The 57,671-nt window shown below is 40.7% G+C and carries 48 protein-coding genes (2 of these 48 only partly in view); 22 read left to right on the top strand and 26 right to left on the bottom strand.

Going from position 1 to position 57,671, the window contains the following annotated elements; translation table 11 throughout:
- On the top strand, positions 1-371 hold the 3' portion of the coding sequence (locus ABJV04_RS01285; protein ID WP_348489290.1) for an endonuclease/exonuclease/phosphatase family protein. The gene continues 436 nt to the left of window position 1, outside the view; only the last 371 of its 807 coding nucleotides appear in the window; the start codon falls outside the window, past its left edge; the stop codon is at positions 369-371.
- Positions 372-465: 94 nt separating this feature from the next.
- Here ABJV04_RS01285 and ABJV04_RS01280 read toward each other — a convergent pair whose 3' ends face one another.
- From ABJV04_RS01280 to pncC, 4 genes are all read right to left on the bottom strand, one after another.
- Positions 466-624 carry a YqaE/Pmp3 family membrane protein gene (locus ABJV04_RS01280; protein WP_216046824.1) on the bottom strand — a complete coding sequence of 53 codons (159 nt, stop codon included), beginning with the start codon at positions 622-624 and terminating at the stop codon, positions 466-468.
- 77 nt (positions 625-701) lie between these two features.
- A complete protein-coding gene (locus ABJV04_RS01275; RefSeq protein WP_348489289.1) occupies positions 702-1,148 on the bottom strand; it encodes a PA2169 family four-helix-bundle protein in 447 nt (148 codons plus the stop codon).
- 367 nt (positions 1,149-1,515) lie between these two features.
- Positions 1,516-2,550: a recombinase RecA gene (gene recA, locus ABJV04_RS01270; protein ID WP_348489288.1), complete on the bottom strand. Its 1,035-nt coding sequence runs from the start codon at positions 2,548-2,550 to the stop codon at positions 1,516-1,518.
- A gap of 210 nt (positions 2,551-2,760) precedes the next feature.
- Positions 2,761-3,264 (bottom strand): nicotinamide-nucleotide amidase, encoded by a 504-nt coding sequence (pncC, locus tag ABJV04_RS01265; protein WP_348489287.1) that lies wholly within the window; start codon positions 3,262-3,264, stop codon positions 2,761-2,763.
- Between the two features lie 145 nt (positions 3,265-3,409).
- On the opposite strand from pncC, the gene mutS reads away from it, so the two are divergent.
- From mutS to ABJV04_RS01220, 9 genes are all read left to right on the top strand, one after another.
- The gene (mutS, locus tag ABJV04_RS01260; RefSeq protein ID WP_348489286.1) at positions 3,410-5,989 is read left to right on the top strand and encodes a DNA mismatch repair protein MutS; all 2,580 of its coding nucleotides are present in this window, start codon (positions 3,410-3,412) and stop codon (positions 5,987-5,989) included.
- 187 nt (positions 5,990-6,176) lie between these two features.
- Complete coding sequence (locus ABJV04_RS01255) at positions 6,177-7,808, top strand: CTP synthase (protein ID WP_348489285.1); 1,632 nt, start codon at positions 6,177-6,179, stop codon at positions 7,806-7,808.
- A 106-nt stretch (positions 7,809-7,914) separates the two neighbouring features.
- A complete protein-coding gene (gene eno, locus ABJV04_RS01250; protein ID WP_348489284.1) occupies positions 7,915-9,207 on the top strand; it encodes a phosphopyruvate hydratase in 1,293 nt (430 codons plus the stop codon).
- Between the two features lie 80 nt (positions 9,208-9,287).
- Positions 9,288-9,929, top strand: coding sequence for a hypothetical protein (locus ABJV04_RS01245; protein ID WP_348489283.1), 642 nt, complete (start codon positions 9,288-9,290; stop codon positions 9,927-9,929).
- A gap of 400 nt (positions 9,930-10,329) precedes the next feature.
- Positions 10,330-11,889, top strand: coding sequence for a 2-isopropylmalate synthase (gene leuA, locus ABJV04_RS01240; RefSeq protein WP_348489282.1), 1,560 nt, complete (start codon positions 10,330-10,332; stop codon positions 11,887-11,889).
- A 7-nt stretch (positions 11,890-11,896) separates the two neighbouring features.
- Positions 11,897-13,003: a 3-isopropylmalate dehydrogenase gene (leuB, locus tag ABJV04_RS01235; protein ID WP_348489281.1), complete on the top strand. Its 1,107-nt coding sequence runs from the start codon at positions 11,897-11,899 to the stop codon at positions 13,001-13,003.
- A 40-nt stretch (positions 13,004-13,043) separates the two neighbouring features.
- Entirely contained in the window at positions 13,044-14,444 is a 1,401-nt protein-coding gene (gene leuC, locus ABJV04_RS01230; RefSeq protein ID WP_348489280.1) for a 3-isopropylmalate dehydratase large subunit, read from the top strand.
- Positions 14,445-14,447: 3 nt separating this feature from the next.
- Positions 14,448-15,050 (top strand): 3-isopropylmalate dehydratase small subunit, encoded by a 603-nt coding sequence (gene leuD, locus ABJV04_RS01225; RefSeq protein WP_348489279.1) that lies wholly within the window; start codon positions 14,448-14,450, stop codon positions 15,048-15,050.
- Between the two features lie 164 nt (positions 15,051-15,214).
- Positions 15,215-16,417 (top strand): HD domain-containing phosphohydrolase, encoded by a 1,203-nt coding sequence (locus ABJV04_RS01220; protein WP_348489278.1) that lies wholly within the window; start codon positions 15,215-15,217, stop codon positions 16,415-16,417.
- Positions 16,418-16,473: 56 nt separating this feature from the next.
- Here ABJV04_RS01220 and ABJV04_RS01215 read toward each other — a convergent pair whose 3' ends face one another.
- The gene (locus ABJV04_RS01215) at positions 16,474-17,529 is read right to left on the bottom strand and encodes a general secretion pathway protein GspB (RefSeq protein ID WP_348489277.1); all 1,056 of its coding nucleotides are present in this window, start codon (positions 17,527-17,529) and stop codon (positions 16,474-16,476) included.
- 1 nt (position 17,530) lies between these two features.
- Positions 17,531-18,433, bottom strand: a complete 903-nt coding sequence (locus tag ABJV04_RS01210) for an AAA family ATPase (protein ID WP_348489276.1) — start codon at positions 18,431-18,433, stop codon at positions 17,531-17,533.
- Between the two features lie 118 nt (positions 18,434-18,551).
- Here ABJV04_RS01210 and ABJV04_RS01205 point away from each other — a divergent pair, with 118 nt between their 5' ends.
- The 4 genes from ABJV04_RS01205 (at position 18,552) to ABJV04_RS01190 (ending at position 24,015) form a co-directional block, all read left to right on the top strand.
- Positions 18,552-19,784 (top strand): multifunctional CCA addition/repair protein, encoded by a 1,233-nt coding sequence (locus ABJV04_RS01205; protein ID WP_348489275.1) that lies wholly within the window; start codon positions 18,552-18,554, stop codon positions 19,782-19,784.
- Positions 19,785-19,892: 108 nt separating this feature from the next.
- The gene (gene srmB, locus ABJV04_RS01200) at positions 19,893-21,107 is read left to right on the top strand and encodes an ATP-dependent RNA helicase SrmB (RefSeq protein ID WP_348489274.1); all 1,215 of its coding nucleotides are present in this window, start codon (positions 19,893-19,895) and stop codon (positions 21,105-21,107) included.
- A gap of 323 nt (positions 21,108-21,430) precedes the next feature.
- Entirely contained in the window at positions 21,431-23,347 is a 1,917-nt protein-coding gene (locus ABJV04_RS01195; protein WP_348489273.1) for a bifunctional diguanylate cyclase/phosphodiesterase, read from the top strand.
- A gap of 92 nt (positions 23,348-23,439) precedes the next feature.
- Complete coding sequence (locus ABJV04_RS01190) at positions 23,440-24,015, top strand: thymidine kinase (RefSeq protein ID WP_348489272.1); 576 nt, start codon at positions 23,440-23,442, stop codon at positions 24,013-24,015.
- A 155-nt stretch (positions 24,016-24,170) separates the two neighbouring features.
- Here ABJV04_RS01190 and prsR read toward each other — a convergent pair whose 3' ends face one another.
- The 14 genes from prsR to ABJV04_RS01120 form a co-directional block, all read right to left on the bottom strand.
- Positions 24,171-25,532, bottom strand: a complete 1,362-nt coding sequence (prsR, locus tag ABJV04_RS01185) for a PEP-CTERM-box response regulator transcription factor (protein ID WP_348489271.1) — start codon at positions 25,530-25,532, stop codon at positions 24,171-24,173.
- A gap of 27 nt (positions 25,533-25,559) precedes the next feature.
- Complete coding sequence (gene prsK, locus ABJV04_RS01180; RefSeq protein ID WP_348489270.1) at positions 25,560-27,584, bottom strand: XrtA/PEP-CTERM system histidine kinase PrsK; 2,025 nt, start codon at positions 27,582-27,584, stop codon at positions 25,560-25,562.
- A 67-nt stretch (positions 27,585-27,651) separates the two neighbouring features.
- Positions 27,652-28,776 (bottom strand): beta-ketoacyl-ACP synthase III, encoded by a 1,125-nt coding sequence (locus ABJV04_RS01175; protein WP_348489269.1) that lies wholly within the window; start codon positions 28,774-28,776, stop codon positions 27,652-27,654.
- A gap of 171 nt (positions 28,777-28,947) precedes the next feature.
- Positions 28,948-29,904 carry a hypothetical protein gene (locus ABJV04_RS01170; RefSeq protein ID WP_348489268.1) on the bottom strand — a complete coding sequence of 319 codons (957 nt, stop codon included), beginning with the start codon at positions 29,902-29,904 and terminating at the stop codon, positions 28,948-28,950.
- Between the two features lie 45 nt (positions 29,905-29,949).
- The gene (locus ABJV04_RS01165) at positions 29,950-30,582 is read right to left on the bottom strand and encodes a hypothetical protein (RefSeq protein WP_348489267.1); all 633 of its coding nucleotides are present in this window, start codon (positions 30,580-30,582) and stop codon (positions 29,950-29,952) included.
- Complete coding sequence (locus tag ABJV04_RS01160) at positions 30,575-31,117, bottom strand: sigma-70 family RNA polymerase sigma factor (RefSeq protein ID WP_348489266.1); 543 nt, start codon at positions 31,115-31,117, stop codon at positions 30,575-30,577. Before ABJV04_RS01160 ends, ABJV04_RS01165 begins: the two co-directional genes overlap by 8 nt.
- A gap of 71 nt (positions 31,118-31,188) precedes the next feature.
- A complete protein-coding gene (locus ABJV04_RS01155) occupies positions 31,189-32,100 on the bottom strand; it encodes a hydrogen peroxide-inducible genes activator (RefSeq protein ID WP_348489265.1) in 912 nt (303 codons plus the stop codon).
- Between the two features lie 355 nt (positions 32,101-32,455).
- The gene (locus ABJV04_RS01150) at positions 32,456-33,049 is read right to left on the bottom strand and encodes a PEP-CTERM sorting domain-containing protein (protein ID WP_348489264.1); all 594 of its coding nucleotides are present in this window, start codon (positions 33,047-33,049) and stop codon (positions 32,456-32,458) included.
- Positions 33,050-33,559: 510 nt separating this feature from the next.
- Positions 33,560-34,828 carry an inorganic phosphate transporter gene (locus ABJV04_RS01145; RefSeq protein ID WP_348489263.1) on the bottom strand — a complete coding sequence of 423 codons (1,269 nt, stop codon included), beginning with the start codon at positions 34,826-34,828 and terminating at the stop codon, positions 33,560-33,562.
- A 14-nt stretch (positions 34,829-34,842) separates the two neighbouring features.
- Entirely contained in the window at positions 34,843-35,520 is a 678-nt protein-coding gene (locus ABJV04_RS01140) for a TIGR00153 family protein (RefSeq protein WP_348489262.1), read from the bottom strand.
- 193 nt (positions 35,521-35,713) lie between these two features.
- Positions 35,714-36,391, bottom strand: coding sequence for a phosphate signaling complex protein PhoU (gene phoU / locus ABJV04_RS01135; RefSeq protein WP_348489261.1), 678 nt, complete (start codon positions 36,389-36,391; stop codon positions 35,714-35,716).
- A 12-nt stretch (positions 36,392-36,403) separates the two neighbouring features.
- Entirely contained in the window at positions 36,404-37,210 is an 807-nt protein-coding gene (pstB, locus tag ABJV04_RS01130) for a phosphate ABC transporter ATP-binding protein PstB (protein ID WP_348489260.1), read from the bottom strand.
- 13 nt (positions 37,211-37,223) lie between these two features.
- Positions 37,224-38,783 (bottom strand): phosphate ABC transporter permease PstA, encoded by a 1,560-nt coding sequence (pstA, locus tag ABJV04_RS01125; RefSeq protein WP_348489259.1) that lies wholly within the window; start codon positions 38,781-38,783, stop codon positions 37,224-37,226.
- Entirely contained in the window at positions 38,776-40,938 is a 2,163-nt protein-coding gene (locus ABJV04_RS01120) for an ABC transporter permease subunit (RefSeq protein ID WP_348489258.1), read from the bottom strand. The genes pstA and ABJV04_RS01120 overlap by 8 nt, the downstream gene beginning before the upstream one ends.
- A gap of 247 nt (positions 40,939-41,185) precedes the next feature.
- Here ABJV04_RS01120 and ABJV04_RS01115 point away from each other — a divergent pair, with 247 nt between their 5' ends.
- From ABJV04_RS01115 to ppx, 3 genes are all read left to right on the top strand, one after another.
- A complete protein-coding gene (locus ABJV04_RS01115; protein WP_348489257.1) occupies positions 41,186-41,689 on the top strand; it encodes an ACT domain-containing protein in 504 nt (167 codons plus the stop codon).
- A 96-nt stretch (positions 41,690-41,785) separates the two neighbouring features.
- A complete protein-coding gene (gene ppk1, locus ABJV04_RS01110; protein ID WP_348489256.1) occupies positions 41,786-43,849 on the top strand; it encodes a polyphosphate kinase 1 in 2,064 nt (687 codons plus the stop codon).
- Between the two features lie 45 nt (positions 43,850-43,894).
- Positions 43,895-45,421, top strand: coding sequence for an exopolyphosphatase (ppx, locus tag ABJV04_RS01105; protein WP_348489255.1), 1,527 nt, complete (start codon positions 43,895-43,897; stop codon positions 45,419-45,421).
- Between the two features lie 86 nt (positions 45,422-45,507).
- Here ppx and ABJV04_RS01100 read toward each other — a convergent pair whose 3' ends face one another.
- From ABJV04_RS01100 to tkt, 4 genes are all read right to left on the bottom strand, one after another.
- Positions 45,508-46,407, bottom strand: a complete 900-nt coding sequence (locus tag ABJV04_RS01100; protein ID WP_348489254.1) for a fructose bisphosphate aldolase — start codon at positions 46,405-46,407, stop codon at positions 45,508-45,510.
- 93 nt (positions 46,408-46,500) lie between these two features.
- Positions 46,501-47,679, bottom strand: a complete 1,179-nt coding sequence (locus ABJV04_RS01095; protein WP_348489253.1) for a phosphoglycerate kinase — start codon at positions 47,677-47,679, stop codon at positions 46,501-46,503.
- An 81-nt stretch (positions 47,680-47,760) separates the two neighbouring features.
- Positions 47,761-48,768: an erythrose-4-phosphate dehydrogenase gene (gene epd, locus ABJV04_RS01090; protein ID WP_348489252.1), complete on the bottom strand. Its 1,008-nt coding sequence runs from the start codon at positions 48,766-48,768 to the stop codon at positions 47,761-47,763.
- A 111-nt stretch (positions 48,769-48,879) separates the two neighbouring features.
- On the bottom strand, positions 48,880-50,871 hold the full coding sequence (tkt, locus tag ABJV04_RS01085; RefSeq protein WP_348489251.1) for a transketolase: 1,992 nt from the start codon (positions 50,869-50,871) through the stop codon (positions 48,880-48,882).
- A gap of 348 nt (positions 50,872-51,219) precedes the next feature.
- Between tkt and metK the strand changes: the two genes are divergently transcribed.
- The gene (gene metK / locus ABJV04_RS01080; RefSeq protein ID WP_348489250.1) at positions 51,220-52,365 is read left to right on the top strand and encodes a methionine adenosyltransferase; all 1,146 of its coding nucleotides are present in this window, start codon (positions 51,220-51,222) and stop codon (positions 52,363-52,365) included.
- Between the two features lie 84 nt (positions 52,366-52,449).
- On the opposite strand, the gene ABJV04_RS01075 is transcribed toward metK, so the two are convergent.
- Positions 52,450-52,917 (bottom strand): hypothetical protein, encoded by a 468-nt coding sequence (locus tag ABJV04_RS01075; RefSeq protein ID WP_348489249.1) that lies wholly within the window; start codon positions 52,915-52,917, stop codon positions 52,450-52,452.
- A 141-nt stretch (positions 52,918-53,058) separates the two neighbouring features.
- Here ABJV04_RS01075 and ABJV04_RS01070 point away from each other — a divergent pair, with 141 nt between their 5' ends.
- Positions 53,059-53,865 (top strand): M48 family metallopeptidase, encoded by an 807-nt coding sequence (locus tag ABJV04_RS01070; RefSeq protein WP_348489248.1) that lies wholly within the window; start codon positions 53,059-53,061, stop codon positions 53,863-53,865.
- A 70-nt stretch (positions 53,866-53,935) separates the two neighbouring features.
- Here the strand turns inward: ABJV04_RS01070 and ABJV04_RS01065 are convergent, their stop codons facing one another.
- Positions 53,936-54,760 carry a mechanosensitive ion channel domain-containing protein gene (locus ABJV04_RS01065; protein WP_348489247.1) on the bottom strand — a complete coding sequence of 275 codons (825 nt, stop codon included), beginning with the start codon at positions 54,758-54,760 and terminating at the stop codon, positions 53,936-53,938.
- A 576-nt stretch (positions 54,761-55,336) separates the two neighbouring features.
- Between ABJV04_RS01065 and ABJV04_RS01060 the strand changes: the two genes are divergently transcribed.
- The 3 genes from ABJV04_RS01060 to ABJV04_RS01050 all read left to right on the top strand — a co-directional run.
- Positions 55,337-55,516, top strand: coding sequence for a hypothetical protein (locus ABJV04_RS01060; protein WP_348489246.1), 180 nt, complete (start codon positions 55,337-55,339; stop codon positions 55,514-55,516).
- 199 nt (positions 55,517-55,715) lie between these two features.
- The gene (gene rsmE / locus ABJV04_RS01055; protein WP_348489245.1) at positions 55,716-56,444 is read left to right on the top strand and encodes a 16S rRNA (uracil(1498)-N(3))-methyltransferase; all 729 of its coding nucleotides are present in this window, start codon (positions 55,716-55,718) and stop codon (positions 56,442-56,444) included.
- Between the two features lie 88 nt (positions 56,445-56,532).
- Positions 56,533-57,671, top strand: partial view of a GAF domain-containing sensor histidine kinase gene (locus ABJV04_RS01050; RefSeq protein WP_348489244.1) — the 5' portion only. 331 nt of this gene lie beyond the right edge of the window; 1,139 of the gene's 1,470 nt are visible here — the first part of the coding sequence; the start codon lies at positions 56,533-56,535; its stop codon lies off the right edge, out of view.

Genomic DNA, 57,671 nt, shown 5'->3' with positions numbered 1-57,671 from the left:
ATTTTATGCATCCTGCTCCACCATCTCCAACAGAAAATGAGACTGCAAAACCAAGAGACAAAGAGTTGATTTTGATTGCCGATGAAGTGAAACACTCCCAGCAGCCAACTATAGTAACCGGTGATTTAAATGATGTTGCCTGGTCGCCCACCACACGAGACTTTCGTCACTTGAGTGGTTTAAAAGACCCTAGAATTGGGAGGGGATTTTTTAATACCTTTCATGCAGATTACCCAGTGATTAGGTGGCCTCTCGATCATCTTTTTCATTCCCAACACTTTATGTTGGTAGATATCAAAAGGCTTCCGTCAATAGATTCTGACCACTTTCCTCTGTACACAGAGTTGATGGTAAAAAGCCATATGGATTAACTGCTGAAGGTTTTGATAATAGGGAAGTCCGCTAGCACACGTTGTCCATGCGTGGCGGACTTTACACTGCTCGTTACACTGCCCAAAACTCGTATTATCTTTTGGCAATAATCCAAACTGCGTGAATTATACCTGGCAAGTAACCAAGAATGGTTAGTAGTATGTTTAAGAAAAACGCGCCACTAAATCCGACTTGAAGAAATACACCAACAGGCGGAAGTAGAATTGCTAGTATTAGTCTGATGATATCCATGATTTACCTCAATATTTATTAAATACATTCTATGTATAAGCCGCTCTGTGAGCGGCTTATAACACTTACGTTATCGGCTAAGCAGTAATTTCCTGCAATGCCTTCATCTCATCATGACATGCTTGCATTGTGCCTCGAATTTCACGAAGTGCTAATGTACATGTATCAGGCTGCTTTTCTTCAAGAGCCTCATCGATTACTTCTAAGGTTTTATCTTCCACTTCTTCGAGCTGGCTGACATAGGTATGTTCTTTGTCAAACGATAATGCACCTACTAATTTTGTGTACATGTTGCGGACATTCACAGTGATAGACTCACCCTTTTCCTTCTCGCCTTTTTCGGCGATAGCGAATGGCTGAAGAGCTTCAATTGCAGCTTTTTTCTCAAACATCATTCGCGCAAAAACTTGTTTTACAGATTGATGCGTAGCTTTATCAATGCTTTCTTCGTAAAAGTCTGCGCCCGCTCTTAGGACTTCAATCACGTCAGTTACTTTGTTTACTTGTTTCACTTCATTACTCATAAAAATCTCCTTTTAATGATCGAAAATAAATAATCAAAATTGCTCTTTGATTGTGTCATTACTCATTTAAAGAGGTTGCAGAAAGCACACCATAGTGAAAAAACTCTGGAAATAAACACTTAAATAAGCTGAATGATTAAATATTATTCATATATTTCAATAACTTAAATTAAAAAAAGAAAATGAATGAAATAGTAACAAGAAGGTAAATAAAGGATTAGAAAGAAAGGTAAAGGTTTATAACTGTAAAATTTTTACTCTGGGAATGGAAAGTTTACAAAGACAGGTGGCTATTAAAAAACATAAAAAACCCCGCCAACTTTGTTAGCGGGGAACTCACGCTTAAGGGATGTGTATAAGGTTAGGGTTACAACACATCCTCAGAAGCTACAGGATCTTCTGGTTTGACTGTTTTAGACAGTAATAACTCAGCTCTAAGACGCTTTTCAATATCATCGGCCATATCTGTATGTTCTCTAAGGTATTTAACTACATTCGCTTTACCTTGACCAATACGTTCGCCATTGTAGCTATACCAAGCTCCAGCCTTTTCAACAAACTTCTGCTTAACACCTAAGTCAATCAACTCCGCTTCTTTACAAATACCTTGGCCATATAAAATTTGGAATTCGGCTTGTTTAAATGGCGGTGCTACTTTGTTTTTCACCACTTTAACTCGGGTTTCGTTACCAACAACTTCATCCCCGTCTTTAATCGCACCAATACGACGTATGTCCAATCTTACCGAAGCATAGAACTTAAGCGCATTACCACCAGTGGTGGTTTCCGGACTACCAAACATCACCCCAATTTTCATACGAATTTGGTTGATGAAAATTACTAAGGTATTTGAACGCTTGATATTACCGGTTAATTTACGTAGTGCTTGTGACATCAAACGCGCTTGTAAACCAACGTGGGAATCCCCCATATCACCTTCAATTTCAGCTTTAGGGGTTAGCGCTGCCACGGAATCGACAACCACAACATCCACTGCACCAGAACGTACTAACATATCGCAGATTTCTAATGCTTGTTCACCAGTATCTGGCTGCGACACTAAAAGATCATCGATATTAACACCTAGCTTTGCCGCGTAGACTGGGTCAAGGGCATGTTCAGCATCAACGAAGGCACAGGTTTTACCCATTTTTTGTGCTTCAGCGATAGCTTGTAAAGTTAGGGTGGTTTTACCAGATGATTCAGGACCATAAATTTCGACCACTCGGCCACAAGGCAGGCCGCCTATTCCCAACGCAATATCAATAGTCAAAGAACCGGTTGAAACCGCTTCAATATCTAAAGCTTGGTTGTCTCCAAGGCGCATAATCGCCCCTTTACCAAATTGTTTTTCAATCTGCCCTAAAGCAGCTGATAATGCGCGAGATTTATTATCGTCCATCGGAATATCCTTCGAAAATAGCGTGATAAATTAAACAAGGCTTCAACGAACTTGTTTATTTGTTATTTAACGTAAACTTTATGCTGAGAAGTATACTGTATGATTATACAGTTGCAAGTACAGTTTTACTTGTTTTGTGTTTTTCTGACCAAGAGCGTTAAAAATCCGCGCTAAAGTTACAAGGCTTAACTGGCCAAAACCATGTATTGCTTAACCAATTCTGTGACTGGTCTGTTGCAAAGCAAACTCAATAGCTTGCAATCTAACTTGATGACGATCGCCAGAAAAAATCTGTTTTTCAGTAAAAATTTCGCCATTGATATAAAAGCCAAACCAAACTAAGCCAACAGGTTTATCTTCTGAACCACCATCGGGACCAGCAATCCCACTAACGGAAACGCCTACTTCGGCCTGGGATTTTTGTGCACATCCAGATGCCATCTGCTCCACTGTTTGAGCCGACACAGCGCCAAATGAAATCAAGACTTCTTGCCTAACTCCCAATAAAGATTGTTTCGCTTCGTTAGAATAGGTCACAAATGATTGTTTAAACCACTGAGAACTTCCAGCAATACTGGTTATTGCAAAAGCAACACCACCGCCGGTACAAGATTCAGCACAACTAATTGTCCAACCCTTTTGGGTTAACTGTTGACCCAGTTGATGGGCTAATAAATCAATAGATTCGGTTAACATAGAACGAATATGCTCCATTATATTTTTTATATGGCAGATTGTACTAACAACTGCTAGAAAAAAAACCCATACTTCTTATAATGCCCAATTGTTTTTACCTGTCTTATTTAGATAAGGCATTTATTCAAGCATAACCTCAACCTGCAAAGAGATCCCAACCTCAATGAGTAATAGCGTTAAACAGTCAGATCTAGATAGCCACACTCCCATGATGCGTCAGTACTTAACCATAAAAGCTGAACATCCAGATATTCTGTTATTTTATCGTATGGGGGATTTTTACGAGCTATTTTTTGATGACGCGAAAAAAGCCTCTGAGCTATTAGATATCTCCTTAACTGCTAGAGGTAAGTCAGGTGGTAATGCCATTCCCATGGCTGGCGTGCCCTATCATGCGGTAGAAAGTTATCTCGCTCGTTTAGTTAAAATGGGGCAATCGGTGGCGATTGTGGAACAAGTAGGTGATCCCGCCACCAGCAAAGGTCCTGTTGAGCGACAAGTTCAGCGCATTGTAACTCCGGGTACGGTTACCGACGAAGCTTTATTAGAAGATAAACAAGATAATTTATTAGCCGCAGTTTTTGCCCAAAAAGAGACATTCGGGTTTGCCATAATCGACATTACCAGCGGCCGTTTTAGTATCTCTGAACTGCCCGGTGAAGAAGCCTTATTAGCGGAATTGCAGCGCTGCAATCCAGCCGAGTTGCTATATCCTGAAGGGTTTAGCCATCTACATTTAATCGACGATCGCGCGGGCTTACGCCGCCGTCCAGTTTGGGAGTTTGATTTCCAAACCGCCAGCAAGCAGTTAAACCAACAGTTTGGTACCAAGGAGCTCAATGGTTTTGGTATTCAAAATGCGAAAATTGCCATTTGTGCTGCGGGATGCATTGTTCAATATGTTAAAGACACCCAACGCTCAGCTTTACCACACATACGCAATATTCAGTTGCAAAACAATGACGATACTGTGCTCATGGATGCAGCCACAAGGCGCAATCTAGAATTAACCTTAAATTTATCTGGCGGCGTAGAGCATACATTAGCGAGTATTCTAGATTTCACGGTCACCCCAATGGGAAGTCGGTTATTAAAACGCTGGATCCAAACCCCAGTGCGCGATTTACAGGTCATAAATAGCCGCCAACAACAAATAAAGGCCCTACATGAAGATGAATACGAAGATTTACGCGACATGCTTAAATCCGTCGGGGATATGGAACGTTGTTTAGCCAGGTTAGCCTTACGTTCAGCACGACCTAGAGATTTTTCAAGGTTGGCTAATGCATTCGTCATGCTGCCAGAAATCCAACAAAAATTAGTAGATTTAGGGCCTGACTTTGCAAACTTAAGTGAAGATATCAACAACTTCCCTGAACTTGGTGAACTTTTATCTAAGGCCGTCATCCCTAACCCGCCGGTATTAATTCGCGATGGCGGAGTTATTGCCCCAGGCTACAATGAAGAGTTGGATGAACTGAGGAACTTAGCCAAAGGCGCAACAGACTACCTAGAGCAGTTGGAAATCCGCGAAAAAGAACGTACAGGCATCCCTTCCCTCAAAGTAAATTACAATAAAGTTCACGGCTATTATATTGAAGTTAGTCGCAGTTTTGCTGACCAAGTCCCTGCAGATTATGTCCGTCGACAAACCCTAAAAAATAACGAGCGTTATATAATTCCTGAGCTTAAAGAACACGAAGACAAAGTGCTCACCAGCCAAGGGCGTGCCTTGGCGTTAGAAAAACAATTGTATGATCAGTTGTTCGATTTACTATTACCCCAATTAAATGAACTTATGCTAAGTGCCATGGGCCTTGCCGAGCTAGATGTGATTTGTAATTTAGCCCAACGAGCGGAAGCCCTAAATTTGCATTGCCCGGAGATGAGTGAACAGACTGGGATTTTTTATGAGCAAGGTCGCCACCCAGTGGTAGAAAGTGTAATGAAAAGCCCTTTTATCGCCAATCCCTTAGCTATGACACCATCAAGACGGATGTTGATTATTACTGGACCAAACATGGGCGGAAAATCAACTTACATGCGGCAAACCGCGTTAATTGTGCTGATGGCCTATATAGGTTCATTTGTACCTGCGCAACAAGCCACCATTGGACCAATCGACCGAATTTTCACCCGCATAGGAGCTTCTGATGACCTCGCTTCTGGACGTTCTACTTTTATGGTAGAAATGACTGAAACGGCGAATATTTTAAATAATGCAACGGCGAACAGCCTGGTTTTAATGGACGAAATTGGTCGCGGCACCAGCACATATGATGGTCTATCCTTAGCTTGGGCATGTGCCGAATACCTTGCTTCAAAAATTAACGCCTACACACTCTTTGCCACCCATTATTTTGAGTTAACCCAATTAGCAGCCGAACTTGATAGCCTAGCCAATGTGCACCTTGATGCCATTGAACACAACGACGAAATTCGTTTTATGCATGCTGTTCAAGAAGGTCCAGCGAACCGCAGTTATGGTTTACAAGTGGCGCAATTGGCTGGTGTGCCTAAAAGCGTGATTCGTTCAGCCAAAACGAAACTCGCCATTTTGGAGAAACAACCCAGTATTGATAGTAGTGAACTAGCAGTAAGTGATCACTCACAACAACTTGACCTGTTAGATTCAGTGGATGATTTACGAATTAAATTGAATCAAATTGAACCCGATGAATTAACACCTAAAGAAGCTCTCGCTCTGGTATATTCATTGAAGGAAATGAGTAAACAATCCTGAGATTTTGAAAGTTCATGGGGCTGACAAAATTCAGATTATTTCAAATCAAAATTTGTCGCCCTTAAATGAAAAAGTTCGTTGTATGGAAACGCAGCTTTCCGTATACTGTTGAGCCGTCCATATGCCGATCTTTTTGTCGGTTCCTTGGTCAAGTATTCTTATCAACTCCAAACGTCTTAGGTTACACATGACACATTATATTTTCGTCACAGGTGGTGTGGTTTCATCACTTGGAAAAGGTATTGCCGCAGCTTCGTTAGCTGCAATCCTCGAAGCTAGAGGATTGAAAGTTACGATGCTCAAACTGGACCCATACATTAATGTGGATCCGGGCACCATGAGCCCCATTCAGCACGGCGAAGTATTTGTTACCGATGACGGTGCAGAAACAGATTTAGATTTAGGCCACTACGAACGATTTATTCGTACCCGTATGACCAAACGTAACAACTTCACCACGGGTCGCGTTTATGAAGAAGTGTTGAAACGTGAAAGACGTGGTGACTACCTAGGTGCAACCATTCAGGTTATTCCCCATATTACCAACGAAATTAAACGTCGTGTAATAGAAGGAGCTGAAGGTGTAGATGTAGCGATTGTTGAAATTGGCGGAACAGTAGGTGATATAGAATCTCAACCGTTTCTTGAAGCAATTCGCCAATTAGGTGCAGAACTTGGGCGCGAACGTGCCATGTATATGCATCTTACCTTGGTTCCTTACATGGCAGCCTCTGGTGAAGTGAAAACTAAACCTACTCAGCATTCCGTGAAAGAATTACGTTCTATCGGTATTCAACCAGATATTTTAGTTTGCCGCTCAGAAAGCGCACTTCCTTCAAACGAGCGTCAAAAGATTGCATTGTTCACGAACGTCCCCGATAAAGCTGTTATCGGTTTAAAAGATGTAGATAGTATTTACCGTATACCTGCCGGATTGAAAGCCCAAGGTATGGATGAATTAGTCGTTCAACGTTTTGGTCTAGAATGCCCTGAAGCCGATCTGACCGAATGGGAACAAGTTCTATATGCTGAGTCTAATCCAAATGACGAAGTCAATATTGGCATGATCGGCAAATATGTAGAATTGCCCGATGCATACAAATCGGTTAACGAAGCACTAAAACATGCTGGTTTAAAAAATCGTCTTTCAGTTAACATTCGTTATATCGATTCTCAAGATATTGAGAGCAAAGGCGAAAGCGTACTGCAAGATTTGGATGCGATATTGGTTCCAGGCGGTTTTGGCGAACGTGGCATTGAAGGCAAAATTGCTGCAGCAAAATATGCTCGTGAAAACCAAATACCTTATTTAGGTATATGCTTAGGCATGCAAGTGGCACTCATCGAGTACGCCCGAAACGTGACAGGCATGACCGATGCCAACAGTACTGAATTTAACCCAGAGACACCTTTCCCTGTGGTAGGTTTAATTACTGAGTGGCAAGACTCAGACGGCAGTACAGAGGTCAGAGATGAAAGCTCTGATCTTGGTGGTACAATGCGTTTGGGGAGTCAACTGTGTCATTTAATTCCAGATACAAAGGTTCACCAAACCTATGGCAATACGGAAATTTATGAACGCCATAGACATCGTTATGAAGTGAATAACAATCTTCGTAGTGAAATCGAAGCATCTGGTTTAGTTGTATCTGGTTTATCTACCGATAAACGTTTGGTTGAGGTAATTGAACTACCTGATCACCCATGGTTTATTGCAGGCCAGTTCCACCCAGAATTTAACTCTACACCCCGTGACGGCCACCCATTATTTACTGGGTTTGTGCACGCCGCTGGTGAATACCATAAAAATAATAATTAAAAGAAAAACCAAGCGCCTATTCGCATAATAACTATTAGCCTTATCTGAGGCGTTATTATGCGGAGTGCTTAGAACGTAAATTAAACATTTTTATAAGGCAACAAGAATGGCAAAAATCAGCAAGATTATTGGCCGTGAGGTAATGGACTCGCGTGGTAACCCAACTGTAGAGGCAGACGTTTATTTAGAAAGTGGAGCTTGGGGACGAGCTTGTGCACCTTCTGGCGCATCTACCGGTTCTCGTGAAGCATTGGAATTGCGTGATGGCGATAAATCCAGATACTTAGGTAAAGGTGTACTTAAAGCCGTTGCTGCTATCAATGGTGACATTCAAGCAGCATTGCTTGGTCAAGATGCACTTGAGCAACGCGCAGTTGATCAAGTGATGATCGACTTAGATGGAACTGAAAACAAAGAAAAATTTGGAGCTAATGCTATTCTAGCGGTTTCATTGGCAGTAGCGAAAGCTGCGGCAATGGAGAAAAAAGTTCCTTTATACCAACACATCTCTGAGCTTAACGGCACACCTGGCCAGTACTCAATGCCAGTTCCAATGATGAATATCATCAATGGTGGTGAGCACGCTGATAATAACGTCGATATTCAAGAATTTATGGTTCAGCCGGTAGGCGCACCTAACTTCCGTGAAGCTTTGCGTATGGGCGCTGAAATATTCCATAGCCTGAAAAAAGTATTGTCTGCTAAAGGCTTGAACACTGCGGTAGGCGATGAAGGTGGTTTTGCACCTAACTTAAGCTCTAACGAAGAAGCCCTTAAGGTTATTATTCAAGCCGTTGAAGCTGCTGGTTATGTGATGGATAAAGACGTCACTCTAGCCCTAGATTGTGCATCATCTGAGTTTTATGTTGATGATCAGTACAACATGAAAGGCGAAGGTAAAGTATTCAACTCTGAAGAGTTCAGTGACTATTTAGCCGACCTATCTGCTAAATATCCAATTATCTCTATTGAAGATGGTCTGGATGAAAGCGATTGGGATGGTTGGGCTTACCTAACTGGCAAAGTTGGCGATAAAATCCAACTTGTCGGTGATGACTTGTTTGTAACAAACACCAAAATCCTAAAACGCGGTATCGATAACGGTGTAGGTAACTCTATTCTTATTAAGTTTAACCAAATCGGTTCACTTTCTGAGACATTAGACGCCATCAAGATGGCTAAAGATGCAGGTTTCACCGCAGTTATCTCTCACCGTAGTGGTGAAACTGAAGACGCAACCATTGCTGATTTAGCAGTAGGTACAGCGGCTGGACAAATCAAAACTGGCTCACTTTGCCGTTCTGATCGTGTAGCTAAGTACAATCAATTGCTACGCATTGAAGAAGCTTTAGGTGACTCAGTTAGTTACGGCGGTCGCGCTGAAATTAAAGGTCAATAAAGTCTAATGAGCATGTACCAGCCTGAGTTTTATCTGGTACATGCTTACAACTACTCTAATTGTCTGATATAAATCAGATAATGTCCGATACCAATCATCAACAACAAGTTGATATATTCGCCTCAGATCAAAGACAGCGCCATTTTGCCGAGCTGTGTAATGCCCTGTATGAAAGAGAATTGCATTCACTAAGCAAAAACGCGCCGAATAATATACGTTTGTTACAGCGTCGTTTGTCAGGTTTACCCTACCATATTAAAAATGCCGCCGAGTACCTACTCGCTCAAGACTATCCAATCCAAGTGGATATCCACAATGGTAGTTGGCAGGCCAAACAATCGGCTAAATGTGTGAGTAGCAAATATGATGGGGAAAAATCATTTGCTTGGTTCAGCAATTATGCGCGTATGGGTCTACCCTCGCCGATTTGTATCAATGACATGGGAATTGAAACCATTGAGCTAGATTCTGTGGATAGAATCGATAAAGAGCAGCATAAACTGCACTTCAATAAACATGGCTGGTTTGATTTCAATGGAGTATATTTAGGTGAGTATGAACATTCACTGCAAAGCAAGACCTTACTGATCCCAAATAAAAGTAATATCACAGCAGCATGTTGTGGGCATAGCTGGAATCACAAAGGAAAAACCATTCCTCGAACCCTCAGCTTAAGAGAATTATTGTTATCCACTACCATCAATTGGAAAACGTATAAATAAGCAACTTGAGATCGCCATAAACCACCTCAGGTGAATACACATCATAAACCCGTTCAATAAGTAAACAAATTTCCATTTTCGTCCCATTTTGCCATTAAAATGCATAATATTCCGTTGCTTATCCCTAGTTAAGGTTAGTTATTCCAAAGCGATATATAAGGATTTATTAACTAAGGTTGACGCATAGGCTGATAAAGGATACAAATACACCACTAGAGAATTTACTCTAAATTTGATTAATTGAGAGCAATGTGGCTTTGCATAAAATAGCTTTACTGAACATCCTACTACTTCTGGCAGCGAGACTGCACGGGTAGGTTGTAAATGTCACAACTGATTTTAAAACCCGTGCAACGCACGGGTTTTTTGTATGGGCAATATACTTAACAGGAGAAAAAATATGTCTAATCAAGTGAAAATATTTGATACAACCTTGCGTGATGGCGAACAAGCGCTGCCCGCAAGTCTCACTGTTAAAGAAAAACTGCAAATTGCATTTGCCATTGAACGTTTAGGCGTTGATATTATTGAAGCTGGCTTTCCGGTATCTTCACCAGGTGATTTTGCATCGGTACAAAGTATTGCCAGAGAAATCAAAAATGCCACTGTGTGCGGTTTATCTAGAGCCCTTGAAAAAGATATTGACGCCTGCGGCGAGGCCTTAAAGGTTGCCGATCAGTTTCGGATTCATACCTTTATCGCTACCTCTGATATCCATGTTGGCGCCAAGCTTAAAAAATCCCAAGACGAAGTAGTTGAAATGGCTGTGCATGCCATAAAACACGCTCGCCGTTATACCGATGACGTAGAATTTTCTTGCGAAGATGCAGGCCGCACACATATCGATTACTTGTGCAGTATGGTCGAAGCAGCTATCAACGCTGGTGCAACAACCGTTAACATCCCAGATACAGTTGGTTATACAACACCTACTGAGTTTGGCGGAATCATTCAGAACTTATTTAACCGCGTTCCAAATATCGATAAAGCGATTATCTCAGTACATTGTCACAATGATTTAGGCTTAGCGGTGGCGAATTCCTTAGCTGCCGTTGAAAATGGCGCTCGACAAGTTGAAGCAACCATAAACGGCATAGGTGAACGAGCAGGTAACTGTTCTCTTGAAGAAATTGCCATGATTTTGCAAACTCGCCAAGCTATGTTGGGATTGCAAACCAATATCAACTCGAATGAAATTTCTCGCACCTCAAAATTAGTTAGCCAGTTGTGCAACATGCCTGTACAGGCCAACAAAGCTATCGTTGGCGCTAATGCATTTAGTCACTCCTCTGGTATTCACCAAGATGGTGTACTTAAAGCACAAAATACCTATGAAATCATGACCCCAGAGAGTGTCGGCATTAACAAAAACAACTTGAACCTAACCTCGCGTTCAGGTCGACATGTGATTAAGCATCGATTGACTGAGTTAGGCTATAAACAAAGCGACTACGACTTAGAAGCGATTTACGGCGCATTTTTGAAATTAGCCGATAAAAAAGGTCAGGTATTCGATTACGATTTAGAAGCACTATTGTTTTTTGATCAACAAAAACAAGACGAAGCGCATTTCGAATTACTGTATTTACAAGCGAATTCAGGACGAGAAATTATTCCTAGCGCCACTGTGAAAATGCGTATCGGAGACACTGAAATCACTGAGTCGGCCGTAGGAAACGGACCTGTAGACGCAGCGTTTAATGCCATTACCAAAGCCATTGGTCACAGCCGAGTCGAGGTGGTTGATTTCAAATTGGATTCAAAAGGTGAAGGGGCTGATGCATTAGCGCAAGTAAGCCTAATTGCTGAATATAACGGTCGTCGTTTCAACGGTATCGGCCTTGCCACAGATATAGTGGAATCAGGAGTCAAAGCTCTAATTTATGTGTTGAACAACACACATTTAGCTGATCAAATCGATCAACAAAAGAAACAACAAATAAAAATTGCAGGGGTTTAATAAGTACATGTCTAATTATGAAATTGCCGTTTTACCAGGAGACGGTATAGGTCCAGAAATCATGGCTGAGGCCAGAAAAGTACTCAGTGCAGTTGAAAAAACGTGTGGATTGTCATTTACTCTGAACGAGTATGATGTAGGTGGTTTAGCCATCGATAATCATGGCCGAGCACTACCTGAGTATACGCTGAAAGGCTGCGAACAGGCAGACGCGATTTTGTTTGGCTCAATTGGCGGCCCTAAGTGGGACAGTTTGCCCTTAGAAGAACGCCCAGAAAGAGCAGCCCTACTTGCATTGCGTGGTCATTTCGATTTATTCAGTAATTTACGACCTGCAAAAATATACGCTGGCTTAGAATCATTATCTCCCCTTCGCGCAGACATCGCGGCAAGCGGGTTTGATGTATTAGTTATCAGAGAACTCACCAGCGGCATTTATTTTGGTCAACCTAAAGGTTTAGAAGGCGAAGGTGAAGAGCAGTTTGCTTATGACACCATGCGTTATTCAAAACGTGAAATACGTCGTATTGCTAAAAGTGCCTTTGAAGCAGCAATGAAGCGCGGCAAGAAAGTGACCTCAGTCGACAAAGCAAATGTACTTGTGTGTTCACGCTTATGGCGTGAAGTAACCGAAGAAGTGGCAAAAGACTATCCAGAAGTCCAACTGGAACATATCTATATTGATAACGCCACTATGCAATTACTGCGTTATCCTAACGAGTTTGATGTGATGCTGTGTTCTAATTTGTTCGGCGACATCATTTCTGATGAGTGCGCTATGATTACCGGCTCCATGGGACTATTACCATCGGCAAGTGTCAACGAAAGTGGGTTTGGTATGTTTGAACCTGCTGGCGGTTCAGCACCGGACATCGCTGGTAAAGGCATTGCAAACCCTATTGCGCAAATATTGTCAGCTTCAATGATGCTGCGTTATAGCTTGAATCAAAGCGAAGCGGCGGATCAAATTGATGATGCGGTACGAAAAGCATTAGCTGAAGGTGTATTAACTGGAGAGCTACTTCCTCCAGAACAACGTCACTTGGCCAAAACAACATCTCAAGTAGGTGATGTTATTTGTCAGCATATTTTATCAGCAGCGCAAAATAGCTAAAATTGGCCGTAGGGCTGAGATCAAAATTTAGGAATTAAAAATGGCAAAATCATTATATGACAAAATTTGGGAATCCCATATTGTCGATCAATTGGGTGAAGATAATCTTATTTATATCGATCGTCACCTAATCCACGAAGTCACCACGCCACAAGCATTTGCAGGGTTAAATGAAAAAGGTCGTAAAGTTAGATGTCCCCAAAAAACCTTTGCAACCATGGACCATAGTATTTCTACTCGTTCCTTAGCAATAGATGCTTGCGGACCAGAAAATCAATTGCAACTACAGACCCTTGCCAATAACTGTAAAGAACATGGTATTGAATTGTTTCCTGTAGGCCATCAAAAGCAAGGTATCGTCCATGTAATGGGCCCTGAACTTGGCTTAATTCTACCTGGTATGACAGTGGTCTGTGGTGATTCACATACCGCTACTCACGGGGCCTTTGGCGCACTTGCATTTGGTATTGGTACCTCACAAGTAGAACATGTATTGTCTACCCAAACATTAAAGCAGAGCAAAGCTAAAAGTATGCTAATTAATGTGAATGGCAAGTTACCCATTGGCATTACTGCAAAGGATATTATTCTCGCCATTATCGGTGAAATTAGTCATGCCGGAGCAACTGGCTATGTTATCGAATATGCCGGAGAAGCGATTCGTGGTTTGTCCATGGAAGAACGCATGACCGTCTGTAATATGACCATTGAAGCGGGTGCAAAAGCAGGCTTTATTGCACCTGATGAGACTACATTTGAGTACATTAAAGGCCGCGAATATGCACCAACAGGTGAAACCTGGGATAAGGCAGTTGCCTACTGGAAAACCTTGCATTCCGATGATGGCGCGCACTTTGATAAAGTAGTTGAATTACAGGCAAAAGATATTACCCCACAGGTAACCTGGGGAACCAATCCCGGTCAAGTAACGGGAATTACCGACACAGTTCCAACACCAGAAGACTATAGCGATCCAATTGAACGTGAATCAGCCAGCAAAGCGCTTGCTTATATGGATTTAAAAGCAGGTACTAAGTTAACCGACGTAGCTATCAATAATGTGTTTATCGGTTCTTGTACTAATAGTCGAATCGAAGATTTACGTTCGGCAGCTCAAATTGCTAAAAAGGGTAAAGTAGCAGACGGTGTGACTGCCATAGTCGTTCCAGGCTCAGTTTCCGTCAAGCAACAAGCAGAAGAAGAAAAACTCGACAAAATTTTCATTGATGCAGGTTTTGAATGGCGTTTACCAGGATGCTCAATGTGTTTGGGTATGAATGATGACATTCTCCAAGCAGGCGATAGATGTGCTTCAACCAGCAATCGAAATTTTGAAGGTCGCCAAGGCCGTGGGGCAAGAACCCACCTAGTTTCTCCAGCAATGGCAGCTGCAGCTGCGATCACTGGTCACTTCACTGATGTACGAGATTTGCAGGAGTAAATGATGACAGGATTCACAACCCATTTAGGAACCGCAGCGCCACTTGATCAAGCCAATGTGGATACAGATCAAATTATTCCAAAGCAATTTTTGACTGGTGTAACGCGCACAGGTTACGGCAAACATTTGTTTCACGACTGGCGTTATTTAGATTTACACGAACAAGAAGTCAACCCAGAGTTTGCCCTAACAAAACCTGAATATCAGGGTGCTAGCATTCTCCTTGCTCGTGAGAACTTTGGCTGCGGTTCAAGTCGCGAACACGCGCCTTGGGCACTTGCTGATTTTGGTTATAGTGTGATTATTGCTACCAGTTTCGCAGATATTTTTTATGGTAACTGTATCAATAACCAACTATTGCCCATCAGCCTTGGCAATGAGGAAATGAATAACCTTTTTGCTTTGGTTAAAGACAAACCTGATACACAAATTTTCATTGATTTACCCAATCAAATAGTCAAAGTAGCTGAACAGGAATATCACTTTGATATCCCCGAACATCATAAAAACAATTTGATTAAAGGGCTTGATGCTATCGGTCAAACGTTAGAGCTTGACGATAAAATTTTAGATTATGAAAATAATGCATTAGCTTGGTTAAGATAGTTCTCATGCAATCCAAGCATCCAGGTTAGATGGAGTAAAATCCTTGCCTGGATGCTTTTTTTTATCTAGAAACCACCATTTAAATGAAGATTTGACATTACTATTGGGATAAAATCCTGTGCAATTTAAAATTTTAAAAAATCTGTTGGGAGTATTGGGTAGTAATGCTTGAAGCGATCAAAATCGAAGATCTAAAGCCAGGCATGTTTGTTAATGAAGTTATCGAACAAAAAGGCAAATTAAAAATAAAAACAAAAGGCCTAGTTAAATCTGTTAAATCAATCGATATGTTAAAAAACAAAGGGGTAACTAAAGTAGAAATTGACTTATCCCGAAGTAACTTACCTCCGCCAGTTGTTGCTCCAGAAGCAGAGCAAAACAATGTCAAAGAAACACCTCCCCCAGCGGATACCAAAATTAAAAACTATAGCGATAGTGAACAGCTCGAAGCTGCGACTAAGCTATACGACGAAGCGTTGATTATTCAAAGTCGTTTTTTTAAGCGTTTAGCTGCCAACGATACGCCATCACTTTCTGATGTGAAGGATTTAAGCGCAAATATAATCGAATCAGTAATAAATATGCCAAGCGGGCTTAGTTGTTTAACTTTGCTCAATAAATCAGGTAAATATCTATTAGAACACTCCCTAAACTGTTCCATTTTGTTAACGATGTTTGCAAAGTACCGCGATATGGGACAACAAGCCATTGAAGAGTTAAGTTTGGCCGGATTGTTAATGGATGTAGGCATGACCAATATGCCCAAAGACATAACACAATCCCCTGGACGACTAACGCTTCAACAAAAAGAGATTATAACCACTCACGTAGATATCGGTTTGGATTTAGTCGACCGTTGTGGTGATGTAACGGCTCCGGTACAAGACATTATCTTTAACCACCACGAACGTATTGATGGCACAGGCTATCCCGATGCACAAAGTGAACATGATGTCAGTGAATACGTCAGAATGGCTGGCATTGTCGATAGTTACGATGCGATGATTAACGATCGACCATTTCGTAAGGCGGTAACACCTTCCAAAGCGCTGGTTAAGCTCCTAAGCGATGAAAGTTATGATCAGGCTTTAGTTGCTCAATTTATCAAGTGCTTAGGCGTACACCCTGTGGGCTCCTTGGTAAAGCTAGATAATGATAGGTTGGCAATAATCATGCGTGGCAATAAAGAGACGCCCATGAAACCTGTCGTTGCGGCTTTTTACAACATAAAAACCTCTAGCTATTCTGAAGTGAAAAAGCTCGATTTAAGCCAGGTAAACGTGAAAATTGTCAGTGCAGTTCGACCGGAAGAATTTGGTTTAAATCTAACCAAGTTTTTAAAAGAGATTTTAATAACTGCTTTATAAACTTATCCCATGGGCATTTAAGTTGTAGTTAAATGCCCACGGAACAGCAACAATATCTACCAATCTGATAAGGCTTCCATACTAAACTCTTGGCCTTTAAATGACATGATCACATGTTGTGGTTCTATTCCCTGTAAAACGAGTCCGTCGTCAATCTCCTGTCCTTCAACGGCCTTTTTACCATTAACCCTAACCCACCTTTCCTCGGGTGCTGAAACGTACATATGAGCAGAGAATGCTAAACTCGGTAATTCCAACAAGACCCAAGCCGGAAGTTCGCTAACGGTAGGCACATCTTTAATAGATTGCGAGTTGTCTGCCGGATCAACTGGTGTCTCTTCGCCTAACGACGCTAAGGCATTACGAAAACGCTGCAACAGCTCAGGCGGAATATTACTTTCTTCAGCGGCTTGTATTTGCTCTTCTTCAGCTTGCTGTTCTGCCAATAGTCGCGCCGTTTCATCAATAGAATCACTCTGTTCAGAGATTTGCTTCTGCTCTGTCGGTTTTTCATCAAGGGGTTCTGATATCACTTGCTGCGGCTTGGGGACATCAGTATTGGCCTGCTCAATATTGGATTCGGCTTTGGGGTCGACTTCATCATGGGAAACCTCTGGGTCGACGAGCTCAAGGTTGTCATTCGCCATTGGGGGTTGAATTTGCACAATGTCAGGTGAGGAATGAAATAAATGGGTAAGAACTGTTAGATTTGCCAGCATCAGACCAAAACAAAAACCGCCAGCGATAACCACAGATGCAATCAGCGATTTTTTCCCATAATACTGCCACGCCTCTGGTAACTCTTGTACCGAGGGTAAAAATAAGCTGCGATTAAACTGCTCGGAAATCCCTTGGTCAATATTTTGGGTAACAGTACTGGTATCTTCAACCAGTTTTTGAGTTTTCGATTTCGCAATTTTCGGCTTTTTCACTTCCACCGTCATATCGGGATCGATTTCAACTTCCTGTACGCCCATTTCAGCTAACGCATTGACCATATCTGTGCTGCTAACAAGACCTGATTTTTTAATCTTTACTGGGCCATTTTGAGCCGTAACTTTAATAATCACCATACCGACTTTAAGTTGCTCGACACTAATTTTTTGAGTCATTTTAGGCCCCTACCATATAGCCAACGCAGGCAGCGGCTAGAAAACTTGCAGCTAAGATCAGCGTCCATTGTTTGCCCTGTCGCTGCTTAACCACATCATCACCTAAAATTTGTCTTGCTGCGGCAATAAAAATATGACGACGAACAATGGGATGCTGCTTGGTAAATGTGAGGGTTAACGCTCGGTCACATAGCAGATTAATGACCCTCGGAATACCGCCGGTAATTTGATAAATCGCTTGTAACGTAGGTTGACTGAAAATGCGTTCGTGTCCGCCAGCCACAGAAAGTCGATGTGATATATAATTTTTTACTTCCAATGATGAAAGGGGAAGTAAATGGTATCTGGCGGTAATACGTTGAGCTAGTTGCCTTAATTCATTACGTTTTAACAACTGTTGTAACTCAGGCTGGCCAATTAAAACCACTTTTAGCAGTTTTTCCCGGTTGGTTTCCAAATTAGTTAACAGTCGCAGTTGCTCTAACACTTCTGGTAATAAATGTTGCGCCTCATCAACAATCAGTACGGTATTGATACCGTTAGAGTGGTTTGTTGTGAGTTTATCTAAGATTTTATCGGTAAAGTATTTCAAACTCGCTTGCTTTTTAAGATAACGAATTTTTAATTCATCGCATATCGTTGCCAACAACTCTATTGCTGAAAGCGTCGGATTTAGAATCATAGCCACTTGGGTATTGTCGGGCAATTGCTGCAATAGTTTTCGCGAGACTGTGGTTTTCCCTGTGCCAACCTCACCAGTAAGCATGACGAAGCCGCCACTTTCACGTAACCCGAAAATCAAATGAGCTAAGGCTTCTTTATGACGCGGACTCATATAAAGATAATCTGGGTTAGGGGCTATGGAAAACGGGTTATCGGACAATCCAAAATAATTTAGGTACATATGTGCTTATAAAAACCAATCTAAATTTGCGACGAATAAGGTAACACTATTTGAGGTTAACTCAAAGACTGCTTACTATGGTATCTATCCTATAAACCATAAAGGGAGTTATGAATTAATGCAGAGCTTTTTAGTCGGTGGCGCAGTGCGTGACAAACTACTCGAAAGAGAAGTTCATGACCGAGATTGGGTGGTGGTTGGTGAAACCGTTGATTCAATGTTGGCAGCAGGTTTCACTCAGGTCGGGAGTGATTTCCCGGTATTTTTGCACCCCAAAAGCAAAGAAGAATATGCTTTGGCACGTACAGAACGAAAAAGTGGTAAAGGATATACCGGTTTTGTAGTCAATAGTAACCCCGATGTCACCCTTGAAGAGGACCTAGAGCGCAGAGATTTAACCATCAATGCGATGGCCTTGGATCAAAATCAACAACTGTTTGACCCGTTCAACGGTCAAAAAGATTTAGACAATCGTGTTTTGCGTCATGTCTCCCCTGCATTTGCAGAAGATCCACTCAGGGTACTCAGAGTCGCTAGGTTCGCTGCACGTTATCATCAATACGGTTTTCAGATTGCTCCAGAAACCGCACTGTTAATGAAACAAATGGTAGCGCAAGGAGAGTTAGATCACCTAGTACCTGAACGTGTATGGAAAGAAACCTCGCGAGCTTTGCTAGAAAATGATCCCGATATATTTTTTGAAACACTTAGAGCTTGTGGCGCTCTCAAAGTGTGGTTCCCTGAATTGGATATATTATGGGGTATTCCAAACCCTGTGCAGTGGCACCCTGAGATAGATAGCGGTATCCATACGATGATGGTGATTCAACAAGCGGCAAAACTCACTGATAACTTAGCCATACGTTACGCAGCTCTAGTTCATGACTTGGGTAAAGGTCTTACCGACCCCGCCCAATGGCCTTCCCACCGAGAGCATGAAGAATTAGGTGTTGCGCCAATCCGTGCACTAAGCGAACGTTTGAAAGTACCTAACGATTGTAAAGAGTTGGCGATTATGACCAGTGAGTACCATACTCACGTTCATCGAGCCTTAGAATTGAGACCCGCGACTATATTAAAGGTTTTGAATCAATGTGATGCTTGGCGAAAGCCTGAACGATTCAAAGATCTACTGACAACTTGCACCGCAGATGCAAAAGGGCGAGCGGGCCTTGAGGACAGGGATTATCCCCAAGCTAATTTTATGTGGGAAGCCTTTGAAGCGGCAAATGCTGTCGCGGTGAAATCTATTATTGAAGCTGGTGCTGTGGGTAAAAATATTAAATTGCGATTAAACGAAAAACGCATACACGCCATTCGAGACTTTAAGCAAAGATATACTGAAAAATAGCCGCCTAGATCCATAGGGAGCGTTAAATCAATTAAGGCTGCCCTAAATTGCCTAACTACTTTATAATTGCGGCAATTATGTAAAAGCGACTAGAATCCACGGAAAAATATGTTTGATGAATTAGATCTTGACGAAAAGTTATGTCAAGCCGTAGCCGATATGGGGTATACCTCTCCAACCAGTATCCAATCTTTGGTGATCCCGCCAGCAATGGAAGGACAAGACATTTTAGCCAATGCGCCTACGGGGACCGGTAAAACCGCTGCATTTCTTTTACCAGCATGTCAGTTTCTACTCGACTTCCCTCGCCAACAGCCTGGCTCATGTCGAATTCTTATTTTGACTCCTACCCGCGAACTCGCGTTGCAAGTTTACGAGCAAGCATTACAAATCACCAAGTATACTGACTTGGAGTGTGGGGTAATTACCGGCGGCATTAATTATGGGACTGATCGCGAAACCTTAGAAAAAAATCTGGATATTTTAGTCGCCACCCCAGGTAGATTATTCGAACATATTGAAAAAGAAAGTTTTGATTGCCGTGACATTGAAAGCTTAGTGTTAGACGAAGCAGATCGCATGTTGGACATGGGCTTTTCGGCTATTGTAAACCAAATTGCTGCTGAAGCTCGCTGGCGTAAACAATCCATGTTGTTTTCTGCCACCCTAGAGGGAGCAGGAATTGCCCGTTTTGCTAAAGATTTATTGACCAACCCGGTATCTTTAGAGGCAAATCCAAGTCGCAAAGAACATGCGAAAATTCTGCAATGGATCCATTTAGCTGATGATTCAGCTCACAAATATAATTTACTCAAAAGTATCCTAAGTAATCAGATTCAATCTGCAGTGGTTTTTGTGAAAACCCGCGACCGACTAAATCAGCTTAAACAAATGCTCGAACGAGACGGGTTTACGATTTCTTGGTTACAAGGTGAGATGCCCCAAGACAAACGTAATAGTGCCTTGCAACGATTTAAAGACGGTGAAATCAATATCCTGCTAGCAACCGACGTTGCCTCAAGGGGTATTGATGTAGATAACATTAGCCATGTTATTAATTACGATCTCCCTAGAACAGCTGACATTTATGTTCATCGTATCGGACGAACAGGTAGAGCAGGGAAAAAAGGAACGGCAATATCCATTGCTGAAGCTCACGAGATGGGAATCATTGCGAAAATTGAACGTTATACACAACAACGTTTAAAACGCCGCGTAATAGACGATTTGCGACCCAAAAATAAAGAAGCCAAAGCGCCGGTTAAAAAGAAAAAACCGAAATCTGCAAAGAAGAAAATTAAGCGTCCAAAGAAAAAAAAGTAAAATTAGATAATTAAACCCCCAAGGTCGCTACAAGCCTTTAAATAGAACCTGATGACTAACTAGCTATGCTAGTTAGTTTGGCCAGCAAACGTTAGCTTAATAAGCTATTTTTTGGGGTTAGTTTTTTTTGGATAGTTTAATAGTCCTGTTTATCTAAAAGTTGTATGATGTTGGAGTGTATAGTTTACGCTGATTAATTAATTTGGCTGATTTTTAGAAGGGGTTCTGCCATTAACAACGTTTTTGAAATCAATCAGGCAAATTTACGAGATAAAACCAACTCTATATACGAAAATGTACTTTTCGGATTAATCGGCAGCTTAGTGGCGGCTGTTTTTCTTGTTTTTGCGTTAGACACACCAAATACCCACAGCTTAAAACTTACCTGGCTCAGTGTAGTTGCCCTTATTACTGCTTTCAGATTCATTGATTGGTTGTATTGGCTAATTAAATTACGGCGAACAAAATACCAAGCGCTAGGGGCGAGAAATCGTGTAGTCTTGGGGGTTATTTCCCTGTCGTTGATGTGGTGTATTTATTCCGTAGTTTTTTACGAAAGTATGGATTTAACTGAGCTGGCATTGACCTTTGCCATGCTTTGTACACTGTCTAGTGGCGCTAATTCCGCGCTCTCAGGTCACAAAAAGACCGCTATTCTGTATACCGTCCTTTTACTCACACCCGCATCCTGTATGGCGTTGTTTTCAGGGGTTACCGTTCATGTATTCATTGGCTGTTTGGGAATTCTATACAATATTTCCATCACTTTCTCAGCAGCTCGAGCGGCTGATTTAACCGAAGAAGCGGTCAAACTACGCAACGAAAATAAGCATATTTTAGAAAAAATGCATCAAGAAATAGCCCAAAATGATGCGGTTCACGAAGAGTTGAGCCAAGCTTACAGTCAAGTCACTGCAAGCAAAGAAAACTTAGAAAAAGAAGTGGAGAGACGGACAGATGAAATTAGAATGCTGTCTAGTTTGGATCCTCTAACTCAGCTTTACAACCGCGAAGCATTTATCCATCAATTATCTATAACTGCAGCTAAGAGCATTAAAAGCGGCCATTCAGTAGCATTACTTTTCATTGATTTAAACGGCTTTAAAAAGGTTAATGATACCCTCGGCCACAAAGTAGGTGACGCGGTATTAGTAGAAGTAGCAGGCCGAATTGGCGCATTTGCCAACGATTACCAAGCGGGACGCTGGGGTGGTGATGAGTTTTTAATGGTATTACCTTATGCGGACCATGAAACAGCTATATCTGTGGCTAATGCGTTGTTAGCGCGTATTTCCCAACCCCTTGATGTTATGTCAAATCAACTTTGTGTCAGTGCAACCATTGGCATAGCCATGTTACCTGAACATACTTCCAGCGAAACTGAATTAATACAATTGGCCGATTTTGCCATGTTCGAGCAAAAGAAATTACATTTATCTGAGCCAAGAATGTTTACCCAAGATTTATTTGAAAATCTCAAACAAATCGAAAACTTACGTAACGGTTTACAAGAAGCCATTAGTCGCAAGCAATTGTATTTATGTTACCAGCCTATAGTGAAGTGCAAGACCAAGGAACCATGGTCATTTGAAGCGTTATTACGTTGGAATTTCAATGGTAATCTAGTTGGCCCAGATACTTTTATCCCCTTAGCAGAACAAACAGGGTTAATTCACGAAATTGGGGCTTGGGTACTCAATCGAGCCTGTATTGATGCAAGTCAGTGGCAACATAGCCCTAATGCATCGGTTTCAGTAAACGTTTCAATCACCCAGTTATTAGATTCAGATTTTATTGGCATATTAGATAAAGCGTTAAATACCAGCAAACTACAACCAGAGCGTCTTCACTTAGAAATAACCGAGTCTATGTTTGCTGATAATAAAGACAAAGTTAAAGCCAAAATAAACGCTATCAAAGATAGAAATGTACAAGTTTCAATTGACGATTTTGGAACAGGCTATTCGTCTTTGAGTCAATTACAAACCCTCAATTTTGACACCATAAAAATAGACCGCTCTTTTGTATTGAACATGCATCAAGGCGGAGAAGCAATAATCAGAGCAACCCTGTTTATTGCCAAACAGTTTGGTTGCAAAACCGTCGCTGAGGGTATCGAAACGGAACAGGAAGCACTCAAACTGTCTGAGATGGGTGTGGATTATTTACAAGGGTTCTTATTTTCTAAACCGATAATAAACGATGAACTACGCCGCTGGGTAGAAAATATTGAAACGTAACTTAGACAACATTTAACTCGATTAAATACACACCTTTATTTCAACTTTTAAAACACAACTGTGTTGTATAACCCAGTTTTTAGAGCAGCTTTATGGCCCAACTTTATTTCTACTATTCTGCAATGAATGCAGGTAAATCCACCTCATTATTACAATCAGCGTACAATTATCAAGAACGTGGCATGCGAGCAGAAATATTCACCGCTGCCTTAGATGACCGTTACGGTATTGGAAAAGTAACTTCTCGTATAGGCTTAAAATCAGATGCCCATTTGTTCAATCGAGAAACTGACTTATACAAAAATACAAAAGAGTTACAAGAAAGTGGAAAAATTGATTGTATCTTTATTGATGAAGCACAGTTTTTAAGCAAACAGCAAGTCAAACAATTAACTAGGATTGTTGATCAACTCCATGTTCCAGTCTTAGCCTATGGTCTGCGCACTGATTTTCTCGGAGAAACCTTCGAGGGCAGTCATTATTTATTGGCCTGGGCAGACAAAATGATTGAATTAAAAACCGTCTGTCATTGCGGTAAAAAAGCCAATTTCGTTGTTCGTTGGGACGAAACAGGGAAACCAGTAAAACACGGAGCACAGGTGCAAGTAGGCGGCAACGATACTTATGAATCTATGTGCCGTAAGCACTTTACCGAATTGGTTGGATAATACCATTCAGTCGAATAATTTTTGCTCGAATCAGCATTTAATAGCTCGGACAACAGACCGGATAAACAATAGATTAAAACGTGCGCCCCTAAACCTAAAATGCCTTAGGGTTGTAATCCTAAGGCATTGTTATCTTTCAGGTTAACGTTAACCGATTAGGCACCGGTTTTAATGTCATCTAAGTGATACTTATCAATTAGTGAATATAACGTTGGACGCGTTACTCCTAGTAATTCGGCGGTTCTCGACATATTCTTCTCAGATTGATAATAAGCTCGTCGAATAGCACGGCTTTCGGCTAATTCTCTGACCTCACGTAAATTGAGACTGTCAACGCTTTCATCACCATCTTCACGTACAATTAAGCCTAAGTCGTCAGCCTGAATAGTACTGCCTTCGGCTAAAATAACCGCTGATTTTAGTTTATTTTGCAGCTCGCGAATATTCCCGTTCCAACGATGTTGTAACATCGCTTTTACGGCGCCATCGCTGAGTCCTTTTACTTTGGTCCCAAACTCTTCGTTATACTGATTTAAGAAGGTTTTCGCTAATAAAATAACGTCGTTCTCCCGCTCTCTTAAAGGCGGAATACTAATAATAATTTCACCCACACGGTAGAACAAATCTTCACGGAAGGTTTGTTCAGTAACCATATCTTGTAAGTTTCTGTGAGTTGCACAAATAACCCGAATATCTACAGGAATTTCGCTTCTTCCCCCTACCCGCTCAATCACTCGTTCTTGCAAAAAACGTAGCATTTTAGCCTGTAAACCAAGGGGCATATCACCAATTTCATCTAAAAATACGGTGCCACCCTGGGCTGTTTCAATTTTACCGATAGTCGTTTTATTAGCGCCTGTAAAGGCCCCTTTTTCATAACCAAAAAGTTCACTTTCCAATAGGTTTTCAGGAATTGAAGCACAGTTGATGGCAACAAAAGGTTTATCTTTGCGCAGACTGTGATCATGAATACTGCGGGCAAATACTTCTTTACCTGTACCACTTTCACCCAGCAATAAAGTACTGATATCGGTTTGCGCAATCTTTTCAGCTTTGCGACTTACTAACTGAATAGATTCACTATTACCGATAATTTTGCTCATGGATGAGGTGTTTTTAGCGAGCTGTCTATTTTCAAGTTCAAGATCAAATAGGTTTGCTGCGCGATTAATCAGAATCTGGATAGTGTCTGAATCTATGGGCTTTTGATAAAAATCGTAGGCGCCTAGGGCGATAGCTTTTAAAGCATTTTCTTTATCATTATTGCCGGTAACCACAATCACTTTGGTTTGCGGTGATAAAGCTAAAATTTCTTCCAGAGCAGCGAGTCCCTCAGAAGCATTGGCAGGATCAGGAGGCAAACCTAAATCGAGGGTTACAACTTTAGGTTCATATCTGCGCAACTGGTTGATTGCAGATTGACGATCTTCTGCGAAAACGACTTCGTATTCGCTTAAGCTCCATTTAAGTTGTTTTTGGATTCCTAAGTCATCATCAACTACTAATATTCTATCCACGTCTTTTGGGTCCCTCTATAAAGATTATTATTCTGCAGGAAAATTCAGTGTAAACACTGACCCTTTTTGCTCTTCACTTTGGACGTTGATACTGCCGCCCAGTCTTTCAACGAAATTTTTCGCATCATATGCACCAATTCCCATTCCAGCGTTACCTTTAGTGGTATCAAATGGCTTAAATAAGCGATGTTCAATAAAATCTGGACTCATCCCTTCACCGCTATCTTTAATGGTAACAATGAGAAAACGTTGGTCAACGCTCATATCAATGCTAATTTCCACTTTCCCTTCATCATCAGTGGCTTGTTGTGCATTACTGATCAGGTGATACATAACATTACAGAATTTTTCTTCATCTATCACCAGTTGTTTTTCATCAATTACAATTAAACTGGGAATGGGTAAATTTCCTGCGCATTTTTTATCAATTACTGATTGAATACTCACTGAAACATCACAAAGTTTTTCGTTACTTCTTTGAGCTTCTTTTTTATCGGTAAGTTGACGCAACATTTTATCCATTCGCGCCTTTGTATGGGTCAGGGTTTCAAATGTATCGTCAATAAACTCAGGGTTATCTTTATGTTGTTCAGCATTGGCTAAAATTAAGTCGATTTGTGCTAAAACGTTCTTTAAATCATGTAGTACAAAAGCCGACATTCGGTTAAATGCTGCAAATTGCGCATTTTCAGCAACTTCTTTACTGGCTTCGTGATGGAAAACATAACTGGATATTTGTGCGGTAACGGCTGTCAGATAATCTCGCAGCTCCCAGTTTAATTTACGAACTGACCTATCACCATTCATAATAGCCAAACCCCATAAAGCTTCAGCCTTGTATATGGGCAGCACAATTTGGAACGAACATTCATTTAACAATGCATGATTTAATTTTAAACCTTCATAGATAAAAGGCTGGTAGCGCAATTCTTCAATATCGATAACCCAATCTTTTTGCTGACAATAGACCGCCAATTCATTCAACAATTGAATTTCTCGAGAGGTTAGCTCTGGGTGGTTTATTTGTGCTTTAGGCGTGAGATTATGCCCTTCCTTTTTTAATAAATAGCCTGAGTCATATTCAATTGCTTGAATCCAGCCGTTGAGGGCGTTTTCATAAACTTGAGAAATATTGGCTTCGTTGGAGGACAATGCATCGGTTAATTTTAACCACTCAATGCGATAGTCGAATTGGTTAACAAAAAAGTGTTTGGTAATGAATACCCGTATTTTCACCCTTAAGCTATTTGACAAAAACAGTGTCATTAACAATGCGGTCGACAAAACAATAAGTATTATCTGAATGGTGCCGCCCCACTCTCCACCAACATATTTTACGAAATACCCAATCATCGCCATGATAAACAGATAAATACCTGCAACCATTAATAACGAACTATGCAAAACGATATCTCGGGAGATAAAAATATCGACTCCCCAATGTTTGATGCGCCGGATTGCCAATACCAAAAATGGCAATAATCCCGTATATACATAGCCTCTAGCGGCAATATAAGTAACTTCTAGCCCGCCTACCATAGTGGCATTGGCAAAGGTTACAAATTCAAATAAATTGGTGGCTCCGAGAAACAAAACTAAAGGTTTATAAGCCCACTTGTTTTCACCGGCTTGCCTGTAAAGCAACTCCAGTATGACCAACACTTCCAACGAAATAATGGTGAGGGCCAGAAATTGCCAACTAACATCAATTGGCACAAAAAAAGGCAATATGATTGAGGCAACAGGAACAGATAACATGACAATCGAAAAGGGACGCATTAACACGTCCTTTAGACTTCGGAAGTCATCTTTAATGCAGGCCAGCAAGAAAATTAACCAGATACTTTGTTTGATTGCATCCCAAAGAAATAAGTTTTTAATTTCTACCGGTCCAAACAAAAAGTTAATATGCAGTAAGCACCACACAGCAGTTCCGGCAGTGGCTAAAATCAATAAATACTTAACCAATCCAGCTTTTCTTACGGTAAAAAGCAACAATAGCAATAGGCTGTAACTGATTACACCTAAACCAAACCCAAGATCAGCTATCATGATTTATTGACTTCCTTGAACAAAACTAATTTTTGTGTGCACCAATTAGCCCTTTAATGGCGCAAACCTACTTCTTTTGAACCACTAAACTGCCAATAGAGTAACCTGCGCCGAAGGAGCAGATCAGACCAAAATTTCCTGATTGTAAATCTTGATGATATAAATGGAACGCAATAATTGAGCCTGCCGATGCAGTGTTTGCAAAACGGTCGAGGACGATAGGCGCTTCATCAAACTCCGCCACTCTACCTAATAACTTTTTAGTGATTAAGGTGTTCATATTGATATTGGCTTGATGCAACCACCAGCGTTTGACGTCTACTGGTGTTAAGTTGTGCTTTGCCAAATGATCAGCAATGTGAGCAGCGGCCATAGGGCACACTTCTTTGAATACTTTACGCCCTTCTTGATGGAATAATTTATCAGCTCCGTAAGGCTCTGCATCAAACACTCTACTCATATAGCCGAAATTTGAACGGATATTGTTAGAAAAGTCAGTCACCGCTTTGGTACTCAGAATTTCGAATTGATTCTCACTGGTCGCGGTATCTTGATGCTCAATAACCATTGCTGTGGCCACGTCACCAAATATAAAATGGCTGTCTCGGTCTTTGTAATTAATTTGCGGTGAAATTAATTCTGGGTTAATGACAAGTACACATTTTGCGGTTTCAGCGGCAATCATTTCATAGGCTCGATGCACCCCAAAAGTCGCGGCAGAACAAGCCACTAACATATCAAATCCAAAGCCTTTAATACCTAAAGCACCTTGCACTTCGATGGCAATTGCGGGATATGAACGCTGAGTATAAGCACAAGATACGATGACCGCATCAATATCCGCAGCGGTTTTATTTGCTGCTTTTAACGCTTTTTTCGCGGCATCTAAAGCCACTTCCGCTTGATGGGATAATTCATCGTCACTGCGCTCTGGAATATCTGGGCGCATACGTTCAATATCTAATACGCCGTCTTTTACATAAGCATATCGACTCTTTATTCCCGAGGCTTTTTCTACAAACTCAGCACTTGATAATGGCTTAGCTTTTACCTCATCCGCAGCAATCGCTTCGGCGTTTTCTAAATTAAACTTTTCCGCATATGCGTTATAGCTGTCGACCAACTCACTATTAGAAATACTGTTAGCTGGCGTCCACATTCCTGAACCACTGATCACAATCTGTTTAGTCATGTATTAAAATCCAATCATTTGTCACTGCAAAATTAAACTGTCTAAGCTTAGCGTTTTCGCAGTCAAAAGTCATGGACCATACACAAGCAATTTAAATGTAACGCCTTTAAAAACAAAAATACCGTGAAGTTTCACGGTATTTTACAAGGCTTACCTGTAGTTGGATTAACTTTAAAACATGTAAGCATTAGCGTTAGATAGTAATTGTTTAACCGTTATTTTGTCTTTTACGCAAGACTGAATATCCTTGTTTTTAAACACATAAATACGATCTTCAGATCCTCTATTTTGTGCAGAACCCAAATTCGACAACACAAATGTGACATTTTCATCAGAAGGAAGTGCTTTAAAGCCATTTCCGTATTTACACAAAGTAGTAGCAATATTGTCTTCAAAACGAGATAAGAATTCAGTGTATTGCTGTTTTCTTTGCGCTAATCTTTGTTCTGCTTGTTGTTTTTGCTCTGCTTCTAATTGTTTGCTGTATTTATCTAAATTCGAACCGCGTTTTTTTAATTCCGCAATTTCGTCTTCAAGCTCACTTTTCTCTTTCTCTAACTGTGATTTTCTCTGACTATCTGCACTGCGCATTTCAAACTCAATATCTCGCAATCGGCGTTTAAATTCTCGCTGTTCCCAAGCTATTTCGCGCTCTTGTTGATTTAGATCTCGAAGTTTTTCTCTCGCTTCGTTCATCGCGCCGCTAGCTAATCGCATAGCCTCTTCCACTTCTTCGCTCCAATGCTCTTCATCTAGCTCGATAAATACATTATGTTCGTCGTCACCCATATTTTGTATTGGCGGTATCGGTGGCAATTCAGGGGCGACTACAAACTCATTATGACCATCGAAGGAAAATGACAAGTGTCGAGTTTGAGCGCTACCTGTTAATTCAAACACCACGCCTTGGTCAGATAAATAGGTAACATCTAAGCCCCTTAACCGAATCCCGTTCTTACTCTCCCCTTGGGTCATAGCAGTTTTAATAATGCCGCTCATAATCTGCAGTTCGCTCTTCAAGTCCGGCAAATTTGTTTTCGCCCAAACAAGGCTCGAACTTAAACTTAGCAGCGCAGCAGTTAGACTAGTGGCTAGGGTTAGCTTTTTAAATTTACGATAGGTTGTCATTTTTCACCTCTTTAATTCTTAAAATTAGATACACTTACTTCGCGTTTATGGTTTGCCTGTCGGGTTATCGTAAATCGCGTTTTGGAGTTGATTAAGTTGCCGCGCATAAAACAATTGATCGTCATTTCGCTGCTCATTAATAAACTTAATTAATTCTCCGAAGTCTTCTTTACGCTCTTGTCTACTAGACGCTAATAGATACTGAGTCAATTGTGTGCTCGCATCTAATTGCTGCTCCCGTAACGAAGCCACATAACTATTTAGTGCCTCATTTTGTTGCGCTTTGAATTCGTTTAATTGCTGGGCTACCCTTTGTTCTATACGCTGATCTGAATCTCGAAACCCGAATGTCACCTTGCCATTTTCAATGCTGGTTTCAAAACCACTAAATACCAAGACAATGGCAACAATTGAAAGCGCACTTGAGAACACTGAGAAGCCTTGCCATTGCCACCATTTAGTTGGTGCTTGATAGTCAAAACTTGCCTCTTGGTTCCATTTAGGTACCGATTGAGAACGGTAATCTTGGGCAAATAAAGAGGCTTGGTTGGCCATTTCTACTTGCTTAGAAAAGTCTTCGTTTTCAATGCATAGCTTCTCAAACTGTTGCTGTTGCTCTGGGCTCAATTCCCCTTCTATCCAAGCAGCGAGTAGCTCAGATTGATTTATATTAGGCATATTCAACCTCCAATAACGTTTTTAACTTTGATAAAGCACTGTACATTCGGGATTTCGCAGTGTTTGCTGAAATACCAAGTTGTTCAGCGATTTCCTCAAATGTAAATTGGCCAAAAAATTTTAGTTCGATGACGGCTTTTTGCGATAGCGGAAGTTGCTGCATCGCACTAACTAATTGATTGGCATTTTGTGAAGACACCATCGATGTTTCTAGGCAAGGTTCTTTACTTTCAATTTCAGGACTGTCATCAAGGGCTTGATGAGGTTTTTTACGTCGATAAAATTCAATACATCGGTAGTGGGCAATTTTGAAAATCCATCCTCTAAAGCTCCCCTCTCCTCGATAATTATTTAAATTACGAAATACTGAAATAAACACTTCTTGCATCAAATCTAACGCATCTTCACGCGTTCCTGTCATTCGAATACCATAATTGTAAACTTGGCTTTCGTAGCGTTTTATCAGGTTCAACCAAGCGCGCTTATTGCCACTTTGCGCTTTGGTTATTAACTGTTGGTCGCTTTTTTCAAACACTTAGATGGTTCCATTAGTCTGCTTGTTGATATAGTCGAGACCAAGTTTCAAATAGTTTGAAACAAGTGAAATTATTTTTTTAAGGTAGGGATAGGCATCAGTGCTGAGAGCAGCTCTGCCAACATTCGGAATAGACGGACACGAGTGGTACCCGATCGCCATACTAAGCCAATTTCGCGATAAGCATTATCTTCAGCCGGCATAGACACGAGTTGAGAGCTATTTAAAATATGATGGTTAATGGCCAGTTCCGGCATAAAGGTATACCCCAGTTTGCTATTTGCCAATTCAACCAGTGTATGAAGGCTCGATGCTGCCAAGGAACTAACCTGCTCAGAGTGTTTTAACCGACAGGCACTGACCGCATGCCCGGTCATACAATGTTCCCGTTGTAATAAGAATACGCTGTCTTTAGGTAATGCAGACATATCCATTGGCTCTGGTAAGGAATCTATCAAATCTTTGTGGGCCACTAAATGAAAAGGATCATGGCCAATCACCAGTTGTTTGCAGCCTGGGGTTTCCATAGGCAACGCTAAAATCAGTAGATCTAAGATACCATCGTTTAATTGGCGTAAAAGGTTTTCGGTGGTGTCCTCTTGCAGTTTTAATTGCAACTCAGCAAAGTGGGTATTTACCACCGACAGAATACCTTCGAAGATGAATGGTGCAATGGTAGGAATAACCCCTAATTTCAAGCTACCCGCCTGCCAATTACCCGCTGAATGGGCAAAATTCACCAATTCTGTGGCGTCGTTTAATAGTTTTTTACTGCGCTCGACTAACTCTAAGCCAAAAGGGGTAAACACGAAAGTTTTATGATCCCGCTCCAGTAACTGGCAGGAGAATTGTTCTTCAAGGTTTTGAATGGCAGTACTAAGGGTGGATTGACTGACACAACATAATTGAGCAGCCTTATTAAAATGCTGTACTTCGTGCAATACAACCAGATAATGCAAATGTTTTAAATTAGGCCACTTCATGATTTATCTTCTAAAAAACTGATTAAGTTTATTAGTTTAAATCAGATTTTTAAATATTCAAATTAAATAAAAACGGCACCCTGAGGTCGGGCTATTGAGTCAAATTAGCGCCGTATTGTTGAAATAACAAAGCGGCTTTTTATTTTTTGAAGCTTTTCTATATTTTTCAATGAAAGTTCAGCGTCAAGACGGGGGAATAGTATTAAGAATGTACGACTAGTTATAGTTTTCACTTAGTTATCAAGCGGTTTGTGGTTAAGGGGGGCAGTGGAGGTATTGTGTTTTCATATATCTAGAAATGAAAAAAAACACTGGCCACTATGATCAGTGTTTTTATAAATTATCAGCTTTTAGATTAAGCTTGCTTCTTATATTTACGAGAAGCTAAACCCATTAAACCTAGAGCGAAAATAACTATAGTTGATGGTTCTGGAACTTGAGCATAAGCGCTTTGAACATTAGTCGTAAATTCGTAAGTACCACCTTGATCTAATGATGATAAAGCTAAAGAATACCTTCCAGCGGCCAAAACCGTATTAAAATCAGGATCACCAAACGGGCCTCCTAATGAATCATTATGAGAGTCATCAGAGAAGGAAACGAATGTCAGGTCACTATTATATGTCGCAGCATAATAATAGCTCCACGCGCCTAGAGGCACTCCGGCTGCTACATAATCGAATCCATAGGTATCGCCCAAATATAAACCAGCAATTAAGTCGGGAGCTGCTATAGTTCTATTAAAATAAAATGAAGTCGCATCGACGCCATTCGAGTCAAAAATAAACCAATCAACAGCAGCATCAGCGGGAGAGTTACTATCCCCAACTTCAAAACCAATATTCAAGCCAACATCAAAATTTTCACCAGTTACAACACCAGCATTTGCAATGCCACTAACAGTCAAAACAAAGCTCGCCACCAAGCCTTTTATAAATTTACTTTTCATTTGAGTTATCCTTTTAATCCCCTTCCATCGAGGTTGGAAGGTATATAATAAAGCTAGAAATTAATATTTACATACACTGAGCAGATAATGCGCCACATTGACAAAAACTTGAAAAAACAATACGTTATCTAGTTTTTTAATTTAACATTTGTACTTATGTAAATTAACCTGACACAAAGATTGGATATTCATAAAGCTTGGCTGATTGTTCAGTGTTATTGTGATACACCTCATCAATCTGTATTTTATCTAGTCTAAATGAGAGTAAACCATCTGCGGTATAAAGTTTTTTGTAGCATTGCAGGTGTAGAGGATTTTGACTTGTTATTGCCTAAGAAGTTACTGTTAATGGTGCGCTCATTGGTCATGCAATAATTAAAATACTCACTTGATTTTACAGTTAGTTAAAAAGCAAAAGAGCTACTATCAAAAATAGTAGCTCCTAGTTGACTCAAAGACCCCCTGAGGTGCCGTTATTTACACAGTAAACCTGTCTAAAGACAATCTAGATTAGCTCGCAAAAATTCCTTTAAGCATAAAGAAGAATACGATTGATAAGGCTGCGCCCGCAGGTAAGGTAACCACCCAAGAAATCACGATATTGCGCACCACTCCAAGGTTCAATGCGGCGATACCACGGGCCATTCCTACTCCTAGTACTGCACCCACAAGGGTTTGAGTGGTAGAGATTGGCAAGCCAGTACCAGAAGCCAGTACCACTGTGGAAGCCGCAGCTAACTCAGCTGCAAACCCGCGGCTTGGAGTTAAATGGGTTATACCGTTACCTATGGTGCGAATCACTCGATGACCAAATAAGGCCAAACCTGAGACGATACCTAGCGCTCCTAAAGGTAATATCCACCAATCTAAAGAAGCTTTGGCAGTAATTTCACCTTGGCTATTGACCACTGAAACCACCGCGGCCAAAGGACCAATTGCATTTGCCACATCATTTGAACCATGGGCGAACGCCATACAACAAGCAGTGACAATCATCAAAATGGCAAACACTTTTTCAACATTGGTAAAGTGCATTGATCTATCTAGGCTTTCATCAAACTTAAGTCGATTGATGTACATACGGCCAATCACAGACACAATGGCTGCAATGATGATGGAAATAATACAAGCTTCGAAAGTTGTGAAATGTAATCCAACATGCTTCAAACCTTTGGTTATGGTCACTAAAGACATAACAAAGCCGGCAAACGCCATGTAAAAAGGTACATAGCGCTTAGCATTTCTAAATGGATTGTCGGTATCAAAGATTAGGCGTTGCGCACTCATAAAGATTAAAAATGCGATAAAACCAGAAATCGCAGGAGTCACAACCCAGCTGCCTACAATCCCGCCTACTTTAGCCCATTCTACTGATTCAGAGCCTACACCAACGGCTGCGAAACCAACGATAGCCCCGATAATTGAGTGAGTGGTGGAAACTGGCCATCCCAAATAAGACGCCACAGCTAACCATATTCCCGCTGAAAACAACGCAGAGATCATACCAAATACAAGTAATTCAGGTGAATCGATGAAAAAACTTGTATCGATAATACCTTTGCGAATGGTCGAGGTAACCTCGCCACCTGCTAAATACGCCCCGGCAAATTCAAATACCATGGCAATAAATACAGCTTGTTTAATGGTTAAAGCTTTAGACCCAACGGATGTTCCCATCGCGTTGGCTACATCATTAGCGCCAACCCCCCAAGCCATCAAAAACCCAACGACAGCCGCAACAACAATCAGGATAAACCCGTAGTCATTAATAATTTCCATAGAGGTACGCCTTATTATCCTGCTAACATCAATTCGAGTCGAGCACCGACTCGTTCTGCTGTGTCGGCTAATCCACCGACTAATTCAATGATGTTGTATAAGAACATAACATCTACAGGATTCATTCCAGATTCCATTTTCATTAAAGAACTGCGCATGTTTATTTGCATGCTATCTGTCTCATCTTCAATCTCATCTAGTTGAGCTATCATTCTCTCAACCAAATCGACTTCTCTACCTTTAAAGCCCGCTTCCAACAATTCATCTAATTCATTGATGACGTTTTTAGCTTGAGATGAAGCATCAAGACATCTAAGCAAATAAGCATTAAATGACTCCTGCAATGATTCGGGAATCTGTAATTGACGACCAATAATACGACCAGAAATATCTTTCGCTTTGTTGGCTAATTTATCTTGCTGAGTTATCAAGGCGAGAATGTCTTGACGTTGAATAGGCATGAACAAACCCGTAGGTAAGTTAGTCCTTAATTCACGTTTAACCTTATCGGCTTGTTTTTCCAGTTGAGATATTTGTTGTTGCACTTCCTCTGCACGAGTCCATTCGCTTTGGTAAACATGAGTAAAGAATACAGCGAGTAATTGAGTACACTGATCGACCAGATCAATATGATCTTCAATCGGCTTCAGTGGTGATTTGGCAAATACACCAAGAAATGAGTTTGTTGACATTATATATCTCTAAAATAATCGATTAGTCAATCCAGAAGCCTGAATCATACGCGAAAGACTAACCCGTTTATATGACATTTTTATGACTACTCTGAAACCCTTTGAATAAAAGGGGTTTATAGAAAAATCATAAAATCGAAAGCGCTTAAAAATAGCTCAATTGACGATAAAAATACTCTCACTAAATTTATGGTTAAATTTCTCGGTTATCAGAACCTTCAACTAAAAATATAACGTATTCGCATACATTCTTACACCTATCTCCAATACGCTCAAAAGAACGCAACGCCCAGAGTACTTCTAACCAATTTTCTAACTCATCAGAATGCTGTTGCATTTCTAAAATGGTAATACTCAATAAATCTTTGTATTGTGCATCAATTGTCTCATCATTTTGATAGGTTTTCTGGGCCGCTTCTAAATCGAGCCTAGCAAATGCATCTAGGGTATCTTTAAGCATGTCTAATACATGCTCACCTATGACTAGCATACTGGATTTAAGGGATTCAGAATCCGGTACATTGGAATGAGAGATAAGTTTAGCGACGCGCTCTATTTCATCTCCCATGCGTTCAATATCTGCAGTCGCCTTTGCAATTGTCATAATTAAACGCAAATCACTGGCGGTTGGATGACGCCGAGCAATAATTCGCATGCATTCTTCATCAATCTGAATTTCCATGGAATTAATTTCTCTATCATTAATTACCACTTTTTCAGCTAAACCCGCATTATTTGTTTTTAGCGCGTGCAAGGTATCGCTAAGCTGTTGCTCTAGCAAGCCCCCCATAGTTAAGACCGAGTTTTTAAGATCTTCAAGTTCTTTATTAAAACCGACCGAAATATGGGTATTAATTTCAATGTAAGCCATTGCTCGGTGTTCCTACCCGTATCGTCCGGTTATGTAAGATTCAGTTTGCTTGCGTTTCGGCATTGTGAACAAACTATCACTGTCAGAATATTCTATAATCTTACCTTCATGTATAAATGCAGTATAGTCAGAAACCCTAGCTGCTTGCTGCATATTATGTGTCACTATGATAACGGTATGCTGCATTTTCAATTGATTTAATAGCTCTTCGATATGCAACGTGGCTAAAGGATCTAATGCTGAGGTGGGTTCGTCAAGTAACAATATCTCGGGCTTTAAAGCCAAAGCTCGAGCAATCACCATACGTTGTTGTTGACCGCCAGAGAGGGTTAACGCTGATTCAAATAATCTATCCCGAACCTCTTTCCACAGTCCAGTTTCACGCAAAGCTTGTTCTACCGCGTCATCTAATTTTCTTCGTTGTTGAACACCTTGGAGTTTTAACCCATAGGCAACATTCTCAAAAACTGACATGGGAAATGGATTTGGCTTTTGAAAAACCATTCCAACCCGTGTGCGCAATGTGGCGACATTTTGTTTGCGATGATAAATATCATTACCTGAAATCAACACCTGACCAGACACTTCACAGCCATGCAACAGGTCATTCATACGATTAAAACAGCTAATTAAACTTGATTTACCACAGCCACTTTGACCAATCAGTGCCGTCACCTGATTTTTAGGGATCAGCATATTGATGTCTTCAAGTACTTGTTTCTCACCAAAATGCAAATTGAGCTTTCTCACTTCAATCGCAGTTTGCTCTGGCGTTAGATTATTGACATCTAATTTGTCATGTTCAAATAGTTTTAACATGAATTCCTATACTCTAATTTTGCGCATATTGTTTACGCAGTCGATTACGAATAAAGATAGCGATTAAGTTTAAGCTCAACACCATCAATAGTAGCAACATACAACAGGCAAATATAAATGAAGAACCATTGCCGATATTCTGACTGTGGAATGCACCATCATATATTAATACCCCTAAATGCATAAACTGGCGCTGCAAATGCACAAAGGGAAATTCTGCATCAATGGGTAATGCTGGCGCAAACTTAACCGCACCAATTAACATTAATGGCGCAACCTCCCCCGCTCCGCGCGCAATGGCTAATATGACACCTGTCATGATGCCAGGACTGGCTATGGGTAGAATCATCTTAAAGATAGTTTCTGCTTGAGTTGCACCAAGAGCATAACTACCATCACGAAGGGATTGAGGTACCCTGCGTAACCCTTCTTCTGTTGCCACAATGACAACAGGCAAGGTCAAAATAGCCATGGTTAATGATGCCCAAAATATGCCAGGGGCCCCGAATGTGGCGGCAGGCAAGTCATCAGAAAACAATAGTTTGTCAATATTTGCCCCAACCACGTAAACAAAAAAGCCTAAACCAAAAACCCCATACACTATAGATGGCACGCCTGCTAAGTTATTTACTGAAATACGGATAAGCGCTGTCATCTTATTTCGCGGCGCATACTCATGCAAATACACAGCCGCTAACACACCAAATGGCGTCACGAATATGGTCATCAACAATACCATTACGATGGTGCCAAATAGCGCTGGAAAAACCCCACCAGAAGTATTATTTAGCTTAGGAGAGTCGCTAATAAATGCAGCAAATGCAGATAATGCGGAAAGCATTTTATCTGTTAAGCCCATGGAGTTTGGAAAACTCACATCACTAATTTCGCGCATATTCAACGGATAAATACTACCATCGGCAAACGCCACATTAAGGGTAAAACCGGCGAGTTCTTGCTCTACTTCTTCTAAGCTATCCTGTAATTCATAAAAACGTTTAGATAACTTAACTCGAGCCGGAGCATCAGCTTTAACGCCTCTTCGGTCCAAACTCGCCAGTGCGCGGTGAATATCAGCCAATTCGCCTTTACGAATTAATTCGGTGGATGCAATTAATTTAACAATGTTGCCTTGGACAGCCTCAAAAGCTTGCATACCTAAGGTATTTCCAGTGGCATCGTTAATTGAAGCCACTTTAGCAATGACGGTCCCGCCATTATTTAATTCAATTATGGCGACATCCGGGCTAATTTCAGCACTGATAATGCTCGATTGTTTAAGGGTAAGTTGACCACTAAAGAGTTGCTGCGCAGATGAAAAACGGTAATGCATTATTTCTTCGCCAACACGCATCGTCTTTGCATCTAGCTTTACATATTGGGTTTGATAACTACCATTTGATTGCTGAAAAATAATAGTCTGTATGCTTTGTGGCCAGAAAAAACTGCCCCCACGGACTAAGATAAAAAATGAAAGGGCGATTAAAACCAACACTAAAAAGCCAGCCACCGCAGCGGTTAAACTGGTGACCATGGACTGTTTTTGTTCGTGATTAAACTTACCATTAACCATGTTGATAGTTTTTCCTTAACCACTGACGGAGTAACTCAGCAAAAGTATTTAAAACAAAGGTAAATAAAAATAAAACCAAGCCGGTTAGGAACAAAATTTGGTAATGGCTACTGCCAACTTCGGCTTCTGGCATTTCAATGGCTAGGTTTGCGGTTAAGGTGCGTAAACCAGACAACAAATTCCAATCTGCAACAGGCGTGTTACCGGTCACCATCAACACGATCATGGTTTCGCCGAATGCTCGTCCTAACCCTAAAGCAATGGCGCTTAAAATCCCTGGATAAGCCAAAATCAACACCACTTTGCGTAAAGTTTGTAAATGGGTGGCCCCCAACGCAGAAGAAGCTTGTTTTAGGCTATTAGGCACCTCATAAATAGCATCTTCAGCAAGTGAATAAATGCTGGGTACTATGGCTATTCCCAACGCCAAGGCGACCACCAGTGTGTTTTTGTTAATATTTTCCAAGGCATCGATTGGCAATAACCAATGTCCATGTAAATTTGCGCTTGCCAACGACATAGCATCGCTAACCGAATAAACAAACAATCCCAAACCAATCAGTAAAATACTGGCGATAGGCAGCTCCCACCCGTGCTTGAAGCGCTGCGGCAAACGCTCCACCATAGGTTGATGCAAAAGAGCAAACAGCAATAAAACAAGAGGGAGCAGCAATACAAACAACAATAGGGAAAGGATAAATTGCTCTGCTAAGGGAGCTAACCAAATGGCGGCAATAAAACCTAGAACAACGGATGGGATTGCTTCTAGCACTTCGATGCTAGGTTTAATCCAGTTACGTAACCTTTGCGGAGCAAAGAAGCCGGTATAAATAGCTGCACAGACCGCTAATGGAACAGCAATTAAAAGAGCTAAAAAAGACGCCTTTAAACTACCAATCACTAAAGGGACTAAGCTAAATTTAGTTTCATGATAATCTGCCGCGGAAGTGGTTTGCCAAACATAATCGGATTGAGGATAACCTTCATAACTATTTGCCCCCCACAAAGATTGCATGGTGTTCACAGCGGAAATTGACTCAACGTCCCAAACATAAAGGTTATTGCCAAGCGCCGAATAGAAAAGGTTTTGACTTAATAATACTTGATTACTGATGTTCTGAGTGAATAGCTCGCTTACTTGCTCCCCAGTCACATAATTGATTACCTGCAATTGATTTTTGATATCAACAATAAAAGCGGCATTTTCGGATTGGTGAATTAGAATATTTTGCGGCTGCTGTTCACTAACAATAGAATACATGGGCTGAAATACTAACTGCCCTTGGGTGTTGGCTATACTCCATTTTTGCAGTGTTTTGTCTTGCAACCCTACAAACAATGAACGTTGGCTGGGAAATACTTTTAAGCTACTGATGGTTTGATCAAAAGCAATATTATTTACCCTGCCGCTGGTGACGTCATGAGTAGAGAGTTTGCTATCGGTCACATATACAAACTGACCAATTCGCGGCAGCAATAAGAGGTGGCTAGCTCGTTTAATGGCAACAACATCGATTTCATTTTTGCTGCGTCTGTCAATGCTATAGACTTTGTATGCTTGCCCCTGTTGGACCGATAACATGATAGTGTTGACTGACAGTTGGAAGTCAAATTGATCAATTTCAACTAAATGATCCACTTCAGTGACTGCCAGCGACATCTCTAGTTCTGGAAATAAGTCTTTATTAACTTGGCTTAGCTTTTCAATACGCAAGATGCCAGAGTGACTCAATATCGCCAGATACAATTGACCATCGTAAGCTTTTACCTTTATTTGGTCAGTGCAAAGCAATGGCACAATTTTACTTTTAATTAGACTAGGATCTGCTTTTTGTTCTGATAAAGCGTAAAAATTTAAGCGACAATCTTCATCCAGGGTGACTAGAGGTACGGAATTAATTACATCACCAAGGTATAAAATACTTTCGTTGGGGGAAATAGAAAGTTGGTTTTTAGGGGTGATACTCACATTGCCAGCCAGTGGCAACACTTGAATAACCAACTGCCAAAGCAATAGTCCCAAAGTCAGCAAAACCAACCACCCAGACGTTGCGATTGCGCCAGCGACTAGACGATTTTTTGCTTTCCTTAAGCGCGCGACTTTCACCGTTTGGGTATTGCTAGACGATGATTCATCAATTGATGACTGACCCACAAAACTAACCCTGCTTTTAAAATTGTGCTTAGTGTAATGGATATATCCCAACAGGCAAGTGACAATCTTTTCAGTCAACACACCTTAGTTTGATCAACACATGATTTTAATAAGCTCAATCAAAACAATGATTAATTTACGAATTATCATATGATTAAGCTATGATATTAATTCAGGTGAAAATTAAACCTATCAGAAATGGCTCTGTAGGTATAACTCTAATTAGTTAAGTCGAAGGGGTGTTCCAATGAAACCGATAATTTTAACTTTAATCGGAAAAGATAAACCTGGACTTGTCGTGTCACTCGCGCAAAAAGTCTATTCCTTAGGAGGAAACTGGTTAGCGAGTAACTTTTCATATATGGGGGGGCATTTTGCAGGATTTGTTGAGGTGGATATACCAGTTGAAAACCATGACACCTTGATGGATTTTTTACAGAAGCACCCAGATTTAACTATCCATTCTGTCAGTGCTGACAATGAATCAAATGATAAACCTGATATCGTAGAGATTGATATTATGGGTAATGACAAACCCGGCATAGTGCAAGAGCTCACAGCAACCTTGAATCGCTTTAATATCAATATCATCAAATTTGAATCCAGTTGCCAAAGTGCGCCTAATTGGGGCAGTTTATTGTTTAAGGCCCATGCAGTTGTGGCTATTCCAGAGGGGTTTCAACTTGATGAACTGTCTGAGGCCCTAGAAGATATTGCCAACGATTTAATTGTTGATGTTGATTTAAGGTAGTAATTTCCAATGAAATTACGCAAATTAACAAAACTGTCATACAAACAATGGAACATTCCATCCTATTGAAATCGCGCAAGAAAAATCAGGTAACTAATGTATCCAGAACAAATCTATTATCCCAAAGAACTCAGCTGGCTTTCATTTAACGAACGTGTGTTACAAGAAGCCGCTGATCAACATAATCCGATAGTTGAAAGAATTCGATTCTTAGGCATTTACTCCAGCAATATGGATGAGTTTTATCGGGTCAGAGTAGCAGAAGTAAAGCGCTTAATTTATATCCATCTAGAAGAAGGAAATGAAAAAGCGGCGGAAAACACCAAGTTGTTGATGGAAAAAATTCAAAACAAAGTGGTGGATTTAACGGATAACTTTGAAAAAGTGTACGATGATGTTGTGCAAGGCCTTAAACGCTACAACATTTATATTGTAGACAAAAATCAACTCTCACCATACCAACACGAATGGCTAACCAACTATTTTAAAAACAAGATTTTACGCCATATTGCGCCTATCTTACTTCACAAAAAAGTAAATCTTGTAGACCGCCTGAATGACTTTGGTACCTATTTGTATGTGGCCATTTATAAAAAAGATCGGGCAACCAAATATGCAACCATCGAATTGCCGACTGAAGCCATGTCCCGCTTCATTCAAATTCCACCAGAAAAAAGCCGCAAAAAGAAGCACATCATATTAATTGATGATGTGATTCAACTGTGCTTAAGCATTGTATTCAAAGGTTTTATTGAGTTTGATGAGTTGGAAGCCTATTCATTTAAAGTTACCCGAGATTCAGAGTACTCAATCAATGATGAGATAGATGAAAGTTTCGTCGAAAAAATGTCTGAAAGTATGAAGCAACGCTTAATCGCTGAGCCTGTAAGGGTTATCTATGATGCTGATATGCCCGAAGAAATGCTTAAAAACCTGAAAAAACGACTGAAAATAAGTTCTTTTGATAGTTTGATTGCTGGCGGTGCCTATCGGAATTTCAAAGACTTTATCGGCTTTCCAAATGTGGGAAGAAGCTATTTAGAGAATCCACCTTTACCGGCGATAAATACGCATTTATTTACTGATTTCGACACCGCATTTGATGCCATTAAACACAAAGATATTTTACTTTATTACCCTTATCATCGTTTTTTACATTTTACCGAATTTGTTCGCCAAGCGGCATTTGACCCGAGCGTGAAACATATTCGTCTAAATATTTATCGAGTAGCGAATAAGTCGCGCATTGTGAACTCACTTATCGATGCTGTAGATAACGGTAAAACAGTGACCGTTGTAGTTGAACTACGCGCCCGTTTTGATGAAGAAGCGAACATCGAATGGTCTAAAACCATGACAGATGCTGGGATCAGAGTAGTATTAGGCTCTCCTTCGTTCAAGATCCACAGTAAGTTATGCGTAGTCAGTCGTGAAGAAAAAGGTGAGCTTGTTCATTATTCTCATTTCGGTACGGGCAACTTTAATGAAAAAACCGCCAAGATTTATACCGACTTTAGCCTCTTTACCCGTAACCAAGAATTAGCCCAAGAAGCGATTTGGGTATTTGATTTGATTCAATTACCTTACCGACGGAATAAGTTTCAGCATTTGCAGGTATCGCCTTTAAATGCACGTACCAAAATTCAAATTTTAGTACGCCAAGAAATTCAAAATGCCAATGAGGGGTTGCCATCGGGTATCACCTTGAAGGTGAATAACCTTGTTGACCAACAATTGATTGATGATCTTTATCGCGCAGGCCAAGCAGGTGTAAAGGTGAAAGCCATAGTGCGGGGAATGTGTTCTCTAATTCCTAATATTCCAGGGGTAAGTGAAAACATTACGATAATCAGTATTGTCGATCGCTTTTTAGAGCACCCTAGAGTGATGGTTTTTACTAACGCTGGGAATCCAAAAGTGTTTATCTCGTCTGCCGATTGGATGGCTAGAAATATGGATAACCGTATTGAAGTTGGCTGCCCAATTTATGATGATGATTTAAAACAGCAAATTATTCATATTTTAGAACTACAACTCAAAGATACGATTAAAGCTCGAGTCATCGATGCTGAACAAACCAATAACTATGTGAAGCGTGGAAATCGAAAAAAATTGCGCTCACAGGTGGAAATATATCACTATCTTAAATCACTAGAATAATACACTATATTGGGTAACCAGCCGCGTTGAGGAAATATGAAATAAATGACTGAGTTAAGTGAAGCTTTTAGTAAAATTGATGCAAGACCCACAACTCAGGTCGCAGCCCTTGATATTGGCTCAAATAGTTTTCATTTAGTCGTCGCGCGGATTGTTGCCGGTAGTGTTCAAATCCTACATAGAGTTAAGCAAAAAGTACGTTTAGCTGATGGCTTAGACAAGCATAACCGCTTGTCTGATGAGGCAATGCAAAGAGGCTTAGACACCCTGCAAATTATTGCCCAGAGTCTTAAAGGGTTTGAGCCTGACACCGTTAGAATAGTGGCCACTTATACTCTACGAAAAGCAAAAAATGCCAAAGACTTTATTCAAGCAGCTAAGCAAATTTTGTCTTATCCAATTGAAGTTATTTCTGGAATTGAAGAAGCTCGCTTAATTTACTCAGGTGTTGCCCATACAGTACAAAATAACGGTCAGCGATTAGTAGTTGATATTGGTGGCGGTTCCACTGAGTTTATCATTGGTGAGGGCTTTGAGAGTAAAATGATGCGCAGCTTACAAATGGGCTGTGTAAGTTACACAAAACGTTTTTTTGCAGATGGTGTTCTTACCTCTGGCGCTTTTAAAAAAGCCGTTACCGCAGCACAACAAGAACTTGAGTTAATCGATGCAAAGTATTTAAAACTAGGTTGGCGGCATTGTATTGGCACCTCAGGCACCATCAAAGCTATCGTTTTTCTCGCTCAATCCTTGAATGAAACCAATCCAGAAGGATTTGTATCACTTGATAACCTCAAGACCCTTCGCGATAAATGCATATCTGCTGGCCATATTAAAGACTTAAAACTGGCGGTCACCGAAGACCGTATTCCGGTATTAGCAGCGGGTATTTCAATCTTAATTGGCGTATTCAAAAGCCTTAAGATCACCACAATGGAGTATTCTGCGGCGGCATTACGAGAAGGTGTGTTGTACGAGATGGAAGAACACTTGGCCCATCACGATATCCGAGAACGCACAGCACAGAGTTTAGCCACACGCTATGATGTAGATGTTGACCAAGCAAAACGAGTGCATCTCACAACTATAGAGCTGTATAACCAGTGTAAGAAAGGTTGGAAGATTGGCGGTCAACAATATCGTAATCTATTGAGTTGGGCAGCGTTATTACATGAGGTTGGACTACAAATAAATTCGCGAGGTGTACAACGTCATTCTGGTTACATATTACAAAATGTAGATTTACACGGCTTCAACCAAGAACAACAAATTTTACTTTCTGTATTAGCCCGCTTTCACCGTAAAAAACTGCGTCCTGACGAAATACCTGAGTTTTGGCAATTTGATTCAGAATTGGTGAACAAACTCATTATAATTTTGCGTTTGGGTGTACTGTTAAATATTAAACGCCAAGATGATTTTTTGCCGGAATTCAAAGTGCTAATAGAAGAGAAAAAATTACAGATTACTTTCCCTGATAAGTGGCTATCGAACAAGCCAATTATCAGTGCAGATTTAGCCAGAGAAGCTGATTACCTTAGCGTTTTAAACTACAAGCTATCCTATTCTTAATTAAACTCCTGAACAAACTCGAACGTTCTAAAAAACAATAAAAAAGCCGGACTAAAGTCCGGCTTATCAGTTTCTAAGCAGTCAAATTAGGTAATTGAAGCTTGGTAGATACTTTCAATAGAAGCATCTAGTGTTTCTTCAAACTCTTGATCAGAAAGTTGTGCAAATAGACCTTCAGATAAAGCGCGAGAAAAGCTGGCAATAATACCTTTATTAGCAGTTAAGCGACTATTGGCTTCTTCTCTAGAGTAACCACCAGAAAGGGCAACAACTTTAAGTACTCGAGGGTGCTCAATTAGCTCAGAATAAAAACCATTCACTTCAGGCAAAGTTAGCTTTAACATCACACTTTGAGTGTCAGGTAAGGCATCCAATTGCGCTAAAATTTCAGATTTCAGTATCCCTTCAGCGGCTTCTTTATCAGGAGCATGAATATCCACTTCAGGTTCTATAATAGGTACTAAACCCTTAGCCAAGATTTGTTTTCCAACTAAAAACTGCTGTTCAACTACAGCTTTAATTCCAGCTGGGTTAGCAGATTTAACTACTGAACGCATTTTAGTACCGAATACATCTTTGGCATTGGCTTTATCGAGAACTTCATCTAAGCCAGGCATAGCTTTCATTAGTTGCACGCCATTTTCTTCAGCTTCTAAACCTTTATCCACTTTTAGAAAAGGGACAACTTGCTTTTCTTGCCACAAATAGTGAGAACTAGCTTTACCTTCAATATCCCTATCTAAGGTGTTTTCGAACAAAATAGCGCCTAGTACGCGCTTTCCATTAAACGCTTTATTAGTGATAATTCGAGTGCGCATTTCATGCACTTTACCGAACATCTCTTCGTCACCGTTATACTCATCTTCGGTTACGCCATACAGCTTTAATGCTTTTGGGGTACTACCACCACTTTGATCCAAAGCCGCGATAAATCCATTATCGGACTCTATTTTTTTAAGCATGTCTAGTTGTGCTTGTGATGCCATTAGCAACACTCCTTTTTATTTGAGTAGAATACAAAACTAATCTTGAGTGTTTCATTACACTTCTTATTTTTGGAGTACAAAATCTCTCGATAGTTACTCTTTTGCCCTTGCTTCCAACATTGCTACAGCAGGTAAAGTTTTGCCTTCTAAGAACTCCAAGAAAGCACCACCACCTGTTGATATATACGAAACCTTGTCAGATATACCATATTTGTCTACAGCTGCCAAAGTATCGCCACCACCAGCAATTGAAAAAGCACTGCTTTGTGCAATTGCCAGTGAAATTGCTTTTGTTCCTTCACCGAATTGGTCGAATTCAAAAACGCCTACTGGACCATTCCAAACAATAGTACCTGCCTGTCTAATTAAGGCAGCTAGTTGATTGGAGGTTTGTGGCCCAACATCAAAAATCATATCTTCATCACTAACCTGAGTGACCGCTTTTAGGCTTGCTGAGGCTGATTCAGAAAACTCAGTCCCCGTGACCACATCAACGGGCACAGGAATATTGCCACCATTATCCGTTGCTGTCTGCATTAAACGCTTAGCTTCAGGGATTAAATCTTCTTCGTACAAAGATTTACCAACATTATGTCCTTGAGCGGCAATAAAGGTATTGGCAATGCCACCACCGACGATTAATTGATCAACCTTACCAGAAAGTGACTCTAAAACCGTTAATTTTGTTGATACTTTAGAACCACCTACAATTGCCAATAATGGACGGGCTGGGTTGTCTAAAGCTTTACCTAGTGCGTCTAACTCATTGACCAACAAAGGTCCCGCACAGGCAACGGGGGCAAATTTACCAGCACCATGGGTAGATGCTTGTGCACGATGTGAAGTGCCGAAGGCGTCCATTACATAGACATCACACAAGGCTGCATATTGCTTTGATAAGGTTTCGTCGTCTTTTTTCTCGCCCACATTAAAGCGAACGTTTTCTAAAACAACAACCTCGCCTTGTGCCACGTCAACCCCATTAAGATAATCAGTTGCTAAACTTACTGGGCAATCAAGGTGATCACTCAAATAGTTGACAACAGGTTGCATGGAATACTGAGCATCAAATTCGCCTTCGGTAGGTCTGCCTAAGTGAGACATCACTATTACCTTCGCGCCTTTCTCAAGAGCTAATTTAATCGTTGGCAAGGCCGCTTTGATTCGCGCATCTGAGGTCACTTTGCCATCTTTTACTGGCACGTTGAGATCTTCGCGTATTAACACTCTTTTATCTGTGAGAGTTAAATCAGCCATACTTAGTATCGACATATTGCTTCCTTTAATCTTGCTATTATGGATTGTTTATCTACAAAACTATTAAGTATATTTGTTAATAATTACATTTATTGTTTAGTCACGAAACATTGCTTGCGCAGTATCTAACATTCGATTTGCAAAACCCCACTCGTTGTCACACCAAACCAATATTTTCACTAACTGCTTGTGGCTTACTCTGGTTTGCGTGCCGTCTACGATACAAGAGTGCGGATCATGATTGAAGTCTATTGATACTAAAGGTTCCTCAGTGTAACTCAATATTCCGTTTAATCTGCCCTGACCTGCTTGTTTCAACACTTGGTTGATCTCATCTATCGATACTTTTTTATCAACAGTTACACTTAAATCCATCGCCGTCACATTAATTGTAGGCACTCTTACCGCGATGGCTTCAAACTTTCCAGCAAATTTAGGCAAGATACGCTCAATACCTGCAGCTAACCGAGTATCAACGGGAATAATTGACTGGCTAGCAGCACGAGTCCTGCGTAAATCCGGATGATAAGCATCAATGACTTGTTGATCGTGCATTGAGGAGTGAATTGTTGTTACTGTGCCACTAAGAACATCAAACGCTTTATCCAACACTTGGATCACAGGCACGATACAATTTGTGGTACAGGAGCCATTGGAGACAATACGGTCGTCATTTTGCAACAAATCATCATTGATACCGTAAATGACAGTCGCATCCATATCAGGGGTAGATGGATGGGAAAAAAGGACTTTTTTAGCGCCTTGAGCAATATGAATTTCAGCATCAGCTCGATCATTATGCACACCTGTGCATTCCAGTACTAAATCAATGTCCAGATCAGCCCAAGGTAACTTGTCTAATGTGGGAAACTGCAATAACTGAATCGAGTCGTTGGCCACATTTAAGCAATCTCCATTTAGGGAAACTGGGAAGCCAAATCGACCATGGGCGGTATCATACTTTAATAAATGAGCAATGCCTTCAGGGTCGGCAATCTCATTTATTGCAACAATTTTGATTTGTTCGTGCCGAGCGGTTTCGTACAGTGCTCGCAATACATTTCGACCTATGCGTCCAAAACCATTTATGGCAATTCGTATCATGTCACTCTTAATACATAAATGAGCACACCCTTTTACAAGTGTGCTCTTCTTTAGTTAAGTGGTAACTCACACCTTAAAGGTTATGAGCCACCCTAGTTTAGTTGTTGATGTTTATAGTGAGTTAGCTGCCTCGACAATAGCATCGGCAGTAAACCCAAAGTATTTCAGCAAAGCTCCGCCAGGCGCAGACTCACCAAAAGTCGTCATACCGACAACTTTGCCATCAAATCCAACATATTTGTACCAAAAATCTACGTGGGCAGCTTCAACAGCCACACGTTTGGTTACACTTCGAGGTAATACAGATTCACGATAATCCGCATCTTGAGCATCAAATACATTGGTGCTTGGCATAGAAACTACACGTACTGCTTTACCTTGAGCGGTTAATTTTTCCGCAGCTTCAACAGTAATAGCCATTTCTGATCCCGTTGCAATTAGGATGATTTCAGGTGTTGCTTCGCTATCAATTAATACATATCCACCTTTAGCAATATCCGTAAGTTGCTGCTCATTTCGAGATTGTGCAGGCAACCCTTGGCGACTAAAGACTAAGGCACTTGGACCTTCAGTACGTTCAATTGCCGCTTTCCAAGCCACTGCTGTTTCAGCCCCATCACAAGGTCTCCAAGTAGCAAGGTTTGGCGTCAAACGTAAATTAGCTATTTGCTCAATAGGCTGATGGGTTGGACCATCTTCACCTTGACCAATAGAGTCATGGGTATAAACAAAAATATTAGGCACGCCCATTAATGCAGACATACGCACAGCATTACGTGCATATTCCATAAACATTAAAAAGGTTGCACCGTAGGTTCTGAAGCCTCCATGCAGTCCGATACCGTTCATGATCGCGCTCATTCCAAACTCGCGCACGCCGTAGAAAATATAGTTACCACTGGCATCATCTGCAGTGATTCCTTTTGAACCCGACCATAACGTCAAGTTTGAACCAGCTAAGTCAGCAGAACCGCCTACCACTTCAGGTAAAATGCTAGCAAAAGCTTCAATGGCGTTTTGCGAAGATTTACGACTCGCCACGTTTTCTGCTTTTTCTTGGGTTTGTTTAATGTAAGCAGCGGCTTTTTCACTGAAATCGGCAGGTAGCTCACCGTTTATACGACGGGTAAATTCACTTGCTAACTGTGGATGAGCATCTGCATATTGAGCAAACTTATCATTCCACTGCTGTTCTAACTCAAGTCCGCTTTTCTTCGCATCCCATTGTGCATAGATATCTTCAGGAACAACAAAAGGTGCGTGACTCCAGTTTAGTTCTTTGCGCGTAGCTTCAACTTCATCCAGACCCAGTGGCGAACCATGGCTATCATGGCTACCTGATTTATTTGGTGAACCAAAACCAATCACTGTTTTGCAGCAAATCATAGTCGGTTTCGTAGTTTCTGCTTTAGCGGTTTCAATAGCCGCCTTGATAGCTTCAGGATCATGACCATCTACATCAGCGATCACCTGCCATCCATAGGATTCAAAACGTGCTGGGGTATCGTCAGTAAACCAACCTTCAACTTCTCCATCAATGGAAATGCCATTGTCATCCCAAAACGCAATCAGTTTGCCTAACCCTAAGGTGCCAGCTAGAGAACAGGTTTCATGGGAAATTCCTTCCATCAAACAACCATCACCTAAGAAGCAATAGGTAAAATGATCAACTATATCGAATTCAGGTTGATTGAATTGGGCGGCTAACATTTTTTCAGCAATGGCCATACCTACCGCGTTACTAATACCTTGACCTAAAGGCCCAGTAGTAGTTTCAACACCAGGTGCGTAACCATACTCTGGGTGACCTGGGGTTCTTGAGTGCAATTGGCGGAAGTTTTTCAACTCCTCAATCGGTAAGTCATATCCGGTTAGGTGTAACAACGAATAGATCAGCATCGAGCCATGACCATTGGACAAAACAAACCTATCACGGTTAGCCCATTTGGGGTTTGCTGGATTGTGGTGCATAAAGTCACTCCACAATACTTGCGCAATATCAGCCATTCCCATTGGTGCTCCGGGGTGACCTGAATTAGCTTGTTGTACTGCATCCATTGATAAAGCGCGAATGGCGTTGGCTAGTTCTCGACGTGAAGGCATGGTGTCTCCTGCTATAAATAAGTGCCTAAAAGCATGCTCAACGTCTAACTAACTTGGCTAAGACATTGATTGATTTGCTTGTATTCATGTTGGGGTGGAACATTTTCCATCAGCCATCGACGAACTGCAACGCTTATTCATTATTGATTATACTTTTTTTGGTTATGTTCTATTCCTTTTCTGGTTTTTTTACGTATATAAGGTGGAAAGCATTCTGAACATATAGCCATTTGGACGTCTAGACGGAAAGACTGGTATTTTCGAAAATATTGATTAAAATGTAGCTATTAATGATAACGAACCAGTTTTGGCGTGAATTTATTACGCGCATTCAAGAAAGGATAAAACATGACATCACATCTTTTTACTTCAGAATCAGTTTCTGAGGGGCATCCGGATAAAATTGCAGATCAAATATCTGATGCAGTGTTGGACGCCATTTTAACTCAAGATCCCAAAGCTCGAGTAGCTTGCGAGACCTTCGTCAAAACAGGAATGGTCTTAGTTGGTGGAGAAGTGACTACGTCAGCTTGGGTTGATATTGAAGAATTAACCAGAAAAACTGTACGCGAAATTGGTTATACCCATTCAGATATGGGTTTTGATGCCGATTCATGTGCGGTACTTAATGCCATTGGCAAACAATCACCAGATATTAACCAAGGTGTTGATCGCAGTCGTCCAGAAGAGCAAGGTGCCGGCGACCAAGGATTAATGTTTGGTTACGCTAGTGATGAAACCGATGTACTTATGCCTGCGCCTATTACTTATTCTCACCGTTTGGTTAAACGCCAAGCAGAAGTCAGAAAAAACAATACGCTATCTTGGTTACGCCCTGATGCCAAAAGCCAGGTCACCTTTGTTTATGAAGATAATCAACCTGTTGGCATAGATGCCGTTGTGTTGTCCACTCAACATTGTGATTCAATCAGTACTGCTGATTTACAAGAAGCAGTAATGGAAGAAATTATCAAACCTGTGCTGCCTGCAAAATGGTTATCTGCAAAAACCAAGTTTTTAATTAACCCTACTGGCCGATTTGTAATTGGTGGACCTATGGGAGACTGCGGTTTAACCGGTCGTAAAATCATTGTAGATACTTACGGTGGTATGGCTCGTCACGGTGGTGGTTGTTTCTCTGGTAAAGATCCTTCGAAAGTTGACCGTTCAGCAGCCTATGCTGGTCGTTATGTGGCAAAGAATATTGTAGCCGCTGGGTTAGCTAAACGTTGTGAAATCCAAGTTTCTTATGCCATAGGGGTGGCTGAGCCTACTTCAATTAGTATTGAAACCTTCGGTACAGGTGTGATTTCAGATCAAAAACTGACTGAGTTAGTTAGAGCCAACTTTGACCTTCGTCCCTACGGTCTTATTAAGATGCTCGACCTTGAACGCCCAATCTACCAAGGTACTGCGGCTTATGGTCATTTTGGTCGCGAAGAGTTTCCATGGGAAGCAACCGACAAGGTTGAACAGCTAAAAGCGGCCTTGTAAACACGCCATTCAATTAAAAATGATTAGGTAAATTTAAAATAGCGTCTAGAAAGACGCTATTTTTGTATGCAAAGGTCTAAAAATTTAATCGTTGGTTTGGCAATAATTTGCATTTGCCAAACTTACCCGTACATTGTTCGCCATTCTAACTCTGACACAGTCACCTTCTGCTGCAGGAAAATAGTCTAAGACTACAACGAGGTACTCGCCATCAGTTGCAGTTAAATGATATTCATAACCGCGGCTGGGACCTTCTTCGATAGTAGTAAGTAAACCGCCCAAAAACGCCCCAATTAATGCCCCCGCTATAATCTGCCTGTCGCTGCCATATAGATTATTTAACGCGCCCCAAATCCCCCAAGTCGCTGCGGCCTCGCCTGCATGAGAGTCAAATTTAACATCGTAAATTTGGTCAACGTTAGCGTACAACTCAGTGACAAATTGGTTGCGCTCAGTATTTCGCGTATGATGAGACGCACAAGATGAGAGTACAAATAAACAACTTAATACCGTCAACTTTATGTACGTTGTTTTTGTATACATTGTTTTCATGGGCTAATGGCTCTATGGGCAAATGTTTGCATAGATAAATATCTATGTTAGGTAACAATAAACAGAATACTGATCTAAAACTGAATTTAAGCTTAACAATAGATAGAACTAGCATAGTTAACGGTTAATCGGAAATAATTTATGTTTAAAAATATTACCAAGTCATGCCTTGCGGTCACCATTAGTGCCGTTTTTCTTGCGGCGTGTTCCACCTCTCCAACCGGAAGATCGCAATTAAAACTGTATTCTAAAGACCAGTTAGCCAATATGGGTGCCCAAGCTTTCGATGGCATGAAAATAGAGCAAAAAGTATCCCAGCAAGGGGTCGATAACCAATACGTTTCTTGCGTAGCCAGTTTCATCACCAAACACGTGCCCAATAGTGTGTTTGATGGTCAGTGGGAGTTGGTGGTTTTTGACGATGACCAAGTGAATGCGTTTGCATTACCTGGCGGAAAAATTGGTGTATACACCGGACTGCTTAAAGTCGCACAAAACCAAGATCAATTGGCTGCAGTCATTGGCCACGAAGTAGGTCATGTTATTGCTGAGCACGGAAATGAAAGAATGTCGAATTCAGCCCTCATTGGTTTAGGTCTTGAAGCGACAAATCAAATCCTTAATGCGAAACAAGTAGCAAACAGCAACATGATTATGGCAGGTATAGGTTTAGGTGTGCAGGTTGGAGTGCAATTGCCTTTCAGCCGTACTCATGAGACAGAGGCTGACCTAATAGGGTTAGAATTAATGGCTAGAGCTGGGTTCGACCCCACTCAATCGGTAGAGTTGTGGAAGAATATGGACAAGGCAAGTGAAGGACAACGAACCTCTGAGTTTATGTCAACTCACCCGTCACCTGCTACACGCATAGAAACCTTGAGCGTGAATATGTCCGCTGCACAAACCTTGGCAAATCAAGCGAGTGACAATCCAAACTGTTCGATGTAATGCTGGCAAAGCGCTAAATTTCGAACAAAAAAAATGCCGCTAATGCGGCATTTTCTTTCAATTTAACAGATTATGACTCTTCTGTTTTATGCAAGTGAACATCCATTTGTGGGAATGGAATGCTAATGCCTTCTTGGTCAAAACGAAGTTTAACCGCTTCAGTGAAGTCAAATTTAACTGCCCAGTAATCTGCAGAAGCAACCCAAGGACGAACAATAAAGTTCACACTGCTATCGGCTAATTCTGAAACAGCAACCGTAGGCGCAGGATCTTTAAGAATACGCTCATCAGCATTTACCATCTCAAGTAACACTTCTTTCGCTTTCTTAAGATCAGCGTCATAACCAATACCAACAACCATATCTACTCGGCGAGTATCTTTTGCTGATACGTTTACGATGTTGCCGCTGTAAATAGCGCCATTTGGCACAATGATTTCTTTGTTATCAGGTGTTGTCATCACAGTAGTGAAGATAGTGATATCTTTAACTACACCTGCTGTACCAGCAGCTTCGATGAAGTTTCCGCGTGTAAATGGACGGAAAACTAACAACATTACGCCGGCAGCAAAATTCTGTAGAGAACCTTGAAGTGACAAACCAATTGCCAAACCTGCAGCACCCAAAATAGCGACTAGTGATGTAGTATCTACGCCAAGTTGATCTAACGATGCAACGATAACAAACAGCATCAATACAGCATTAAGAATGGCCTTTAAAAAGTCCACCAACATGTCGTCATATTTAGAGCGAGCCATTACCTTACCAAATACATTGATAAGAATTCCAACAACCATTTTACCTATAATGTAAATGATTATGGCGAACAATATGTTTAGTCCCCATGGAATTACATAAGTTTCGACTAACTCTGCAACATTTATATCTTCAAGCATTTTGTTTCTCCCAAACATTTTTTAATTCTTTATATAGCGATAGTCCACACCAAAAGAAAGCCTTTTCATTTACTTGGCTAACATCACTACTTGGTAATTTCTTGGACGCTGAAATAATAAAGGAAACAACAAGATATGCACTCTTTTTTTTCCAAATTAGACTAATGTATATGTCGCAATTTAGCGTCATAGACTAAAGTTTAATTCGTTTACTTTTCTCTATGTTTTAAGATATATGTCATCGGATTGTCAGAAACACAACGTATATTAATTCTCAGTTATACAGTTGATGACATTTGAAAGTTAGAATGGAATTTCAGAATTAACGAAGTTAGTTATTCAAAATTTATTCATCATATTTTGTATTAAAACAAAGTTTTTTATCACTGTTTAATATTACAAACAGCTAGCAAGCCTTCTTTTCAAAATGTTGTTTTATTACAAACATCTGAATTTGTTAGGGTTTTACAAATGTTGTTTTTTTAAACATTTTTAGCCTCTACTTTGCAGTTAAGAAGTGCTATGCTATCTGCCCCTAATTTCAGGGGAACAGTAATATTTTTAAAGGAATTGAAAATGTTAATTCTCTCTCTTATCTTCGTTAGTTTGATAATTCTATTGGTCTTTTGCTTGGCTAAAGACACTGGCGAACATACTGCGTTTGCCCGCAAAGATGCCCCAGTTAATAGTCAGCAGGAATCTATTGATGCATCTCACGATAGAATAACATCAACTAAAACATTGAATGCCAACTAGTAGTAACTAATTTTTAATATCACTCATTGCATCAAACGCGGTCATATTAAAGCCGCGTTTGATGTGAAAATCTCGCAAGCTCCAATTATTATTAAAAAGTAAATTGTTAACTCAGTTTGCCAATTAGTGAAATTCTTTAGTTGAGATACCTTCTACTTAATATACCATGTAGCAAATTGTAACCTGCCAGTTTAATAGCATGCGAATTCCAAGAATTTATCACCCAGACTTACTCATTGTTGATCAGACGATTGATCTCACAGCCGATGCAGCAAACCACATTGCTAACGTTCTCCGTTTAAATGAAGGACACCCATTGGTACTGTTTAATGGTGATGGTAACGAATATAGCGCCGAACTAGTAACAGCCAAAAAACGCCAAGTTAGTGTGTTGATAGACGCAAAATTATCGATAAATGTTGAATCCACTTTAAAGATCCATCTTGGTCAAGGTGTATCCCGTGGCGATAGAATGGATATGGCGATTCAAAAAGCGGTTGAGCTAGGCGTGACTGAAATTACCCCATTAATTACTGAAAGATGTGGAGTTAAATTATCCGCTGAACGTTGGCAGAAAAAATGTCAACAATGGCAAAAGTTAATTATCTCTGCTTGCGAGCAGTGTGGCAGAAATCAAATACCAAAGTTACATCCATGCACTTCGATCCATGAGTGGACAAAACAGTCCACCTCAGAACTTCGCCTGACGCTGCACCCTAAGGCCGAAAAAAGTATTAAACACCTTACGATACCAGCAAGTGGCGTTAGGTTACTAATTGGTCCAGAAGGTGGGTTTAGCGATGCTGAGATTTATGCAACAGAACAAGTTGGATTCCAAACTGCTCAAATGGGGCCCCGTGTATTAAGAACAGAAACCGCAGCCATTGCCGCCATTGCGGCTTTGCAAGCTATTCATGGAGACTTATAGTCAAATAATTTAACCTAGACAGCCGCTAGTTTCATGTTACATTGAGCAGTAAAGCATCCGTTAATTCATTAACTCTAGTACCCTAACTATGAAACCTGTTAATGCCATAAATACGCAAGGTACAAGTAATTACACGCACCTTAAACGCCACAATGCCATTGAAGCAGGTCGAATAAACGCGTTTGCTATGTTGGTAAATGGGGATCCCCTTGAAGAGGTATTAAAGGAGATAATCGCCAGCCTAGAATCTGCAACCTGCGGACTTAAATGTTCAATCAATTTAATCGATAGCACAGGCTTCGTCCTCAGCCCTTTTGTTTCCCCTAGCCTTCCATTGCTGCTTCTAGACGCATTGAAAAATCAAAAAGTGATACCTCCTTCGACCACTTGCGCCTTTGCTATTGCCAATAGAAGTTTAACCGTAAGTGAAGATATTACTCTAGATCCGCATTGGCATAATATGCGCAATATTGCCGTTACCTGTGGTATTCGTTCGTGTTGGTCTCAGCCTATTATTTCACCTAATGGTGAGGTGTTAGGCACTTTTACCATGTATTTTCCAACCTGTGGTTCTCCCGAACAAGATGATATTGACTCCTTGCTTTACGAGTCTCAAATAGTGTCGATTATTCTTGAACGCGCCAATAATATTAAGCAATTAGAAGAAACAAATGCTGAATTAGAAAGGCGAGTAGAAGAGCGAACAGAGGAATTGACTAATGCTAATCGAATGTTGAAAAAAGCATTAGAACAACGTAATGAAGTGCAAACCCAATTAGTAGAACAAGAGAATATGGCTGCTTTGGGTACCATGATGTCGAGTCTAACCCACGAGATTAATACACCTACAGGTGTTGCAATAACGGCTATTTCTTATTTGCGTAACATTTTGAGTAAAACAACTAAATCCTTTGAAAAAGAACAGCTTAGACGCTCTCAATTAGCTACATTTTTATCAAAAACCGAAGAAAGTGTTGATATTATTGAACGCAATTTGTTTCGGTCTACCCAGTTAATTAAAACCTTTAAACAACTTTCGTTAGATCAGCACAGTCAAGAAGTTCGAAAAATTAACCTTATGAGTTACGTCAATGAGGTTTTATTGACCTTAAAACCTAGATTAAAACGTTCAAATCAACAGTTTTGTTTTGATATAGACCCCGATTTAGAAGTCTATAGTAATCCCGGCGCCTTGAGTCAATTGCTGATTAACCTGATTATGAACTC

Origin of the sequence: Aliiglaciecola sp. (assembly GCF_039982535.1) — a bacterium.
In the GTDB taxonomy this organism is placed as follows: Bacteria; Pseudomonadota; Gammaproteobacteria; order Enterobacterales; family Alteromonadaceae; genus Aliiglaciecola.
This window is presented reverse-complemented; position numbering and strand designations above follow the sequence as displayed.

Bases quoted from the DNA above. Each gene is read 5' to 3' on its own strand.
- ABJV04_RS01280 (WP_216046824.1), bottom strand. From the start codon at position 624: ATGGATATCATCAGACTAATACTAGCAATTCTACTTCCGCCTGTTGGT.
- ABJV04_RS01275 (WP_348489289.1), bottom strand. From the start codon at position 1,148: ATGAGTAATGAAGTGAAACAAGTAAACAAAGTAACTGACGTGATTGAA.
- recA (WP_348489288.1), bottom strand. From the start codon at position 2,550: ATGGACGATAATAAATCTCGCGCATTATCAGCTGCTTTAGGGCAGATT.
- pncC (WP_348489287.1), bottom strand. From the start codon at position 3,264: ATGGAGCATATTCGTTCTATGTTAACCGAATCTATTGATTTATTAGCC.
- mutS (WP_348489286.1), top strand. From the start codon at position 3,410: ATGAGTAATAGCGTTAAACAGTCAGATCTAGATAGCCACACTCCCATG.
- ABJV04_RS01255 (WP_348489285.1), top strand. From the start codon at position 6,177: ATGACACATTATATTTTCGTCACAGGTGGTGTGGTTTCATCACTTGGA.
- eno (WP_348489284.1), top strand. From the start codon at position 7,915: ATGGCAAAAATCAGCAAGATTATTGGCCGTGAGGTAATGGACTCGCGT.
- ABJV04_RS01245 (WP_348489283.1), top strand. From the start codon at position 9,288: ATGTCCGATACCAATCATCAACAACAAGTTGATATATTCGCCTCAGAT.
- leuA (WP_348489282.1), top strand. From the start codon at position 10,330: ATGTCTAATCAAGTGAAAATATTTGATACAACCTTGCGTGATGGCGAA.
- leuB (WP_348489281.1), top strand. From the start codon at position 11,897: ATGTCTAATTATGAAATTGCCGTTTTACCAGGAGACGGTATAGGTCCA.
- leuC (WP_348489280.1), top strand. From the start codon at position 13,044: ATGGCAAAATCATTATATGACAAAATTTGGGAATCCCATATTGTCGAT.
- leuD (WP_348489279.1), top strand. From the start codon at position 14,448: ATGACAGGATTCACAACCCATTTAGGAACCGCAGCGCCACTTGATCAA.
- ABJV04_RS01220 (WP_348489278.1), top strand. From the start codon at position 15,215: ATGCTTGAAGCGATCAAAATCGAAGATCTAAAGCCAGGCATGTTTGTT.
- ABJV04_RS01215 (WP_348489277.1), bottom strand. From the start codon at position 17,529: ATGACTCAAAAAATTAGTGTCGAGCAACTTAAAGTCGGTATGGTGATT.
- ABJV04_RS01210 (WP_348489276.1), bottom strand. From the start codon at position 18,433: ATGTACCTAAATTATTTTGGATTGTCCGATAACCCGTTTTCCATAGCC.
- ABJV04_RS01205 (WP_348489275.1), top strand. From the start codon at position 18,552: ATGCAGAGCTTTTTAGTCGGTGGCGCAGTGCGTGACAAACTACTCGAA.
- srmB (WP_348489274.1), top strand. From the start codon at position 19,893: ATGTTTGATGAATTAGATCTTGACGAAAAGTTATGTCAAGCCGTAGCC.
- ABJV04_RS01190 (WP_348489272.1), top strand. From the start codon at position 23,440: ATGGCCCAACTTTATTTCTACTATTCTGCAATGAATGCAGGTAAATCC.
- prsK (WP_348489270.1), bottom strand. From the start codon at position 27,584: ATGATAGCTGATCTTGGGTTTGGTTTAGGTGTAATCAGTTACAGCCTA.
- ABJV04_RS01175 (WP_348489269.1), bottom strand. From the start codon at position 28,776: ATGACTAAACAGATTGTGATCAGTGGTTCAGGAATGTGGACGCCAGCT.
- ABJV04_RS01170 (WP_348489268.1), bottom strand. From the start codon at position 29,904: ATGACAACCTATCGTAAATTTAAAAAGCTAACCCTAGCCACTAGTCTA.
- ABJV04_RS01165 (WP_348489267.1), bottom strand. From the start codon at position 30,582: ATGCCTAATATAAATCAATCTGAGCTACTCGCTGCTTGGATAGAAGGG.
- ABJV04_RS01155 (WP_348489265.1), bottom strand. From the start codon at position 32,100: ATGAAGTGGCCTAATTTAAAACATTTGCATTATCTGGTTGTATTGCAC.
- ABJV04_RS01150 (WP_348489264.1), bottom strand. From the start codon at position 33,049: ATGAAAAGTAAATTTATAAAAGGCTTGGTGGCGAGCTTTGTTTTGACT.
- ABJV04_RS01145 (WP_348489263.1), bottom strand. From the start codon at position 34,828: ATGGAAATTATTAATGACTACGGGTTTATCCTGATTGTTGTTGCGGCT.
- ABJV04_RS01140 (WP_348489262.1), bottom strand. From the start codon at position 35,520: ATGTCAACAAACTCATTTCTTGGTGTATTTGCCAAATCACCACTGAAG.
- phoU (WP_348489261.1), bottom strand. From the start codon at position 36,391: ATGGCTTACATTGAAATTAATACCCATATTTCGGTCGGTTTTAATAAA.
- pstB (WP_348489260.1), bottom strand. From the start codon at position 37,210: ATGTTAAAACTATTTGAACATGACAAATTAGATGTCAATAATCTAACG.
- pstA (WP_348489259.1), bottom strand. From the start codon at position 38,783: ATGGTTAATGGTAAGTTTAATCACGAACAAAAACAGTCCATGGTCACC.
- ABJV04_RS01115 (WP_348489257.1), top strand. From the start codon at position 41,186: ATGAAACCGATAATTTTAACTTTAATCGGAAAAGATAAACCTGGACTT.
- ppk1 (WP_348489256.1), top strand. From the start codon at position 41,786: ATGTATCCAGAACAAATCTATTATCCCAAAGAACTCAGCTGGCTTTCA.
- ppx (WP_348489255.1), top strand. From the start codon at position 43,895: ATGACTGAGTTAAGTGAAGCTTTTAGTAAAATTGATGCAAGACCCACA.
- ABJV04_RS01100 (WP_348489254.1), bottom strand. From the start codon at position 46,407: ATGGCATCACAAGCACAACTAGACATGCTTAAAAAAATAGAGTCCGAT.
- ABJV04_RS01095 (WP_348489253.1), bottom strand. From the start codon at position 47,679: ATGTCGATACTAAGTATGGCTGATTTAACTCTCACAGATAAAAGAGTG.
- epd (WP_348489252.1), bottom strand. From the start codon at position 48,768: ATGATACGAATTGCCATAAATGGTTTTGGACGCATAGGTCGAAATGTA.
- tkt (WP_348489251.1), bottom strand. From the start codon at position 50,871: ATGCCTTCACGTCGAGAACTAGCCAACGCCATTCGCGCTTTATCAATG.
- metK (WP_348489250.1), top strand. From the start codon at position 51,220: ATGACATCACATCTTTTTACTTCAGAATCAGTTTCTGAGGGGCATCCG.
- ABJV04_RS01075 (WP_348489249.1), bottom strand. From the start codon at position 52,917: ATGAAAACAATGTATACAAAAACAACGTACATAAAGTTGACGGTATTA.
- ABJV04_RS01070 (WP_348489248.1), top strand. From the start codon at position 53,059: ATGTTTAAAAATATTACCAAGTCATGCCTTGCGGTCACCATTAGTGCC.
- ABJV04_RS01065 (WP_348489247.1), bottom strand. From the start codon at position 54,760: ATGCTTGAAGATATAAATGTTGCAGAGTTAGTCGAAACTTATGTAATT.
- ABJV04_RS01060 (WP_348489246.1), top strand. From the start codon at position 55,337: ATGTTAATTCTCTCTCTTATCTTCGTTAGTTTGATAATTCTATTGGTC.
- rsmE (WP_348489245.1), top strand. From the start codon at position 55,716: ATGCGAATTCCAAGAATTTATCACCCAGACTTACTCATTGTTGATCAG.